Raw genomic sequence first — 54,739 nt, forward strand, 5'->3', positions numbered from 1 at the left:
ATCTCAGGCCGGGTTGTCCTTGTCGATGACCTCGCCGGTGACGATGTCGTCGTTACGGGGCCGGGGCCCGGGACCGAAGGTCGAGGGCATCGCCGCGGTGACGAGGCGCTTCTGCACGACCGTGGCCAGGATGCGGCGGAAGAACGGCCGGGTGAACGGCAGGATCAGCACGATGCCGAAGATGTCGGTCACGAATCCGGGGCTGAGCATCAGCGCGCCACCGAGCAGGATCAGCGCGCCGTCGGCGATCTCGTTGGAGGGAAGCTTGCCGGTGGACAGGGCCGTCGACAGCGCGGACCAGGCCCGGGCGCCCTCGCGACGCATCAGCCAGGCCCCGAAGATCGAATCGGCGATCAGCAGCAGGATCGTCCACCACACGCCGATGACCTGGCCGACCTGGATGAGCACGAACAGCTCGGCCAGCGGCAACACCAGGAACAGGAGCACCAGCACCCAGGAGAACCTGCGGCGTCGGGTGGTCATCGACGGCCTCCCACGAGACGGTCCAGCCCGAAGCGACGCAGCAGCCGAAGCAGCTGGTCACGACGCTCGGCCAGGCCCCAGCGGGTCACCCGGCGCATCGACTCGGCGGCGACCCCGGGGCTCATCTTCGACTCGCCCCGGACGCGCTCGATGAACTGGATCGGGACCTCCTTGACGGTGAGGCCGGCCCGCAGCGTGCGCGTCACCATCTCGGTCTGGAAGACATAGCCGGTCGACTCGACGCTGTTCAGCTGCAGCTTCTCCAGCGTCGTACGCCGGAAGAGGCGGTAGCCCGCGGTGGCGTCGTGGACGCCGATGCCGAGCAGGAGCCGGACGTAGAGGTTGCCGCCGACCGAGAGCAGGCGGCGTGACATGGGCCAGTTGACCACGGAGCCGCCGCGAACCCAGCGCGCGCCGATCACCAGGTCGGCAGAGGTGAGCGCATCCAGCAGCAGGTGGAGCTCCTCGGGCTGGTGCGAGCCGTCGGCGTCCATCTCGCCCACGACGTCGTAGCCCTGCTCGAGGGCCCATCCGAACCCGTGCAGGTACGCAGCGCCCAGCCCGGCCTTCTCGGTGCGGTGCAGCACGTGGATCTGGTCGTCGTTGTCGGCCAGCTCGTTGGCGATCGTGCCGGTGCCGTCGGGTGAGCCGTCGTCGACGACCAGGACGTCGAGGCGTGGCTGCGCCTTGCGCAGCCGCCCGACGATCCAGGCGAGGTTGTCCGCCTCGTTGTAGGTCGGGATGACCATCACCGCCCGGCCGATCTCGGTCCAGGGTGGAAGCTGCTCGTTCGTCACGTACGCCGGCCTTGTCAAGGAATGGGGGTGGAGATCACAGGATATCCGGCCGTTGGTCACATGCTCGAATGCCAATCAGCAGAGCCGCGGGAGCACCAAGGCGTTCTTCGGGCCGTTCCGATCCCTGCTGGAGACAAGGGGACGATCGTTGTCTAAGGGCGCCTCGGCCCTCCCGCGTTGCCCTCGCGGCCGTTGACCGCGCCCACGAAAACGTGTCGAAGGCATGCCTGGCTCGACACCCCCGACCCGATTCGTCGAGCGCCGGTCCGCCGGCCGCAACTCTGCATGGGCGAACGCTGACACCATCACCCGATGGCTCTGCGGAAGTCAACACGGCTCTGACCTGCGGAAACAAGTGTTTTCGCAGGTCAGCCACAGCCTTGCGGGCGTGAGAAAGTGAAGAATTCGCGAGGAACCTCGGCGTGTCGTCTTCGCGTACTCGTTACGGCACTCAGGGAACGACGACAGTACCTCGCGCGGAGGTGGCGAGCAGCGGCTCCCCCAGGATCTCAGCGGCCCCCGGACGGGCCTCGGTCGCGGCTCCTCGGGCCACGACGTACACCGCGAACGCCATCACCCGCGACCGGGTCCCGGCCTTGATCAGCTCGCAGGTGATCTCCAGGACGTCGCCCGCACGCACGGGGGCCTTGAACTGCACGTCGTCGTAGGAGGCGAACAGACCCTCGTCACCGTCGGTGAGGATGCACATCTCGGTCGCGACGTCGCCGAAGAGACCCAGGCTGTAGGCCCCGTCGACCAGGTTCCCGGCGTAGTGGGCGTGGGAGTAGGGGACGTAGCGGCGGTGGACGACCTTGGTGCCGACCTCCGGGCCGGCGTTCGGGAGGGTCATGCGGCGGGCTCCTTCGCGGTGGTGCGGTGGACGAGGTACGAGGCGACCTCGGCGGGGGTGGTGCCGCGGCCGAAGATGCGGTCGACGCCGAGCTCGGTGGTCATCGACTCGTCGAATCGTGGACCACCCGCGACCAGGAGCGGCCGCTCCCCCGCCGGATAGGCCTCGCGGAACGCCGCCGACATCTCGCGGGTGTTGAGCAGGTGCGCGTCGCGCTGGGTGACGACCTGGGAGACGAGAACGGCGTCGGCGCGCCGGGTGACGGCAGCCTCGACCAGGGAGGGCACCGAGACCTGGGCGCCGAGGTTCACGACCTCGATCTCCTTGTAGTACTCCAGCCCCTTCTCCCCCGCGAAACCCTTGATGTTGAGGATCGCGTCGATCCCGACGGTGTGGGCGTCGGTGCCGATGCAGGCGCCGACGACGACCATCGGACGCCGCAGGGTCTCCTTGATCACCGCGTTGGCCTCCTTCGGCGTCAGCAGCGGGAAGTCACGCTCGACGACCTGCACCTTGTCGGTGTCGACGAGGTGCTTCACCTGTCCGTAGACGACGAAGAAGGTGAAGTCGTCGCCCATCGGCTTGGAGTGGACGACCATCGCCGGCTCCATGCCCATCTTGTTGGCCAGCTGCAGCGCGGCGCCGTCGGCGACCTTGCTGTGCTTGATCGGCAACGTGAAGGAGACCTGCACCATCCCGTCGCCGGTGGTGTCGCCGTACGGTCGGATGATGCTCACTTGCCCTCCAGGCTCTGCTTGTCGAGTTCGGCGCTAGCCGGGTTGTAGTACGCCTCGGACTTCTCGGCGACGCCCTCGAGGCCCTTGCCTGCGTCGGCGGGGCGCTTCATCAGGCCGAAGGTGCCGTCCGCGATCGCGTCCAGGAGCCCGTTGGGTTCGTCGATGATCTTCCCGAGCAGGTCGATCGACTCCCCCAGGACCTCGCGCGCCCGGTTGGCGATGAACCCGTCAGGGGCCGGGTGGAAGTCCTCGCCGAGGCGCCCTGCCGCGTCCATGACGTAGCGGACGTTCTGCAGGGCCAGGTCGCGGTCGGAGATCCATGGCGTCACGACCGCCTCGGTCATCATCCCCACCAGCAGGATGCCCTGGTCGGTCATCGCGCCGGCCAGGTTGAAGAACCCGTCGAGCAGGTAGCCCTTGAAGATGTCGCCGGTCATGTGCCGCGTCGGGGGCATCCACTTCAGCGGGGCGTCGGGGAAGATCGTCTTCGCCAGCAGCGCGTGCGCGAGCTCGAGGCGGAACGAGTCCGGCACATCGGGGTTGATCTCGAAGGCGTGGCCCAGACCCAGCTGCCAGTCCTCGAGGCCGGCCTCCTTGGCGAAGTACTCGTTGAGCAGCTGCGAGGTGGTCACCGTGTGCGCCGCCTCGACCGCGTCAGCGGTGGTGAGGTAGTTGTCCTCGCCGGTGTTGATGATGATCCCCGCCCGCGCGTGGATCTGGCGCGAGAGCCGCTGGTCGACGAACGTACGCACCGGGTTGATGTCGCGGAACAGGATCCCGTACATCGAGTCGTTGAGCATCATGTCGAGACGCTCCATGCCTGCCAGCGCGGCGATCTCGGGCATGCACAGCCCGCTCGCGTAGTTGGTGAGCCGGACGTAGCGGCCGAGCTCGCGGGAGGTCTCGTCGAGCGCGGCCCGCATCAGCCGGAAGTTCTCCTGGGTCGCGTACGTCCCGGCGAACCCCTCTCGGGTGGCGCCTTCGGGCACGTAGTCGAGGAGCGACTGGCCGGTCGAGCGGATCACCGCGATGATGTCGGCGCCCTCGCGTGCGGCCGCCTGCGCCTGCGGGATGTCCTCGTAGATGTCACCGGTGGCCACGATCAGATAGATCCACGGCTTGCGGGGCGCGTCGCCGATCTCGGCGATCATTCGCTCGCGCGCCACCCGGCTGGCATCGAGCCGGGCGATGCCGGCACCGACCGCCTCGCGGGCGTGCTTGGCGGCCAGCTCGGCCTCGGCGCCTTCGGGCAGGCGGAAGGTGACCTGGCCGGCGGCGGCCTCCTCGGCGAGGCGCGAGAGGTCGTTGCCGTGGCCGGCCAGGGCCTGCCAGACCGGCAGCGCGACCCCGTGCTCCAGCCCGATGTCGGCGCGCACCGCGTCGACCAGGTGGTTGACCCACGGGGTGCCGTCCGGGTCGGCGCCGGCGAGCCCTGCCAGCCGCAGCGTGGCCCGCTCGACGGCGACGGTGGTGTGCTTGGTGGCCATCTCGACGATCGGGTCGCCGACCTTCGCGGCCAGTGCGCGGGCGTGGGCGATCGTGCGTGGGTCCAGATCCAGTCTCACCGGACACCCTCCTTCTCGGATCGGTCCTTCTCGAATACGGTCCTGCCGTCGACGACGGTCTGCAGGCAGGAAGTGATGACGTCGGCGACGTCGGGTGCGGCCAGGTCGGGGAACGCGGTGCGGTCCCACACGGCGTACGTCGCCCGCTGACCCACGGCCAGCGTGCCGGCGTCGTCGATGCCGGCCGCGTACCAGCCGTCGGCGGTGTGGGCGGCGAACGCCTCGGCCGGGGTGATGCCCTGGCCGGGCGTGCGGTGGTGAACGGCCGCGTGCAATGCCGCCCACGGGTCCAGCGGCGTGACCGGCGAGTCGGAGCCGAAGGCGAGGCGTACGCCGGCGTCGAGCAGGGTCCGGAACGGGTTCATCTCCTGCCAGCGCTCCCCCAGCCGGGCGGCGTACATCCGGTCGGGGCCACCCCACAGACCGTCGAACATCGGCTGCACGCTCGCGACCACGCCCAGGTCGGCGAAGGTCTCGATCGCGGCCGGCGAGGGCAGCTCGCAGTGCTCGAGCCGGTGGCGACGGGCTCTCACCGCGTCGGGGCCGAGCGCTCGGGCGGCGAGCCGGAACGCCCGGGCGATGTTGTCGATCGCCTGGTCGCCGATGCAGTGGAAGCCTGCCTGTACGCCGCGCCGGGTGCAGCCGATGATGTGCTCGGCTATCTGCTCCGGCGCGAGGTAGGCGTGGCCACGGTGACCGGCCAGGTCGGCATAGTCGCTGGTCATGGCTGCGCTCCGGGACCCGATCGAGCCGTCCGCGCTGAGGTCGCCGGCAAGACCGGAGAGGTCGTCGAGACGGTCCAGGTCGCCGAAGCCGAGGTGGGCGCCCCAGTAGTAGGTGCCGTGCAGGCCGGCCGCCGCGGCTTCGGACTGGACGGCGGTCAGGTCCGACTCGGGGCCGATGTCGGGCCCCGCGTTGTCGTGGAAGGCACCGATGCCCAGGCTGGCCATATTCCGCAACGCCGCACGCGCACCGCGCTGGGCATCGCCGGCGGGGGTGAGGTCGGCCAGCAGCGGCAGCAGCGCACGCAACGCCTCCCGCTCCACACGCCCGTCCGGCGTCCAGCCCGCGAGCCCGGTGATCCCGGGCACCTCGGTCATCAGCGCGCTGGACACCACCGCGGAATGGCCGTCGATGCGGTTGAGATAGACCTTGCGCCCGCCCGAGACGCGGTCGAGCTCAGCCGCTGTGGGCAGGGTCGGGTCGGGCCAGAGCGTCTCGTCCCAGCCCTGGGCGATGACCAGGGCGTCGGGGCCGATGCCCGTGACGTACGCGGCGACCTTCTCGAGCACCGCGTCCCGGCTGGGCGTGCCGACGAGGTCGAGGCCGAGGATCTGCTCCCCGGTCTCGACGACGTGGACATGACTGTCGACGAAGGCAGGCGTGACCAGCCGCCCGCCGAGGTCGACCACCTCGTCGGGAACCGCGAAGCCTGCTCGCGTGAATGCAGTGGGGTCGGTGCCGGTCCAGACGATGCGCCCGTCCTCGACGGCCATCGCCGAGACAGGTCCGCCCGTGGCCAGGCCGGTGTGGATCACACCGTTGCGCAGCATGATGCAGGTCACGGCGCCAGTCTGCCCTCGAAGAGCGTCCGGACGCCCGGGTTCGCCCGGAGAAGATCCAGCGCGTAGGCGGCATGCCCGGGCACGTAGCCGTTGCCGACGAGCATCGTGACGTCGGCGGCGAGGCCCTCGGCGCCGAGCGCGGCGGCGGAGAACGAGGTCGCCATCGAGAAGAAGATGACGGTGCCCCGGTCGGCGGTGCCGAGGATGGCGCCGCCTTCGCAGCCGGGCACGTCGACGCAGACCACGGTGACGTCGGCGGGACCGCCGGCCTTGGTGACGGCGTCGCGCAGCGCCACCGGGTTGCGCGCGTCGGCGACGACGACCTCGTCTGCGAGGTCTGCCTCACGAAGTCGCGACGCCTCCGCCTCGGTCGGGACGATGCCGATCAGATGACCGGCACCCGCGTCCCGGGCCGCGGCCAACGACAGCGAGCCGGACTTGCCGCCGCCACCGATCACGGCGACCACACCACCCGCATAGCGCTCCGAGACGACCCGCCGGGTCAGCGCCGGGGCGCCGCACACGTCCATCACCGAGAGCGCGAGCTCCGGAGCGAGATCGTCGGGGAGGACAGCGGCGATCGAACGGCCGAACAGGATGGCGTAGCCGTCGCACGGCACCTGCTCGTCCTCTCCGGTCCAACGCGCGAGGCCGTCCTCGATCACCAGCGGCGTCAGCGTCAGCGACACCAGCGTCGCGACCTTGTCCCCGACCTTCAGCCCGAGGGGCGACTCCGGGCCGACCTCCTCGACGACACCGACGAGCATGCCGCCCGACCCGGTCACCGGGTTCTGCATCTTGCCGCGGTCGGCGACGATGTCGAGAACCTCGCGGCGTACGGCCTCTCCGTCGCCGGCGTGTGCGGACTCCAGCTGCCGGAACGAGGCGGCGTCCAGGTTCAGCCGCTCCACCCGGATCCGCACCTCGTCGGGCCAGATGGTCCTTCGGGTGTCGAGCCTCCGGGCTGCCTGAGGCAGCGGCAACGAGCCGCCCACCGGCTCATCGAGCACCCGGTGCAGGCCTGTCGGGTCAGAAGTGGTCACGTCGTACGCCTCCTTGCGTTCGTCTCATGGCGGACCCTATCAGCGGTCGATGGAAGAATTGCGGCCTAGGCTTGCAACTACCGGAGGATCTCCCGCTATGGTGGAGAACATGACGGCAACCATCGAGCCCACGACCCGAGACGGACAGCCCTACGCCTACCAGCGCGTCGAGCTGGTCGAGCCCGACTGGACCCGGTTCCCGGGGTGGGCCGACATCACCGAGGAGCAGTGGCGCGACGTGCAGTGGCAGCGCGTCAACTGCATCAAGAACGTTCGCCAGATGCGCGCCCTGATGGGCGATCTTCTCGACGAGCGGTTCTACGCCGACCTCGAGCGCGACATGGCCGAGCGGGCGACGATGTCGATGCTGGTGCCGCCGCAGATGGTCAACACGATGGTTCCCGCCGGCGCCTCGGCCGGCGAGGAGTTCACCGCGGCCTTCTACGCGGACCCGATCCGGCACTACATGATCCCGGTCTTCTCCGACCGCCGCACCGACTGGCCCTCACACCCGCAGGCGAGCCGCGACTCGCTGCACGAGCACGACATGTGGGTCGCCGAAGGTCTGACCCACCGCTACCCGACCAAGGTGCTCGCCGAGCTGCTCTCCACCTGCCCGCAATACTGCGGGCACTGCACCCGGATGGACCTGGTCGGCAACTCGACCCCGGTCATCGACAAGCTCAAGCTCACCGGCAAGCCCGTCGACCGCCACGAGGCGATGCTCGAATACCTCCGCAACACCCCGCAGGTGCGCGACGTGGTGGTCTCCGGCGGCGACGTGGCCAACCTGCCCTGGCCGCGGCTGGAGGACTTCCTCACCAAGCTGATGGCGATCGACAACATCCGTGACATCCGACTGGCCACCAAGGGCCTGATCGGTCTCCCCCAGCACTGGCTCCAGGAGCCGCTCCTGGAGGGGATGAACCGGGTGACCACCATCGCCCGCGAGCGCGGTGTCTCCCTGGCGATCCACACCCACGCCAACCACGCCAACTCGGTCACTCCTCTGGTCGCCGAGGCGTCCAAGGCGCTGCTGGCGGCCGGCGTACGCGACGTGCGCAACCAGGGAGTGCTGCTCGCCGGCGTCAACGCCGACAGCCACAGCCTGCTCGACCTGAGCTTCCGCCTGCTCGACGGCGCGCAGATCATGCCCTACTACTTCTACATGTGCGACATGATCCCGTTCAGCGAGCACTGGCGGGTCTCGGTCGCCGACGCGCAGCGGATGCAGCACGACATCATGGGTTATCTGCCCGGGTTCGCCACCCCGCGCATCGTCTGCGACGTACCTTTCGTCGGCAAGCGCTGGGTCCACCAGATCGCCGACTACGACACCGAGCGCGGCATCTCCTACTGGACCAAGAACTACCGCACCTCGATCGAGGCGTCGGACTCCGAGGCGCTGACCAGGACCTACGAGTACTACGACCCGATCCACACCCTGCCCGAGTCGGGCCAGGAGTGGTGGCGTACGCACGCCTGAGAGCAAACCCGCACGCCGTCGTTCGCGGACTCCGGGAAAACACCCGCCGCGTGTGCGAGAGTCGCAGTAAAGGCCGAGCCGGTAGTGACCAGGGGGTGCTCGGCATGTCGCGGGAGGGTTCTGATGGTTGGACGGATCGTGGTCGGTATCGATGGCTCGGAGCAGAGCGCGGCAGCGCTCGACTGGGCGATCGCGCGCGCGGAGCTCGGTCGTGCGTCGCTGGCCTTGGTGAATGCGTACTCCGTGCCCCCCGCCGTGGAGTTCTACGGCTACACCCCGGGAGACTCACCGCTGGAGTGGTTCGGCGCGTACGGCGAGGAGCTGGTCGCTGCGGCGGCCGCCCATGTCAAGGAGGTGGCTCCTGGCGTGACCTGCACCCAGCACGTCCAGATGGGGTCGACCGCGCCCACCATCGCCGCGGTCGCGACTGCTGAGGACATGATCGTCGTCGGGCGCCGCGGGCTCGGGGCTGCCCGCAGCGCCGTGCTGGGCTCGGTCAGCAACCACCTCGCCACCCACGCGCCCTGCCCGGTCGTGGTCATCGGGGAGCACAACCCGATCCCGACCGACGGCCCCGTCGTCGTCGGCGTCGACGGCTCCGAATTCGGCGATGTCGCGCTCAGGTACGCCTTGACCGAGGCTGCGCTGCGAAAGACGAGCGTACGCGCGGTGACGGTCACCGACCTGGCCACCGCACTCATTCCGTCCGACAGTGAGATCGTCGCCCGCGTCGAGGCGCACCTCGAGGCCGAGGCCGCCGAGATCGCACAGCGGAGCGTCGATCGGGCCTCCGACAACGGCCACACGACCGTCCCCGTCGAGTCGGTCATCGCGACCGGCCGGCCCTCGGCTGCGATCCTCGCGAACGCGACCGACGCCCAGCTGATCGTCGTCGGCTCGCACGGCAAGGGATTCCTGCGGCGTCTCTTCCTCGGGTCGACCAGCCGGGGGGTGCTCCACGGCGCGGACCGCCCGGTCGTGATCGTGGACGCTCCAGAGGTCGCCGAAGACCAGGACTGACCGGCGCTGGTCGCCGGTCTCAGTGCGTCATGGTGGGGCGGTGCTCGTAGTAGGTGTACATCGCGATCGTGGTGCGCGTGGACACGTTGGCGACCGAGCGGATCCGGCCGAGCAGCTCCTCGAGCGCCTCGGGCGTGGCGACGCGCACCTTGAGCATGTAGGACTCGACGCCTGCGATGGACCAGCAGGCCTCGACCTCGTTGAGGTCCGCGACGCGCTCGGGGGTGTCGTCGGGCTGCGAGGGGTCCATCGGCTGCACCGCGACGAACGCGGTCAACGGCACGCCGATCGCGGCGTAGTTGACGGTGGCGCCGTAGCCGGTGATGAGGCCACGCTGCTCGAGCCGCTTGACGCGCTGGTGCACCGCAGAGGTCGACAGACCGGTCGCCTTGCCCAGGTCCGTGTAGGACATCCGGCCGTCCTCCGCAAGAAGCTGGAGGATTTTACGGTCGGTGGCCTCGATCTCAGGTGCAGTCACGGCGACAGCGTACCCACAACAGCAATATCTCCGCCGCAACGTCCAGAAAACTAGTTGATGTCGAAAGATTTCCGGCCACGCCGTCGGAGCGGAGAGCCTCAGGAAGGCCAGCCGGCGAGTGTCATCTGCTCGCCAGGACCGCCCGCAGAGCGCCGGACCACCGACAGCAGCCGCCCGGCACGGGCCTCATCGGGGACGGGGTTCAGCGCCTCGCCGGTGGCCAGGTGCGGGTCGGCGGAGACGATGACCCGGCCGTGGGAGTTGACCAACGTCGCGCCGACCTCGCGCAGGCCGGGCAGCAGCATCGTCTCCAGGGTCTCGACCAAGGTGTCGGCGCCCGCGACACCGACCATCCGGCCGCCCGCGTAGACCGGCAGCGTGGTCGTCAGGACGTACTCGTCGGCGCAGATGAAGTCGACGTAGGGACCGGCGACGTAGAGCTCGCCGGTGCGCTCCGGCACCCGGAACCACGGCTGACGCGTGTAGTCGATGGCTTCCCCCGTCGCGGGCACCTCGGCCTCGCCGAGGAAGTCCCGGCCCGGGCCCTGCCACCAGGCCAGGTAGAGCCGCCGGTCGGTGAGCGTGTCCGGCGCGACGACGAACCCACTGCCCAGCAGGTTCGGGTCCTGGAGGAAGGCCAGCGTGCCCTTCTCGACCTGCGCGATCAACGCGTCCGTGGTGACCGCTCCCGCGGCGAAGAGGGCACCGACCTCGGCGCGCACCCGCTCGAGCTCGGTGAGGATGGAACCGAAGTGCTGCTCGATCCGGGCGGCACAGGCGGCCGACACATCGATGTTCATGGTCGTACCACCTCATGGATCTCGGTCAGACGTTCAACGGCGTGGGTCACGTGGTCGCGTACGCTCCCCCGCGCCGCGGCGACGTCTCCCGCCTCCAGCGCGGCGACGAGCGCCCGATGCCGCGCGGCGGCGGCCAGACGGAAGTCGGACTCGCTCAGCGGCACTCGCAGCAACGTACCGAAGTCGGCCTCCTGTCGCACCACCTCCCGGGTGAGCCGCGCCGACTGGGTCAGCGCCGCCACCGAGAGATAGAGCTCGCTCTCGGCGTCGCGCCACCTGCCGACGTCGTCGCCAGCAAGCGGGATCAGCAGGTCCTGGAGGTCCTCGACCTCGTCGGGGGCCGCTCGTTCGGCCGCGAGCTCGGCACAGCCGGTCAGCACCACCTGATAGAGACTGGCCCGGTCGCGCAGCTCCACGCGCGACATGGTCGCCAGCCGCCCCTTCACGACGTCGCCGGGATCGGGAGCGCGCACGAAGGAGCCACCCCCGCGACCGCGGGTCGTCACCACCAGGCCCTGTGCCCGCAGCGAGACCAGGGCCTCCCGGGCGGTCACCGTCGCCACGCCCAGCATCTGGGCGAGCTCGAGCTCGCTCGGGAGCCGGTCACCGTCGGCGAGCACGCCCGAGCGGATCGCCTCCGCCAGCCGGTTCTCGACACGTACGGCTCTGCCTTCGTCGCCGATCGGCGCGAAGATCGCCGACCTGGCGCGCGAGGTCGTCGCACGGGCGTTGGCCACGATCGGGCTCCTCCTTCGAGTGGGTTTACAAAGAACTTACGCAGATACCCTTTAAAATCTAAGATCTGGTTCCATATGATTCAGCAATGGGACCGACCGAATCTCCGCAGATCCAGCTCGAAGCCGTGACCAAGGCCTACGGCGACGTGATGGCTGTCGACGCCCTCGACCTGACCATCGGCGATGGTGAGTTCTTCTCCATGCTCGGGCCGTCCGGCTCCGGGAAGACGACGGTGCTGCGCCTGATCGCCGGCTTCGAGCACGCCGACTCCGGCACCATCCGCCTCGGCAGCGAGGACGTCACCGCACTGGCACCCTTCGACCGCGACGTCACCACCGTCTTCCAGGACTACGCCCTCTTCCCGCACTTCAACGTGCTCGAGAACGTCGCGTACGGGCTGCGTGTGCGTGGCGTCCCGAAGGCCGAGCGCAGCTCCCGGGCACGCGAGGCCCTGGAGATGGTGCGACTCGGCCACGTCGCGAACCGGAAGCCGACCGAGCTCTCCGGCGGCCAGCGACAGCGGGTGGCGCTCGCCCGCGCCATCGTCGTACGCCCTCGGGTGCTCCTCCTCGACGAGCCGCTCGGCGCGCTCGACCTCAAGCTCCGCGAGCAGATGCAGGTCGAGCTCAAGCAGATCCAGCGCGAGCTGGGGATCACCTTCGTCTTCGTCACCCACGACCAGGAGGAGGCGCTCACCCTCAGCGACCGGATCGCGGTCTTCGACAGCGGCCAGATCGTGCAGCTGGGCACGCCGAAGGAGATCTACGAGCGGCCCACCTCGCAGTACGTCGCCGACTTCGTCGGCACCTCGAACGTCTTCGACGAGCAGGCGTCGAAGCGGATGCTGAAGATGGACGGCGCGTTCGCGCTGCGGCCCGAGAAGATCCTGCTGTCTCCGGAGACCGCCGGCGCCCCGGTCGGCGCGATGACCGCCGCCGGGGTGATCACCGAGTCCATCTACATCGGCACCGGGCATCGGGTCCACATCGAGCTCGAGGACGGCACCAGGCTGGTGGCCCTCGAGCAGAGCCGTGGCTCGCTGCACCCGGATGCCGCCGAACCAGAGTCTCGGGGCGACCGCGTGGTCGCCTCCTGGTCGCCGGGCGACCTGGTCCCCCTGGGCACCGATTCGTCCCGTGCCGTGCAACACCGATGAGCCAACACAACCAGAGAGGTTGACCATGCGAAACATCCCAACCACACACGCCGCCAGGCGCACCATCGGCGGCGCTCTCGCGGCCCTGTCCCTGATCACGCTGAGTGCCTGCGGCGGTGACAGCGGCGACTCCTCGACCGGCGCGGTCGAGGAGCTCGGCGAGAACGAGGGCGAGGTCTCGATCCTGGCCTGGCCCGGCTATGTCGAGGACGGCTCCACCGACCCCTCGGTCGACTGGGTCTCCAGCTTCGAGGAGGAGACCGGCTGTCAGGTCACCACGAAGGTCTACGGCACCTCCGACGAGGCCTTCAACCTGACCAAGTCGGGCGAGTACGACGTCGTGGCCGCCTCCGGCGACCTCACCCTGCGCATGATCGCGGCGGGTGAGGCGGCCGAGGTCAACACCGACCTGATCCCGAACTACGAGGGCATCTACGACTTCCTCAAGGACCGCGAGTGGAACACCGTGGACGGCAAGAACTACGGCATCCCGCACGGCTACGGCGCCAACCTGCTGATGTACAACACCGACGACGTGACCCCTGCTCCGACCTCGTGGAAGGCGGTCTTCGAGGACGCGCCGAAGCACAAGGGCCAGGTCACCGCGTACGACTCGCCGATCTACATCGCCGACGCCGCGGTCTACCTGATGGCGCACCAGCCGGACCTGGGGATCGAGAACCCCTACTCGCTCGACGAGAAGCAGCTCGCCGCTGCCGTCGACCTGCTCAAGACCCAGCGGGCCTCCGTCGGTGAGTACTGGTCCGACTACACCAAGACGCAGGCCTCGTTCGAGACCGGCGACACCGTGGTCGGCACCACCTGGCAGGTGATCGCCAACCTGATCGACCCGAAGAAGGCCCCGGTCGAGGCGATCCTCCCCTCCGAGGGAGCGACCGGGTGGAACGACACCTGGATGATCTCCTCGGAGGCGAAATCGCCCAACTGCGCGTACGCCTGGCTCAACCACATCGCCGACCCGGAGGTCAACGCCCAGGCGACGGAGTACTTCGGTGAGGCGCCCAACTCGGACAAGGCCTGCGAGTTCGCCTCCGAGGGTCACTGCGAGACCTTCCACGCCGGCGATGAGGAGTACGCCAAGCAGATCTGGTTCTGGAACACGCCGATCGAGAAGTGCCTCGACGGCCGGACCGACGTGAAGTGCACCGACTACCAGGACTGGACCAAGGCCTGGGCAGAGATCAAGGGCTGACCTTGACCTCTGTCAGCAGCACGCTCAGCAGGAGGCCGGGGATCCGCCTCGGCCTCCTGCTGGCCGCACCCCTCACCTGGCTGGTGCTCGTCTACGTCGTCGCACTCGCCGCGTTGCTGGTGACGGCCTTCTGGACCATCGACTCCTTCACCAACGAGCTCGAGCGCACCTTCACCCTCGACAACATCCGCGAGATCACCGGCCAGGCGCTCTACCGGACCGTCACCCTGCGCACCATCGGGGTGGCCCTCCTGGTGACGCTCATCGACTGCCTGATCGCGCTCCCGGTCGGCTTCTACATGGCCAAGGTCGCCTCGCGGCGCTCTCGCCATCTGCTGGTGATCGCCTTCCTGATGCCGCTGTGGGCGTCCTACCTGGTCAAGGCGCTCGCCTGGCGCTCGCTGCTGTCCAACGGCGGCCTGCTGGACTGGGCCGGCGGCCTGGTCGGTCTCGGCACGCCGGGATTCGGCCTCACCGCGATCGTGCTCACCCAGGCGTACATCTGGCTCCCGTACGTCGTCCTGCCGGTCTACGCAGCCTACGAACGTGTCCCGGACTCGCTGCTCGACGCCGCCGGCGACCTCGGTGCCCGGCCGGCGCTGACGTTTCGCACGGTGGTGCTGCCGCTGGTGGTCCCGGGCCTGGTCGCGGGCTCGATCTTCGCGTTCTCGCTGACCATGGGCGACTACATCACGGTCAACATCGTCGGCGGCGCGAACCAGATGCTCGGCAACCTCGTCTTCATCAACTCGGGGTCCAACCTGCCGCTGGCCGCCGCGATCGCACTGATCCCGATCTTCGTGATCATGATCTACCTGGCGTTGGTACGCCGCACCGGAGCTCTGGAGAACCTATGACCATCTCGAGATCGACGCGGCGCCTGCTTGCCGTGTTCACCGGCCTGGTGCTCGCCATGCTCTACGCACCGCTCGCCCTGGTCGTGGTGAACTCGTTCAACACCTCCCAGGCGCTGACCTGGCCGCCCAGCGGCTTCACCACCGAGTGGTGGCAGCGCGCCGCGGTCAACCCGGGAGCCCACGACGCGATCCTCACCTCACTGACGGTGGCCGCGTGCGCGACCACCATGGCTCTCCTCCTCGGCACGCTGCTCGGCCTGGCGATGCAGCGCTACTCCTTCTTCGGGAAGCAGTCCGTGAACCTGCTGGTGGTGCTCCCGATCGCCCTCCCCGGCATCGTCACCGGGATCGCGCTGTCCAACGCGTTCTCCTCGATCCTCGGCGTACGTCTGGGGTTCTTCACCCTCGTGGTGGCCCACGCGACCTTCTGCATCGTGACCGTCTTCAACAACGTGCAGGCGCGGTTGGGGCGGATGGGCGGCAACCTCGAGGAGGCCTCGGCCGACCTGGGTGCGGGGATGTGGACCACGTTCCGGCTGGTCACACTCCCCCAGCTGCGATCGGCGCTGCTGGCCGGCGGGCTGCTGGCGTTCGCGCTCAGCTTCGACGAGATCATCGTGACGACGTTCGCCGCCGGCCCCGGTGTCACCACCCTGCCGGTCTGGATCCTGACCAACCTGTTCCGGCCCGGTCAGGCGCCGATCGTCAACGTGGTCGCGGTCGTCATGATCGTCGTCTCGGTCGCGCCGATCTGGCTCGCCCAGCGACTTTCGTCCGACCCGACCGACACGACGAGGGCGATTCATTAGGCTTCACCCGTGGCCGAACCTCGAATGCTCCTGCTGGACACCGCCTCGCTCTACTTCCGCGCCTTCTTCGGCGTGCCCGACATCCGAGCCGAGGACGGCACTCCGGTCAACGCCGTGCGCGGCCTGCTGGAGTTCATCACCCGGCTGGTCAACGACTACTCCCCCACCGACCTGGTGTGCTGCTGGGACAACGACTGGCGACCGCAGTGGCGGGTCGACCTGATCCCCTCCTACAAGGCGCACCGGGTGGTGGAAGAGGTCGAGACCGCCCCCGACGTCGAGGAGGTCCCGGATCCGCTGCAGGTGCAGGTGCCGATCATCCGCGAGGTGCTCGCCGCGGCCGGGATCTGCGTCATCGGCGCCGACGGCTACGAGGCCGACGACGTGATCGGCACCCTCGCGACCGGCGCGGGGATGCCGGTCGACGTCGTCACCGGCGACCGCGACCTGTTCCAGCTCGTCGATGACGCTGCCGGCGTACGCATCCTCTACCCGACCCGGGGCGTGAGCGACCCGGATCTGGTCGACGAGAAGTGGGTGCTCGCCAAGTACGGCATCAGTGCCGCGCAGTACGCCGACTTCGCCACGATGCGTGGTGACACCTCCGACGGGCTGCCGGGGGTGAAGGGCGTCGGCGAGAAGACGGCCGCCAAGCTCCTCGAGCAGTACGGGGACCTGGAGGGGATCATCGGCGCGGTCGCCGACCCGGCCACCCCGATCACCAAGGCTCAACGGCAGAAGTTCATCGACGCGGCCCCGTATCTGGCGGTCGCACCGAAGGTCGTGGCGGTCGCCCGGGACATCCCGCTGGACCGCAGCGGCACCGCTCTGCCCGGCGCTCCGGCCGACCCGGAACGCCTCCACGAGCTGGCCGCGACCTACAACCTCGCCTCCCCCGTCGCCCGCCTAGAAGCCGCGCTCGCGCGGGTGTGACACAGGTCTCCACAACTCGATTCAGAAAGTTCGTAGAAACGGCATCATCTGCCGCGTACGTCTCCGTCTCCTTGGCAAGACCACGAACAAGGAGCGGACGAATGAGCGACATCAAGCACCCGGCAGTGCAGCAAGACATCAAGATCTCCTGCCTCGACCCGTGGGGCCGCACGGTGGACGTGCCGACGACCCTCGGCTACCGCGAGAGCGACCCGTACGCAGTGAGCCTGACCTTCCACTCCGGCACGGGCGACGTCGAGTGGGTCGTGTCCCGCACGCTGATGCTGCAGGGGCTGGCCGCCCCCGCCGGTGAGGGCGACGTGAAGATCTATCCCAGCATCGACGAGGACGCCAAGGCCGTCGCGGTCTTCGACTTCAGCTCCCCCGACGGCCGCCTGATCGCGACCGCCGACTCGCGCGAGGTGCAGATGTTCCTCGGCAAGTCCTTCTCGGCCGTTCCGGTCGGCTCCGAGAGCCAGCACCTCGATCTCGATGCGCTGATCGCAGATCTGCTGGGCAGCTCGTTCGACGCTGAGTAGGCACTCCGCCCGCCTGCTCATTCGTTCACGAACCCTCCCGTCCCGGATTCCCGGGGCTGGAGGGTTCGTGCCTTTTGCTGGCCGGAAGCGAGCCCTCGCCGTTGCCACATCAACTGTGGTAGTGATGTGCGTCACCCGCACCCCTCGGAGGTCACAGTGCTGCCAGCTTTCCTTTCTCGCGAGCGAACGGTGGCCGGTCCCGGCTTCAGTCGCTGGCTGATCCCACCCGCCGCCCTCGCCGTCCATCTCTGTATCGGCCAGGTGTACGCCACCAGCGTCTACAAGACCGCCCTGGTCGAGCACTTCGACGCGAGCCAGACCGCGATCGGGGTGATCTTCTCGATCGCGATCGTGATGCTCGGCCTCTCCGCCGCGGTGATGGGCACCTGGGTCGACCGCAACGGACCGCGTGCCGCGATGACCGCAGCCGCGATCTTCTGGTCGTCCGGCTTCTTCATCGGCGCAGTCGGCATCGGCACCGGCCAGCTCTGGCTGGTCTACCTCGGCTACGGCGTCATCGGCGGCATCGGACTCGGGATCGGCTACATCTCCCCCGTCTCCACGCTGATCAAATGGTTCCCGGACCGGCCGGGCCTGGCCACGGGCATGGCAATCATGGGCTTCGGTGGCGGCGCGATGATCGCCAGCCCGCTCAGCGGTCGGCTGCTGGAGCTCTACGACCCGTCCTACACCGGTGACGCCAGCACCGTTCCCGACGGCCACGCGGTGATGATGCTCTTCGTGACCCTCGGCGTGGTCTACCTGATCTTCATGTCCTTCGGCGCGGCCACCGTCCGCGTCCCACCCGAGGGCTGGACGCCGGCGGGCTGGGACCCGGCCAGCGTGAAGCAGAAGAAGCTCGTCACCACGGCCAGCGTCTCGGCCAACAACGCGATCAGGACCCGGTCCTTCTGGCTGGTGTGGATCGTCCTCTTCTGCAACGTCACCGCAGGCATCGGCATCCTCGAGCAGGCGGCCCCGATGATCCAGGACTTCTTCCGCACCGACGGAGTCTCCACGGTCAGCGCGGTCGCCGCAGGCGGCTTCGTCGGGCTGCTCTCGATCGCCAACATGAGCGGCCGGTTCATCTGGTCCTCGACCTCCGACGTCATCGGTCGCAAGCCGATCTACATGATGTATCTCGGGGTCGGCCTGGTGCTCTATCTCCTGCTGGCGACCATCGGGGACACCTCGATGGCGCTGTTCGTGCTGCTCGCCGTCGTGATCCTGTCCTTCTACGGTGGCGGCTTCGCGACCGTTCCCGCCTACCTGCGCGACCTCTTCGGTACCTTCCAGGTCGGCGCCATCCATGGCCGGCTGCTGACCGCCTGGTCGGCTGCCGGTATCGCCGGACCGCTCATCATCAACGCCTTCCTCGACGCGCAGGGTGAACCCGGCACGCTCACCGCGGCCGCCTACCGGCCGGCGCTGCTGACCATGGTCGGCGTCCTCGCGGTCGGCTTCATCGCCAACCTCCTGGTGCACCAGGTGCCTGACCGGTTCCACGAGCCGACGTCCGCCGACTCCACCGAGACCGAGAGGAGTGCGGCATGAAGGCCAGAATCGCAGGTGCCTGGGCCCTGGTCGGGATCCCGCTGGCCTACGGCGTCATCGAGACGCTGCGCCGTGCGGCGCAGCTCTTCACGGGCTGAGCTCTGCCGAGGTCTGTTCAGAGGCCGAGAAGGCTCGGCTCGTTCGTACGCCACGCCTCCTGCGCCGCCCGGGTGACCGGGCCGTGCGGGAGCGTGCGCGCGCCCCACTCGGTCACGGCCTGGACGTCGCGCAGGCTGGAGGTGAGGAAGGCCTCCGTGGCGTACTCCTCGACCTCGTCCAGCGGCTCGTCGGTCTCCTCCGCACCGAACCACTCCAGCACCAGGGCACGGGTGATCCCGGCCAGCGGGCCGCTGGAGAGCGTCGGGGTCTTGAGCGTGCCGTCGAGCACGTAGAAGACGTTGCTGCCCGTGCCCTCGCACAGGTCGCCCACGGTGTTGGCGAAGATCGCCTCGCTGGCCCCGTGCTTGCGGGCCTCGGCCAGGGCGATGACGTTCTCGGCGTACGACGTCGTCTTCAGGCCGGTCGTCGCGCCGTGCTCGTTGCGACGCCACGGCACGCTGACGACCTTGGTCTCGTCCGGGTTGGGGGCGGCGTCCTCGAGGCCGATGATGACCGTCGGCGCGACGTCCACGCGACCGGAGCCGAACGGCGCCGGCCCGCCCGTGACGGTGATCCGAAGACGCCCGTACGCCGTCGGGGCCGCGCCCAGCACGGCCTCGACACCCTTGGTGATGAGCCCGCGGTCGAGGGCGGGCAGGCCGAGGCCGGTTGCCGACCGCTCCAGGCGGTCGAGGTGGAGGGCGAGCGCGAACGGCTGGTCCTCGATCACCTTGAGCGTCTCGAAGACGCCGTCGCCGACCACCAGACCGTGGTCTTTGATGGAGACCGCCGGGGCGGCCGGGTTGTCGAGAAGCTGACCATCGATCCACGCGCGCATGCGGCAACTCTAAGACGTCCCTGGTCAGGGGCCGGAATGCTCGCCGATGGGACTGATGAGGCTGCTGGTGAATGACACGAAGGTGACCCCCGATTTGTCCCCCGACAGCGGCTCCGTTAATGTTCTTCTCGTCGCCAAGGGCACGGGAAACCGGGCCGGAAGCACAAGCGGACGTAGCTCAGTTGGTAGAGCGCAACCTTGCCAAGGTTGAGGTCGCGAGTTCGAGCCTCGTCGTCCGCTCGGAGTAGGTCTCCACCGGAGGCATTGCCTCCAGCGGTGGGTTGGCCGAGAGGCGAGGCAACGGACTGCAAATCCGTGTACACGGGTTCAAATCCCGTACCCACCTCGAAGCACCACCCTGATATAAACTGAACAACCCCGGACGATTGGCGCAGCGGTAGCGCGCTTCCTTGACACGGAAGAGGTCACTGGTTCAAACCCAGTATCGTCCACCACGGGAACCGGCCCCTGAACTGCAGAAACGCAGATCAGGGGCCGGTTTGATTTCATTCATTCGAATGAGCGTTCGACGGTGCCTGACAAAGTGCCTGACTGGCTTCGTGACGATCTTCCTGATCCGACTTGCCGAATACCGCGTCCATCGCCTGAGCGCCGGTTTCCATCACCGGCCGTAGCTCGTGATGGTAGATCAGTTCGGTGACCTTGCTCCCTCCGGTGTGACCAACCAGGCGGGCGATCTCCTCGACCGATACCCCGTACTCGGAGATCAGCGAGACGAACGAGTGCCGCAGCTCGCGCGGGGTCCATTCCTTCGGCTCGATCCCCTCGACCTTTGCCAGCGCGCGGCGGAAGCTGCGACGAACGTTCGCGGCGTCCAACGCTGTGCCGACAGTCGTCGTGAACACGTGGTCGTTCTCGACCCAGTCGGATCCGGCGAGCCGCTTCCAACTGACGTGCCTCACCCGGTGCTCATGGAGCACGGCGGCCACCTGCCTCGGAAGCGCAAGAGTTCGCTTGGACTTGCGGGTCTTGGTCTCACCTCCCTCTCGATTCGAGGCGGCCGTTGATCGCTTCGGTGGGGCCGTTGGATGTGCCAGGCCGGTCGAAGTAGGCGAGCACGTCGGCGGCGCGCTTGGTCAAGATGCGCCCGAGCGTGATGATCTCGCTGAACGGGCTGGGGACGCCTCGACTGATCGACTCGATCAACTGCCTCATCAGCTCGCGGCCCCGGGTTCGGTCGGGCTCACGGTAGGCGGCGATCATGCGCTGGGAGATGCCCCAGGTGGCTTCGACCCCTACCCGGCCACCGACGCGCCGACCGGACTACACCCTCAATTGCGACTGCGAAGAGCCCAAAAATAGCCGCGGTGCGAGGGTCGGCCCGCGTGCTACGTTCCGGCCATGACTAGACCCGGTGAGATCCTCGGCAGCGTGCTCGCCGCCAGCGAGCGCGAACAACTCGAGACATACCTGGATTACCTGCGCGACGCCGTCGTGCGCAAGGCCCGCGGGGTGTCGGAGGAGGACGCCCGGAGCAGCCCGGTGCCGACCGGCACCAACCTCGGCGGCCTGATCAAACACCTGCGGTGGGTGGAACTGGGCGGGTTCGCCCAGCAGATCGGGCAGATCCCCGCCGCGGAGCTGCCCACGCCGCCGTGGACCGACGCAGACCCGGAGGCCGACCTGCGGCTGGAGCCGAACGAGAAGCTCGACGACGTCATCGCCGCCTACCAGGCGGCGTGCGACCGCTCCCGCGAGATCGCCGCCCAGCACAGCCTCGACCACGCCGTCACCACACCGCGGGGCAGGGAGCTGACGTGGATGTACCTGCACGTGATCGTGGAGACCGCCCGGCACGCGGGCCACGCGGACATCCTGCGCGAGATGATCGACGGCAGCGTCGGCGACTGACGGCTCGCGGCGCGCCGTCGGTCCGCGTTCCGGGTCGTCGGAGGCGGCGTCACAACGGTATCGGCGGAGGCTGACCTCCAACACCGTGGGCCGCCAACCGAACGGCTCCTGCGCCAACCGCCGGACCACCGTGTCCCTGGCCGCGCCCTGGCATCCGCAGCGACGACACCATCTGTCAGGCTCGACAACCCGGCACCGGAGAATCGCCCGATCGGGCTCCAACCGCTGCCCGAGCACTTCGAGCCCGAGATAGTCACCCCCATCCTCGGGAGACCTCGACCGGGCCGGCCCCTGATCAGCGGAAACGCAGATCGGGGGCCGATTCGATTTCATGGCCGGCGCGACGTACGCGGGACTGGATACGGCACGAAAACCAACGTTCGTCGGCCGTCAACAACCCCGAGAACCCACCGCTCAACGCCTGTATCCAATTCAGGGGACATCGTCGACGCAGCGGTTTCCTGATGAGGGCCGCCGCCTAGCGTTCGATCTTGTCGCGTACGCGAATAGCGACTTGTCTTCGAGTCGGGTGAAGGAGGACTCCCGATGACAGACTCTGCCTGGTTCGCGCTCACAGTTGCCGTCGTCGGTGGAGCCGGAGGCTTCGCCGGATCGTGGCTCAGCACATGGATGTCGCTACGTTCGCAGGCGCGCAGTCGACGGCAGGAGCAACAGCAACGGGATGGAGCCGTGGTAGGTGCCGTCCTCGACTATCTCGGCATCGCTGATCCGCGACGCCTCGCTGGACAAACAGCAGATCCTGACCTTCGGAGTCAGGAGCTTCGTGACCTCGAGTGGCGACAGGGAGAGCTTCGTCTACAGCTACAAGTTCTGGCTTCAGGTCATCCTGATGTTGCGGTATCCGACACCGCTCGTGGCCTCGCGACATCGATTCACAACTCCTTCTCATCGACAGCGGTGGCGGTTCACGACGTCGGCACCCCGAATCACTGGACTCTGCTCGAGACCGCTGTGAGCGACCATGCGGCCACTCGGAAGCTCGCCGAGGAACTCCTCGACAAGACCAGGCGATACGCCCATCACCGGTAGGAGGTACTGCGGCAGGCACCGTAGCTGTCCTAGGACGGTGACATGCCGGAAGCCACCGACCGCCGGGTGGCCTCGACGATCGCGCCCCAGGGCAGTTTCTGGTCGGGTGGCAGCTGACGGGGCGGGTGGAGGGGCCAGAGGTCGGGGCCCTCGATGAGGTCGACGCCGGCGCGGCGTAGGGCGGCCATGTGGGCCGGCCAGGCGGGGTGCTCGGCGTGGGCGGCGTTGATGAGCGGGAAGAGCACGACAGGGACCGTCGTGAGGCACTCGGTGACGACGGTGAGGGCCTGGTTGTCGGCCAGGCCCAGGGCGATCTTGGCAGTGGTGTTGAACGTCGCGGGGGCGACGACGATGGCGTCGAGCCGCTCCGGGTGCGTGCGTGGCTCCCACGGGAGGCGGCTCGGTCCCCGCACGGGGAACCCAGTCAGCGCCGCGATCCGGGCGGCCTCGCCGTTCGCGCTGAGCCAGCTGAACGCCGTCGGCGTCAGGGTCACCGGCACCGAATGGCCGGCATCCACCAACGGGGTGACCAGCTCGTCGCAGAGTTGCTCCACACCACCAGCAGCACAGGCGATGACTCCGACGATGGCCACCCCGCGAGCGTACGGGACGAGGATCGGGGCCGAGGGGTCAGTCCATCTTGCCGGCGCCGGCCTTGATCGCCTCCCGGATCCGCACGTAGGTGCCGCAGCGGCAGATGTTGCGGATCTCGTCGATGTCGGCGTCGGTGACCGAGCGGCCTTCGGCCTGCGCCTTGTTGACGGTCGCGACCGCAGCCATGATCTGGCCGGGCTGGCAATAGCCGCACTGGGCGACGTCGACATCGAGCCAGGCCTCCTGCATGGGGTGCAGCTCCTTGCCGACGGAGCCGGCCAGACCCTCGATCGTGGTGATCTCGTCGTCCTCGTCGAGGGCACTGATCGGGGTGGCGCAGGGGTTGAACGCCTTGCCGTTGATGTGGGACGTACAGGCCTTGCAGACGTTGATGCCGCAGCCGTACTTGGGGCCACGCACACCGAGGACGTCGCGCAGCACCCACAGCAGGCGCTCGCTGTCCTCGACGTCGACCGTGACCTTCTCCCCGTTGAGCTTGAAGGTGTAGTTGGGCATGAGCGATCCCTTTCGATCGGTCTTCGGTCAGTAGGTGTGGCTGAGGCCGTCGGTCGGAGACGCGGGCACGGGCGGGACGAACGACTTCACCTCGAAGCCGATCGGGTCGTGATGGTTGATCGGGAACGAGGTCGGCATGCTTCCCGTCGCCCGGGCGTAGGCACAGGCCACCGCCGCGAACGAGGCGGCGACGCCGGCCTCCCCCGCCCCGCCGGGGATGTCGGTGACCGGGTCCATCACGAACACGCGTACGTCGGGAGGGGTGTTCCACTGGCGGGTGTAGAAGTAGTTGTCCCAGCTGGCCTCGAGGTAGTGGCCGTCCTCCAGGTGGGTGCTCGCCGTCAGGGCGAGCGCGATGCCGTCCATGATCCCGCCCTGCATCTGCGCCTCGACACCCTTGGGATTGATCACCTCTCCGCAGTCGATCGCGAAGGTCACCTTGGTGACCCGGGGACCCGTGACGCCGTGGTAGACCTTGCGGTTGACGGTCTCGGGACGGCAGTCGATCTCGACGAGGCAGGCGGAGTAGCCCTTGTACTCCTGGTGGACCGCGATCCCCTGGGCCGTGCCGGCCGGCATCGACCTGCCCCAGCTGCCGGCGGCCGCCACCTGCTTGATGACGCGTCGCAGGCGGTCCTCCTTGGCGTACTTCAGCCGGAACGCGACCGGACTCAGCCGCATCTTCTTGGCGACCTGGTCGATCGTGAGCTCGAGCGCCGTGCGTACGTCGGGCGAGTAGACGTTGCGCACTGCGCCGGAGTTGATCGCCTTGCTCGTCGTCTCCATGAGGCCCTGGGTGGTGACGCCGAAGTCGTACGGCACCTGCTGGGAGGTCACGAAGATCGTCTCCGAGACGCCCAGGTTGCTCACCCCGGCCGGGAGCGAGATGGCCGATGAGGTCAGGATCTCGCCGAAGCCGTGGCGGTAGTCGGTGGCGGTGCAGGTGTGCTGCTGCTCGACGGCGAGGATGTTGTCCCCCGCCCAGACCGTACGCACCCGGGAGGTCGCCATCGGGTGGTTGCGGCCCTGGCGCGGCTCGTCGGCCCGGTGCCACATGAGCCGGACCGGCGCCTGGCACTTCTGCGAGATCAGGGCGGCCTCCTGTGCCGCGTCCCAGAAGAGCTTGCGGCCGAACGAGCCACCGGACTCCACGACGTTGAAGGTCACCGCGGTCGGGGGCAGACCGAGCTCGAGCGCGATGCTCTCGGCAGCCACGATCGGCGTCTTCGAGCCCGCCCAGATCGTCGCCTTGTCGGCGCGGACATCCGCCACGGCGCAGTTGGTCTCCAACGGCGAGCCGCTGCGGGTGTAGAAGACGAAGTCGGTGTCGAGCGTCTTCACGTCCGCTGCGCCGAGCCCACCGGTCAGGCCACCCACCGCATCGGTCACCGTGCCCAGCAGCTCGTCGACGTCGGGCACCAGCATCGGCCGCTCGATCCCGCGGAGCTGCTCGAGCACGTCGGCGTCGGACTTGCCGCTCACCGAGCCGGGGTTCCACTCGACGTCGAGGGCACGCACGGCGTTGATGCACTGACCGAACGTCTTGGCGCGTACGGCGACCCCGGTCGGGATGGTGACGACGTGCGTCACGCCCGGCATCGCCTCGACGTCCTTCTGGTTGCGGACCGATCGCACCGTGCCGTTGTGCTCGGGGGCGCGACAGACCATCGCGGGCAGTGCACCCGGCACATCGAGGTCCATCGCGAACTGCTTCGTGCCGGTGACCGCGTCCAGGGCATCCTTGCGGCGCCGCGGAGTGCCGATGACCGAGAAGTCGGACTTCGGCTTGAGATCGACGTCGACGACCTTCGTGACCAAGGCTGCGGCAGAGGTGGCGAGCTCGCCGTAGGAGATGGAGGCACCGCCGGGCGCGGTGATCACCCCCTCGTAGACGGAGAGCGTGTCGTGCGGCTGCGCGAGCGCGATCGCCGCGGCGTCGAGCAGCGCGCCACGAGCAATGGCGGCGGCCACACGTACGGGCGTGTACATGGCATGGATCGTGTTGGAGCCGCCGGTCATCTGGTTCCAGATCAGCTCGGGGCGCGCCTTCGACAAGGTCACGTTGACCTTGCTGAGGGGCAGGTCGAGCTCCTCGGCGATCAGCATCGCGATCGAGGTGGTGATGCCCTGCCCGACCTCGGCGCGAGGCAGCTCGAACGACGCGGTGCCGTCCTTGTCGACGACGACCTGGATCAGGTTCGCGGTGGGGCGGGCGGCATCGGTCAGCAGGTCGTTGAGGTCGTAGAGGTCGGCCGGCTGCGGGACCCCCGGGACGACTGCCGCGGCCGGGGTGCCGAGACCGATCCCGAGCTGGGCCGCGCCGGTGACGGTGGCAGCGGCCAGGAGGTAGCCGACGAAGCGACGGCGGCCGAGCTCGTGCTCAGCGAGGCCCGATACGGACAGGCCCGATGACGTCTCGGGATGTGTTGACAAGGGGGTTACCTCCGTAGGTCCGGTCAAGGTCCTGGTCACGCTATGTGCGCCGCGTCACACCTGTGTCGCCATGGAACGCCAACTTCGTTGACTTTCCGCGCCAGTTCGAGCATTCGGCTCACACCGAGGTCAGAGCGTCTTTTCGCAGCGCGCCCGGAGTGACCCCGAAGCGTGACCTGAAGGTGCGGGCGAAGTGCGACGGGTCGGGAAATCCCCATCGGGAGGCGATCGTCGCGGTCGAGTAAGCGGCATGGGCCGGGTCGAGCAGCGCGTCCCGGATCGTCATCAGCCGGAACTCCCGCAGGTGCGCCATCGCGGAGCGTGGCTGGCTCTCGAAGAGACGGTGCAGGCTACGCGGCGAGAGTCCGTGGGCGGCGGCCACCGCGTCGTGGCCGAGGTCCGGGTCGGCGGCGTGAGCCTCGACGTGGGCGATGATCCGGGCCCGGAGCGCCTCCCCCGGGTCGACCAGATCGTCACCGCCGACCAGGCTCGAGAGCAGCTGGATGGCTGCTTCGCCCAGATGCGTCGCTCCCCCGGCCTGGGGTGTCAGGCGAACCGCACTCCCCAGCAGGTGCCCGAGTACGCCGGTCCTGCCGTCGAACGCGGTCCACCCGTGCGACATCGACCGCTCGATCACGGCATCCGAGGCTGCCAGCGCCCGGCGCGGAAGCGTCATGGCGAGGCACTCCCAGGTCTCGTCGAAGCGCAGCTCGTAGGGGCGGCTGGTGTCGTAGATCGCGATGTCGCCGGGCCTCAGTACGAGCTCGGCGCCGCCCTGCCGGACGACGGACCGCCCGTGGCGCTGGATGCACACCTTGAACGGCTCGTCCGGTACGTCCGCGAGGGAGCGTCGGGTGCGGCGTACGACTTGCGGGGTGCCGCCGACGCGGAACGCGTCGACCCGCCCCAGGCTCGCGTGCTCGATCGCCCCGGCCAACGGCCCGGGCACCACCTGTAGGCCGGGTGGCAACCGCTCCGAGTGCAGTCCCGCGAAGGCGTCCGACAACGCGGTCCGCCACCTCTCCGACACGTCGCCCGAGTCCCCATGCGTCATGCCGAGATAGTGCGCAACCGGCTCACCCGGCGGTACCCCCGTAAGAGGGCCCGGCGCCCGACCGACTCGGGTGGCGTCAGTCGATCAGGCCGGCCTCGCGCGCCATCCGGACGGCGTGGACGCGGTTGTTGGCGTTGAGCTTGCGGGTGGCGCTCTTGAGGTAGGACTTGACCGTGCTCTCCACGATCCCGAGGGCCTCGGCGGCCTCCCGGTTGCTGTTCCCGAGAGCGACCTGTCGCAGGACGTCGACCTCGCGCGCTGCGAGGTGCACGGCCGGAGCGAGCTGAGTCGGCTTCTCCCCCGGTGCGGCGGTGAGCCGCCGGACCATGGCCTCGAGGCGGCTGCGGACCTCGGGGTCGATCACCTGGCCGGCCAGGTCGGTGAGCTCGGCCGCCATCTCCCGGCGTTCGGCGAGGTCGCGGTTCGCGGCCGCCTCGACCGGGCTCGGCGCTCGTGTCGGCGGGGGCGCGAGCCGGGAGAGCCGGTTGCGGACCTCGTCGTCGATCAGGATCTCGCGCTCGAGGGTGCGGATGAGCGGACGCAGCGAGTCGAACCAGACGCCGCCGAGGCCCAGCCGTGAGCGGGAGGCGAGATAGATGAGCATCCGCGGGGCCCGGTCGACCAGGATCGGCAGGGCGGCGACGGTCTGGATCTGCTCCTGGGCGACCGCAGTGTCGTAGAGGTGGGTGATGCCTCGAGCGGTGTAGTAGTGGTCGACGGAACCGGGCTGGCGGGTCTGCAGGGTCTTCCCGCCCAGGCCCTCCCCGTTGACGACCCGCAGACCGCGCAGCGAGACGCCCTTGGCACCGCAGGTAGCGGTGATGTCGATGGCTGTGCCGTCACCGCGCACCGGACCGCCGAAGGCCAGATCGAGCCCCGACGCAGACCGGAAGGAGGCCAGCGTCTGGGCGATCCGGGACCCGTCGTAAGGCGCCTCTGGGGCGATCGCGGTGGTGCTCATGGCGTTGAGCGTAAGTGACGACCATCACAGGCAACAAGAGGCGTACCCCCTCTTTCGAGGGCACTCGTCCGGGGGTATCGGGCAGGTGGCGACGGTCCCACACTCGGTTCACCAATCCGAGTAGGAGGCACGATCATGGCCCAAATCGCGGCTGACCGAGCCGAGGTCGACGGGCGCACCATGCGCCGCGTCGCGACGGCGTCACTGACCGGTACCACCATCGAGTTCTACGACTTCCTCATCTACGGGCTGGCAGCAGCCCTGGTGTTCAACGCCATCTTCTTCCCGTCGATGGGTGGTCCGGAGGGCACCCTGGCCTCGATCGCGACCTTCGGTGTCGCGTTCGTCTTCCGGCCGCTCGGGGCGATCCTGTTCGGCCACTACGGCGACCGGATCGGCCGCAAGGCCACGCTGATCACCACCTTGCTGATCATGGGCACTTCGACGTTCGCGATCGGCCTCATCCCGAGCGTGGAGTCGATCGGCAAGAGCGCCGTGGTCATCCTGGTGCTCCTGCGAGCGCTGCAGGGCATCGCGCTCGGCGGCGAATGGGCCGGCGCGGCCCTCCTCACCACGGAGTACGCCGCCCACGGCCAGCGCGGGCGCTACAGCATGTTCCCGCAGCTCGGTCCCAGCCTCGGCCTGATCATCGCCGCCGGCGCCATGCTCACCACGTTCCGGCTGATGGAGCCCGACGCGTTCGCGGCCTGGGGCTGGCGGATCCCGTTCCTGGCGAGCGCCGTCCTGGTCGGCGTCGGTCTCTGGGTCCGGCTGAACGTCGCCGAGACCCCGTCGTTCAAGAAGCTGCAGTCGGCGGGCAGCCGCAGCACGCTGCCGTTCCTCGGCTGCATCCGGGACCAGTGGCGTCAGGTGCTGCTCGGCGGCGGCATCATGGCGATCGTCTTCGGCGCCTTCTACACCGGCGCGAGCTTCATGGTCGCCCACGCGGTCGGCACGCTCGGCCTGAGCATGACCCAGGCTCTGCTCGGGGTCATCGTCGCCGCGTTCGCGATGAGCATCACGGTCATCGCCTCCGCGTGGCTCTCCGACGTGCTCGGCCGCCGCACGGTGCTGCTCCTGGGAGCCTCCTTCGGCATCGTGGCAGGCCCGCTGGCCTTCGGTGTCATGGAGCCTGGCAGCTTCGCGAGCTTCGCCCTGGGCAACAGCCTGCTGCTGTGCGTGCTCGGCCTCAACTACGGTCCGATCGCGGCGTTCCTGCCCGAGATGTTCCAGGCGAAGTACCGCTACACCGGCGCCGGTCTCGGCTACAACATCGCGGGCATCCTCGGCGGCGCCGTGCCGCTCGTCATCGCCGAGGACCTGCTGGCCCGATGGGGCACCGACGGCATCGCGTACTTCCTCACCGCCCTGGCCCTGCTGAGCGTCGTCTGCCTGCTGATCGCCAAGGAGACCAGCCGCGTGGAGCTCGACGCGGAGCCCGCGCTCGCCTGATCCGGCACCCGCTCACCCTCCTTCGGGGGTGTGGCTGCCACCACGGTCTCGGTCATGCTCGCGGCATGACCGAGACCTCATCCATCACCGCATCGTCGGCCCGTGGCGACATCGACGTACCGCTGCTCGAGGAGACGATCGGAGCCAACTTCGAGCGCACCGTCGCCCGTCATGGAGACCGTGAGGCGCTCGTCGAGATCGCCACCGGCCGGCGCTGGACCTACACCGAGCTCGACGCCGACGTGGACGCCCTCGCGGTCGGCCTTCGCAAGGCCGGTATCGGTAAGGGCGACCGCGTCGGCATCTGGGCTCCGAACTGCGCCGAATGGACGATGGTCCAGTTCGCCACGGCCAAGATCGGCGCGATCCTGGTCAACATCAACCCCGCCTATCGCACCCACGAGCTCGCCTACGCGCTCAACCAGTCCGGGGTGCGGCTGCTGATCAGCGCCAAGGCGTTCAAGACCAGCGACTACGTCTCGCTCGTCGGCGAGGTGGAGGGCGACTGCGGCGCTCTCGAGCAGACGATCTTCCTGGGTACGCCGCAGTGGGATGCGCTGCTGGCCGCGGGCCGTGGCGAGCGGCTGGCCGACCACGTCGACTACGCGCTGGCCCCGGACGACGCGATCAACATCCAATACACCTCCGGGACCACGGGGTTCCCGAAGGGCGCGACGCTGTCGCACCGCAACATCTTGAACAACGGCTTCTTCGTGACGGAGACGATCCACTTCACCGAGCAGGACCGGCTGTGCATCCCGGTGCCCTTCTACCACTGCTTCGGCATGGTGATGGCCAACCTCGGCTGCACCACCCACGGCGCGACCATGGTCATCCCGGGCCCTGGCTTCGACCCGGCGACGACGCTGCGGACGGTCCAGGACGAGAAGTGCACCGCGCTGTACGGCGTGCCGACGATGTTCATCGCGATGCAGGACGACCCGGGCTTCGCCTCCTACGACCTCTCCACGCTGCGTACCGGGATCATGGCCGGCGCACTGTGCCCGATCGAGGTCATGAAGCGGTGCGTCAGCGAGATGCACATGAGCGAGGTCGCGATCGCGTACGGGATGACCGAGACCTCGCCGGTCTCCTGCCAGACCCGCACCGACGACGATCTCGAGCGCCGCACCGAGACGATCGGCCGGGCCGCCCCGCACGTCGAGATCAAGGTCGTCGACCCGGCCACCGGCGAGGTCGTCCCGCGCGGGACGGCGGGCGAGTTCTGCACCCGCGGCTACTCGGTCATGCTCGGCTACTGGGACGATGAGGCGAAGACCGCCGACGCGATCGACGCCGACGGCTGGATGCATACCGGCGACCTGGCCGTCATGCGCGAGGACGGCTACTGCGTGGTCGTGGGAAGGATCAAGGACATGGTCATCCGTGGCGGCGAGAACATCTACCCGCGCGAGATCGAGGAGTTCCTCTTCACCCACCCCGACATCGCCGAGGCCCAGGTGGTGGGCGTCCCGGACGAGCGGTACGGCGAGGAGCTCTGCGCCTGGATCAGGATGCGTCCCGGCGCCGAGCCCCTGGACGCCGAGGCCGTCCGCGCCTTCGCCAGCGGCAAGCTCGCCCACTACAAGGCACCGCGCTACGTGCTGCTCGTCGAGGAGTTCCCGATGACGGTGACCGGCAAGGTCCGCAAGATCGACATGCGCGAGCAGAGCGTCGCTCTGCTCGGCCTGTGAGCCGCCGGATGGCCTACTGGCACCGGACCGGCCCGCACACCTTCACCCCGACCGAGCACGTCGGCGGGGCGTGGGATCCGGACACGCAGCACATCTCCACCCTGCTGGGCGTGCTCGCGCACGAGGTCGAACGAGACCGCGACGCGCGCCGTGACGACAGGCTCCAGATCACCCGGATCGGCTACGACATCCTCGGCACCGTCCCGCTGGAACCGGTCGACCTCGAGGTCACCGTGCTCCGCGCGGGGCGCACGATCGAGCTCGTCGAGGCGCGCGCCTGCCATGGCGGCCGACCGGTCGTTCTCCTCCGTGCCTGGCTCACCGCCGGCTACCCGACCGCGGAGCTCGAGGGGACGCACCACCTGCCGATGCCCACGCCGGACGAGGTGCCCGCCTGGGACATGACCACGCTGTGGGGCGGTGGCTTCATCGCCTCGGTCGAAGTGCGCCGCCACGACATCGGCCCGGGGCGGGCGCAGTCCTGGGTGCGTACGGCCCACCCCCTCGTCGCCGACGAGGAGGTGAGCCGGCTGGCACAGGTCGCCGGGCTGCTCGACATCACCAACGGAGTAGCCGTCCGGGTCGACCCGAAGGTCGTCAGCTTCCCCAACGTCGACCTCACCGCGCACCTGTTCCGCGCTCCCGCGCCCGGCTGGTTGGGCCTCGACACGACCGTCTCCTTCGGCCCGGCCGGCGCCGGCGTGACCACGTCCGTCCTCCATGACGAGCAGGGCGCCTTCGGCGTCAGTACGCAGTGCCTGACCGTGCGTCCGTGACGTCGCCGTCTCCGGCCGCGGACCCCGCCCTCAGCCGGCAGCGACGGGCACCGGCACCGTGGCCGAGCGGCGTGCTTGCCGCCGGCCGGCGGCGAGGATGACGACGGCGATGATCATGGCCAGGACGTAGAAGCCGGTCGCGACGTCGAAGACAGCCGCGTAGCCATGGGCCCGGGTGACCGTGCCCGGTGCCGGGTCGTGGTGCACGGCGCTGCCGTAGACGACGGTGAGGATCGCGAGCCCGATCGAGCCACCGATCTGGTGAGCCGTGTTGACCAGGCCGGAGGCCGCGCCGGCATCGCCCTGGTCGACTTCGGCCATCCCGAAGTCGGTGAGGAGGATGATCGCGATGCCCTGGCCGACGCCCAGCACGAGCAGCTGCGGCAGGATCGAGGCCACGGTGGTCGTCGCGTCGATCCGGCTCAGCCAGGCCATCCCGATCGCCGCAGTGGTCAGGGAGGTCAGCAGCAGCACCGGCTTGCTGACCCTCGGTGCGGCCCAGCGCACGACGTACACCATGGCGAAGAACATGCCCGTCATCGGAATGTAAGCGAGCCCGGTGGCGAGCGGGCTGAGGCCCCGTACGTTCTGGAGGTACTGCGAGAGGAAGTAGAACGTCGAGAACATCGCGCCGACGATCAGGATCCGGCCCACGTACGCCCCCGAGCGCTGCACGCTGAAGAAGAGCCGGAGCGGCACGATCGGCTGGGAGGCACGCAGCTCGACGATCACGAAGCCGACGAGCAGGACCACGGCTGCGGTCAGCGGGAGCAGGGTGCGGGCGCTGAGCCAGCCGACCTCGGCGGCCTCGACCAGACCGTAGACCAGCGCCGACATGCCGAGGGTGACGGTGAGCGCGCCGAGGAGGTCGACGCGGCCGGACTGACGCTCGGTCTCCGGCAGGAAACGCGGCGCGAGGGCGAGGACCAGGATCCCGAGCGGGACGTTGATCAGGAGTCCCCAGCGCCAGGAGAGATACTCGGTGAAGACTCCCCCGACGATGATCCCGACGCTCGCACCGGCCCCGATGACCGCGCTGTAGATCGCGATGGCGCGGGTGCGCTCCTCGGGCTCGGGGAAGCTCGTGATCAGGAGCGCCAGCGTGGACGGGATCGCGAACGCGGCCGCCAGCCCCTGCAGGGTGCGGGCGGCGATGAGAAGTTCGGCCGACGGCGCGAGCCCGGCGAGGAGCGAGGCCGCCGTGAACAGCGCCGTGCCGGCGATGAACACGCGGCGCCGGCCGAGCAGGTCGCCGGCTCGTGCGCCGAGCAGCAGGAGGCCTCCGAAGGCGAGGACGTAGGCGTTCTGGATCCACGACAACGAGGAGTCGGTGAAGCCGAGCTCCGTCTTGATGTGGGTGAGCGCCGTGGTCACGATCGAGGCGTCGAGGGTCATCATCAGCTGGCAGCCGAGGATCACCATGAGGACCACCGCCCGGTGACGGGCACCGGCGCTCGGGGAGGTCGGAGACATGAGTGCACCATTCCTAAGTAACTAACGAGTTGGTTATGTCAGTGAAGCACTCCTCACCGAAAAAGACAACTAACTAGTTACTTGCTTTAAGGTGGGCGTATGGCCAGAGACTCCGAGGCGACCCGTGCCCGCATCCTCGACGCCGCCGAGGCCGAGTTCGCGGCGTACGGCATCGCCGGCTCGCGCGTCGACCGGATCGCGGAGACGGCGCTGGCGAACAAGGCGCTGATCTACAAGTACTTCGGGACGAAGGACGAGCTCTTCGACGCCGTGTTCGCGCACCGGGTGCTCGCGTTCGTCGACGAGGTCGAGTTCGACGCCACCGACCTGCCCGGCTATGCCGGGCGGTCCTTCGACCTCTACGAGCGCTTCCCCACGACGCTTCGACTGACGACGTGGTATCAGCTCGAGCGCCCCGACGGGAAGCTCCCGGCGATCGTCGCCTCCAACGATGCGAAGCTGGCCAAGATCGAGGAGGCGCAACGTGCCGGGAAGCTGACGACCGCGTACTCGCCGCTCGAGCTGCTCACCGAGGTTCGTGCGCTGGCGATGAGCTGGCACCTGCACACCCCCGAGCTGGCCCTGGTGCGCCGGCCGAGCCGCTCCCGATGCCGCGAGATCGTCGTCGAGAGCGTCCGGCGCCTGGTGGATCAGGACTGACGGGAGAAGAAGTCCTCGTAGCGGTGCTCCCCGGTCGGCCGCTGGTCGACGACCTCCTGCTCACGCACCCGGAGCTCGACGCGCCGGATCTTCCCGGAGATCGTCTTCGGCAGGTCGAAGAACTCCAGGCGACGTACGCGCAGGTAGGGCGGAAGGTGGTCGCGCGCGAACTCGAGGATGGCCCGGGCGGTCTCGGCGGTCGGCTCGTGCCCGGCCGTGAGGGAGACGTACGCCTTGGGGACGGCCAGTCGCACCGGGTCCGGCGCCGGCACGACCGCCGCCTCGGCCACCGCGGGGTGCTCGATCAGGACCGACTCCAGCTCGAAGGGCGAGACCTTGTAGTCGGAGGCCTTGAAGACGTCGTCGGTGCGGCCGACGTAGGTGATGTAGCCCGCCTCGTCGCGGCTGGCGACGTCGCCGGTGTGGAAGAAGCCGTCGCGCATCGCGTCGGCGGTGCGCTTCTCGTCGTCGCGGTAGCCGGTCATCAGGGTCGCGGGCCGCTGGGCGAGGTCGAGACAGAGCTCGCCCTCCCCCGGCCCCTCGACCACGGTCCCCTCGACCGGGTCGACCAGTACGACCGGGACACCGGGCAGCGGCCGGCCCATCGACCCCGGACGTACCGGCTGGCCCGGGCTGTTGGCGATCGTCGCGGTCATCTCGGTCTGCCCGAACCCGTCCCGGATGGTCAGGCCCCACGCCCGGTCGACCTGGCTGATCACCTCGGGGTTGAGCGGCTCACCGGCACTGATCGCCTCGCGCAGCGATCCGCAGCCGCCGGAGAGGTCGGCCTGGATGAGCATCCGCCACACGGTCGGCGGAGCACACATGCTGGTCACCTGCTCCTCCCGGATCCGCTGCAGCAGCGTGGCCGCCTCGAAGCGCGCGTAGTTGAGGACGAAGACGGTCGCTCCGGCGAGCCAGGGCGCGAAGAAGTTCGACCAGGCGTGCTTGGCCCAGCCGGGGCTGGAGATGTTCATGTGCACGTCGCCGGGGCGGAGGCCGAGCCAGTACATCGTCGAGAGGTGACCGACCGGGTAGGTGTAGTGGGTGTGCTCGACGAGCTTCGGCCGGCTCGTGGTGCCGCTGGTGAAGTAGAGGAGCAGCGCGTCGGTGGTGGCGTTGCCGGGGTGCTCGAGCGGCCCCTGGCTCTCCGCGGCAGCTGCGGCGTAGCCGTTCCAGCCCTCCCGCTCCCCCACGCTGATCCGCACGTAGTCGCCGGGGACGCCGTCGAACTTGTCCGCGTCCTCGACGTTGCAGACCACGGCCTTCGCCCGGCCACGCTCGAGCCGGTCCACCAGCTCGGCGGTGCCGACCGCCGTCGTCGTCGGCATCAGGACCGCGCCCACCTTCATCGCCGCGAGCATCGTCTCCCACAGCTCGACCTGGTTGCCGAGCATGACGACCACGCTGTCGCCCGAGCCGACACCGAGGCGCCGAAGGTAGCGGGCCACCGTGTCCGAACGACGCGCCAGCTCATCGAAGGAGTACTCCGCCCGCGACCCGTCCGACTCGGAGATGACCAACGCCGGGGCGTCGTTGCCCCGAGCCATCGGGTCGAACCAGTCGTGGGCGAAGTTGAAGCTCTCCCCGACGTCGGGCCAGCGGAAGGTGTCGAGCGCCTCGGCATAGTCGAGGCGCTGGGCGATCAGCGCGTCCCGGGCGGCGAGCAGGGCGTCGGTGGAGGTCGATCCAGTCATGGCGGTCATCATCGTCGCGAGGCCGACACCCGCCCTACCCCCGGAAGAGGGGCCGGGTGCACCAGAACCTGGCGGCTGGTTTCCGGTGTCACCCGTGACGGGTGACGCGGCGGCACCGCCCGTGACCGCATCCTGAGGATTCAGTACGTACGACGAATCGAGACTTCCATGGGGAAAGCCGCCTATGAGGCGCCTGCCTCTGGCCAGCGGAGAGCCCGGTGACGAGCAGTCGATCAGCTGAGCGGAGTCCGCGGTCCAAGGCCTGGTTGCGTCCGATCCTGACCTTCTGCGGCCTGCTGATCGCCTACTACGCCTTCCCCTTGAAGTGGGCGACAGACTCGGCGGTGGCCGTCGGCGCGAGCCTGCTGGTGACGGTGGGGGCACTCTCACTCGTCGGGACGGTGATGATCAAGGAGCTCGGCTCCGTCCGCAGGGGCGGGCCCGGGCACAGCACGCGCGTGCTGGCCATGTTGCTGATCCTGCTGGTGATGGCGGCGTCGCTGACCTTCTTCCTGCTCAACCAGATCCGACCTGACGAGATCGTCGGACTGGAGACGCGGACCGACGCTCTCTACTTCACCTTGAGCACCATGACGACGGTCGGGTACGGCGATGTCCACGCCGAGGGTCAGATCGCGAGGGCGCTGGTGTGCGTGATGATCGTCTTCAACATCGTCGTGGTGGCATCGCTCGTCCGGGCCCAGACCACTTCCCCGACGCGCCCTCGGGCCGAATAGGGCTAGAGGGTCAGCCCACCGACGATCACGGTGGGCTCGACGTCGACGGGGAAGTTCACGCTGCTCGCGATGAAGCAGTCCAGGTGGGCCTGGTGGTGGGCGGACGTCGCGGCCTCGATCATCGACGCATCGGCGACGGTGACGACCGGGTGCAGCACGGCGCGGGTGAACCGGCCGCCGGTCCCCTGCGTCTCCATGGTGGCGGTCGCGGCGTCGTGGTAGTCGAGGACGACCACGCCCACCGTCACCGCCTGGTGCAGGTAGGAGAGCATGTGGCACTGCGTCAGCGAGGTCAGCAGCAGCTGCTCGGGGTTGTGCCGACTCGCGTCGCCGCGGAAGGTCGGATCGGAGGAGCCGAGGATGTCGGGCAGGCCCTCGATGCGTACGACGTGGTCCCGGGCGTAGTCGCGGTAGCCGCTCGTCCCGGTGCCACGGTTGCCCGTCCACTCCACCGAGACCGTGTAGTCGTGGGTCAGCGCCATGCCTGAACCCTAGTGGTCGTGGTCGGCGGGGTGGAGCTGCGTCCCAGTCACCCCGCAGTGCGCACACGTCTCGATGTGGACCCGGTGGTCGTCGGGCTCGGGCCTGGCCGCGAGCGGGCGCCGGATGAACACCGCCGCGAGCGCCGCGCCGAGGAGCAGGAGGGCGGCGTTGAGGATCATCGCCGTGCCGTAGCCGTCGTCGAAGGTCTGCGGGTTCGTGTAGTCGTCGCCGGCGATCCCGACCGCCGCCGGGACGACGGCCACGGCGAGCAGCCCAGCGGTCCTGGCCACCGCGTTGTTGATCCCGGAGGCGATGCCGGCATGCCGATCGTCGGCGGCGTCGAGCACGGTCGCGGTCAGCGGCGAGACCAGCAGCGTGAGCCCAGAGGCGAAGAGCAGGACGGGCAGGAGAACGTCGGGGACGTACGCCGCCTGCGGGCCGATCCGCCCCATCCAGAGCACGCCGCCGGCCGCGAGCACCGGCCCGAGCGTCATCGGCAGGCGCGGACCGATGCGCTGGGCCAGCGCGCCCGCACGGGACGAGAAGAGCAGCATCACCACGGTCACCGGGAGCAGCGCCGATCCCGCCTCGAGGGGCGACCAGCCGCTGACGATCTGGAGCTGGAGGACGAGCAGCACGAAGATCACGCCGAGTGCTGCGTACACGAGCAGTGTGACGGCGTTGGCCGCACTGAACTGGGGGTTGCGAAATAGCTCGAGCGGGACCAGCGGGTGGGCCGTGCGCGCCTCGACGACCACGAAGGCAGCCAGGCAGGCGACACCCGCGGCGGCGGTCGCCGCCGCGTAGCCGGCGAAGCCCGCCTCGCCCGCCCCGGTCAGCCCGAAGGTGAGGGCGCCGAGGCCGGCCGCGGCGAGCAGCGTGCCGGTCACGTCGATGGGCCCGCCTGCGTCGGGGTCGCGGCTCTCCGGGACATGGCGCATGGTGACGACGACGATGAGCACCGCCACGGGAACGTTGATGAGGAAGACCAGCCGCCAGTCCAGCTCGACCAGCCAGCCGCCGACGAGCGGCCCGATCGCGGCCGCGATGCCGCTGAGACCCGACCAGGCGCCGACGGCCGCGGACCGGTCCTCGGCATGGAACGACGCGGCGATGATCGCCAGGCTCCCCGGCGTCAGCAGCGCACCGCCCACCCCTTGCAGCCCGCGCGCCGCGATCAGCAGGTTGATGTCGGGTGCCAGCCCGCACAACAGCGACGCGACGGCGAACCACACCACGCCGATGAGGAACACCCGACGCCGGCCGAAGCGGTCGCCGAGGGATCCGCCGAGGAGGATCAGGGACGCGAGGCTCAGCGTGTAGGCGTTGACCGTCCACTGTAGACCTGAGAAGCCCGCACCGAGGTCCTCCCCGATCCGGCCGAGGGCGACGTTGACGACGGTCGAGTCCAGCATCGCCAGGCCGGAGCCCAGCACCGTCGTCGCCAGCACCCAGCGGCCGCGGGCACTCCCCAGCCGGAGCGGAGCGTCCTCGCTCGCAGAGTCGTCCATGAGCCGCAGTATCCCAGTCAGTCGCCGTTCTGCTCCGGGTTCAGGGACTGTTCCGCCACCCACGTACGCAGCCGGGGTCCGTGCTGGTCGAGGGTGGGTGGCGCGGCGTGGTCGGTGGGGGTCACCTCCGCCCCGTCGGTGAAGAACCGCAGCGGCGGTCCGGGGAGGGTCAGGTGGCCGAGGGTGGAGTGGTCGACGTCGACCAGCAGACCCTGGCTGGCGGTCTGCTCCCAGGCGTAGACCTCGTCCAGGGAGCGCACCTTGCCGGCCGGGACACCGGCATCGGCGAGCTTGGCGAGCAGCTCCTCGGCCGGCCAGGGCGCGAAGAGCGCCTCGACGAGCTCGACGACCTTCTCGCGATTGGCCGCCCGCTCGGGGTTGGTCGCCATCCCCTCGAGGTCCGGCGAGATGTCGAAGGCGGCGCAGAACCTCCGCCACAGCCCCTCGCTGCCGACCGCGATCTGCACGGTCCCGTCGGCGCAGCGGAACAGGCCGTACGGCGAGATGCTCGGGTGATGGTTGCCCTGGGCTCGCCCGACCTCGCCGGCCACGGTCCAGCGGGTGCCCTGGAAGCCATGGACGCCGACGACGGCGGAAAGCAACGAGGTGCGTACGACGGTGCCGCGGCCGGTGCGGTCGCGCTCGTGAAGAGCGGCGAGCACCCCGTAGGCGCCGTACATCCCGGCCAGCAGGTCGGCGATGGGCGTACCGACCCGCTGGGGGTCCCCGGGACCCGATCCGGTGAGCGACATCAGCCCGGCCTCGCCTTGCGCGATCTGGTCGTAGCCGGACCGGCCGCCCTCGGGGCCGTCGTGGCCGAACCCGGTGATCGAGAGCACCACGAGGCGCGGATTGCGGGCCTGGAGGTCGTCGATGCCGAGCCCGAGCCGGTCGAGGACGCCGGTGCGGAAGTTCTCGATGAGCACGTCGGCCCGGTCGACCAGGCGCAGCAGCACGTCCTTGTCGTCGGTGTCCTTGAGGTCGAGGGTGATCGACTCCTTGTTGCGGTTGGCCGAGAGGAAGTACGTCGCCTCCCGCTGCCCCGCCTCCCCCACGAACGGCGGGCCCCAGCCCCGGGTGTCGTCGCCGTGCCCGGGCGCCTCGACCTTGATCACGCGGGCACCGAGGTCGCCCATCATCATCGCGGCGTGCGGCCCGGCCAGGGCGCGGGAGAGGTCGAGGACGACGACGTCGTCGAGCGGTCCACGCATGCCCGTCACCAGCCCGGGAGGACCATGGTGGCCCAGACCAGGAGAGGACCGACGAGCACCACGATGACGCTGTAGCCGAGGATCTGCTTGTAGTAGCGCTCCTCGGTGATGGTGTCGGGCCGGTTGGCCAGCATCAGCGCGCCGTTGGTGGAGAACGGGCTCACGTCGACGATGGTCGAGGAGATCGCCAGCGCTGCCACGAACATGGCGGCGGAGATCCCGCCCTCGGCGATCAGCGGGACCGAGATCGGGATGATGATGGGAAGCAGCGCCGTCGAGGAGGCGAACGCGGAGACGACCGCGCCGACGTAGCAGAGGACGAGGGCGCCGATCGCCGCGACGCCCAGGCCGGCCGCCCAGCTACCCACGAACTCCGGCGATCCGGCCGTGTTCAGGATCGTGGCGTACGTCGAGACGCCGGCGACCAGCAGCACCGTCGGCCACGCGATCTGACGGATGGCGTCCTTGTGCTGGCTCGGCGAGAGCGCCGCGAGGACGGTCGCCGCAGTGATCGAGGCGAAGCCGATGTTCTTGTCGAAGAACAGGGCGACGGCGGCGACGATCACGAAGGCCGCCAGGGTCAGGACCTGCTCGGTGCGGATGCCGGGCTTGGTTCCCGTCGGGGCGACGGTGCCGTAGCCGCGGGCCGGGACGGTCACGCCGCCCTCGTTCAGGTCGCTCGGTACGCCGGCGGCGGCCCTCGCCGCCTCGTCGGGGTCGAGCCGCATGCTCATCAACGATCGTCCGCCGAGGGCGAAGAACAGGATGGTCGCCATGATCAGGTTGACCACCAGGCTCGCCAGGAAGATCGTCATCTCGCTGGCGGGGAGGCCGTTGTCGACCATGACCGAGTTGGTGATCGTGCCGTAGATGCTGATCGGCGAGAAGCCACCGCCCTGGGCACCGTGCACGACGAACATGCCCATCATCAGCGGGTTGATCTTGTAACGGCCCGCGAACCCGAGCGCCACCGGTCCGATGATCGCGCAGGCCGCCGGGCTGGCGGCTCCCATGGCGGTCAGCAGCGCGGTCACGCCGAACATCACCCACGGGATCAGGGCGACCCTGCCGCCCACCGCGCGTACGGCACTGCTGACGATCAGATCGACCGTGCCGTTGTTCCTCGCGATCGCGAACAGATAGGTCACCCCTATCAGCGTCAGGATCAGGTCGGCGCTGACTCCGGCCAGGATCTCCTTCTCGTCGAGGTTCAGCGCGAACATCCCGACGAGCCACGCGGCTACGTACGCCAGCGCTCCCATGTTGATCGGCAGCAACGTGCCCGCCACGAACAAGGCGACCAGCGCGATGATCGCCACCCATTCCGGTCCCATCGGACTTCCCTTCTGTCTGGCCCCCGCCTGACACCGGATGTGACTCACATCACCACGGCTCAGTGGCCTAGCCAATAGGACAATGGGTCGAACGTCAATACCCTGTAGCCATGAGTGAGTCCGCGCGCTTTCCGCGTCCACTGCAGCGAACCCGCCTGTACGAGCAGGTCGCGGAGCAGATCACGGCCTGGATCTCGGAGAACGACCTGAAGTCCGGAGACCGCCTCCCGCCGGAGAGACAGCTCGCGACCAGCCTCGGCGTGAGCCGAGCGACCCTCAGCCAGGCCCTGGTCGCGCTCGAGGTGATCGGCGTCGTCGCGGTTCGCCACGGCGACGGCACGGTGCTGACCGACAAGCCGCGGGTCGAGCGCATCACCGATGCGATCCGGGCGCACGCGGAGCGGATCCCCGACGTCATCGAGGCGCGCGACGCACTGGAGACGAAGCTCGCCGCGCTGGCGGCACAGCGGCGTACGCAGGAGGACCTGGACCACATCGAGGCGGCCCTGAAGGCGATGGACGACGACATCGCAGGCGGCGGGCGCGGCGTCCACGGCGACGAGCTGTTCCACCGGGCGGTGACCCAGGCCGCCCACTCTCCCCTGCTCGAACAGATGATGTCCGAGATCAGCGAGCTGATCCGCGAGACCCGCATCGAGTCGCTCTCCCAGCCCGACCGCCCCAAGACCTCGCTCGCCGGCCATCAGAAGATCGCCGACGCGATCGTCGCCGGTGACGCCGAACGTGCCGCCGCGGCCATGCACGGCCACGTCATGCTGGTCAGCGACGTCGCTCTTCTGCGCGACGAATGACGGCACTCGACCAGCTCTTCGTGCTCGCCGCAGGTCTGGGTGCGGGCATCCTCACCTCCACCGTCGGCGTCGCCTCGCTGCTCAGCTTCCCCGTCCTGGTCGCGGTCGGTCTCCCGCCGGTCGTGGCCAACACGTCCAACACGGTCGGGATGACGCCGGCCGGACTCAGCGGCTCCTTCGGCTACCGGCGCGAGCTGGCCGAGCATCCGGGCGTGACCGCCGCCGTGCTGATCACTGCGGGCGGCGGCAGCATCGTCGGGTCGTTGCTGCTGCTGTGGTTGCCGGGCTCGGTCTTCGAGGCGGTCGTGCCGTGGCTGATCCTGGGGACCTGCGTACTCGTGGGGGTGCAGCCTAGGCTGAGCCGCTTCCTGCGCGAGCACGCCGCCGATCACGAGCCGCGGGAGCGGATCTCCGGTTTCACCTCGGTGTTCGCGACGCTGACGGGCGTCTACGGCGGCTACTTCGGTGCCGGGTCCGGGGTGATGATGATGGCCGTGCTCGGACTCGGGACCGATCTGGAGTTCCGTACGGTCAACGCGCTCAAGACGTTCGCGGTGATGGCATCGAACGTGGTCGCGACGGTGATCTTCGTGGCCATCGCAGACCTCGACTGGCGCGCCGTCGGCCTGCTCGCCGCCGGATCCGTCGTGGGCGGGTACGTCGGATCGCACATCGGCCGCCGGCTGCCGGCCACGGTGCTGCGCTCCTTGATCGTCGTCGTCGGGATCGGCGCCGCGACGCTCATGCTCGTGCGCTGAGCAACTTCAGCGTCAGAACGGCGGCTTTCCCGTCCCGGCGACGCGAAAGCGTCCCCAGGGGTCGATGTCGGAGAGCCGCCCCTCGGCCTCGCCGTGGTCGGTGTGGACGGTGACGCTCTGGCCGTTGCGTACGCCCTCGAGGGCTGTGCCGACGCGGCCGTACCAGTGGAAGTGGCCGTCGATCGGCTGGAAGACGCCGCGCAGCGCGACGTCGACCTCCCAGGTGCCGTGCTCGGACTCGAGACGGGCGGGGCCGTCGTAGAGGTGCTGGGGCTCGTGCTCGCTCATCGGGGGCTCTTTCGCAGTGGGGTGACGATCTCGGGGCGATCCAGGGCGCTCAGGTCGACGCCGTACTCGGCGGTGGTGCCCTCCAGCGCGTGCCAGACGAACTCGCTGAGATAGCGGGTGAAGGCGGCGCGCGACATGGTGCGCCGGTCGAGCCACCACTGGCCGGCGGACTCACCGATCCCGACGAGGCTGTGTGCCCACGGCTCGGCGCCGGCGGCGTCGACACCGAGGCGGCCGAAGGTGTCGCCGAGCAGGCGCGCGAAGGTGGCCGCGATGAGCTGCTTGCCGTGCGCGAGCGGGTCGGTGCCGCCGGTGTGCTGGCGCACCAGGAGCAGGTAGACGTTCGGGTGCTCGGCGATGGTCTCGACGTACGCCGCGACCCCCGCCTCGACCCGCTGGCGGGTCGACGCGGGTGCGAGCACCGCGTCGACGACCGCATCGAGGATCTGCCGCGCCGCCCACATCCCCACCGCGGCGTGCAGTTCGGCCTTGTCCGCGAAGTAGCGGTAGAGCACCGGCTTGCTGACACCGGCCTCGGCGGCGATGTCCGCGATCGACACCTCCGCCCCGGCCGAGTCGACGGCGCGAACGGCTGCCGCCACCAGCTCCGCCCGTCTGGTCTCGCGGTGGGCGTCCCAGCGCGAGGAGCGACCGTCGTCCTTGACCTTCCGTGTCATGTCCTGCACTCTAGCAACTACCTGTAACTCTTGGTAACACCTAGTTGGGAGAACCATGACCGTCGCCGACCCGACCTCCGACCGGCTCCTGCGCTCCACCGCGCGTCAGTCCTACGACCCGGAGGTCGACCTCGACTGGGACGCCGCGCCGGTCGAGGGACTGTGGTGGATGCAGCCCGAGCGCGTCTCCCTCTACGGCACGCCGACCTGGGACCGGCTCAGCCCGGAGCAGCAGATCGAGCTCTCCCGGCACGAGGTGGCCAGCATCATGAGCGTCGGCCTGTGGTTCGAGGTGTTGCTGATGCAGCTGCTGCTCCGGGAGGTCTACGGGGCGGACCCACGCACGGCGCGGACGCAGTACGCACTGACCGAGATCGGCGACGAGACCCGGCACTCGGTGATGTTCGGCCGGGCGATCGCGGCGATGGGAGCACCGGCGTACGGCCCCCGGCCCGCCGTCCTGCGCATCGGGAAGTTCGCCCCGCTGCTGCACGGAGCCAGCGTCTTCTCCGCGACGCTGGTCGGCGAGGAGCCGCTCGACCGGTGGCAGCGCGAGCTGATGAAGGACGAGCGCTGCCAGCCGCTGACCCGGATGGCCTCCCGCATCCACGTCACCGAGGAGGCCCGCCACGTCACCTTCGCCCGCGAGGAGCTCGCTGCGGCGATGTCGCAGAAGATGGGGCGTACGCAGCTCCGGCTGCACCAGAACCTCACCGCCCGCTCGGCCTATGTGATGGCGCGCTCGCTGGTCCACCCGGACTGCTACGCGGCCGTCGGCCTCGACCCGATGGCCGCCCGCCGCGAGGCGCTCGGTAACGAGCGCTACCGGGCGACCCTGGCGTGGATGGGCGAGAAGATGATGCCGTACCTCACCGAGCACGGGATGGTCTCGGAGAAGGACCGCAAGCTCTGGCGGGCCTCCTTCCTGGTGCCGCGCGACTGACGCGGCGCGTCAGACCACGGCGAGGCGGTCGACCAACAGCTCGATCCTGCGCTCGGCATCCTCCGGCAGCAGCCGCCTCGACCGGGTCAGGGTCGCCACCCCGTGCAGGGACGCCCAGAACACCTCGGTGAACAGCTCCGGGGCGACCCCGTCCCCCGCGACCTCGCCCAGCGTCTCCATCAGCGCCGCGAAGGCGTCCTTCAGCGGCTCCGGGGTGTCCTCCTGCGCGTACGCCAGGCCGCCGTCGAGCTGGAACAGGGCGTCGTAGACCGCCGGGTTGCGGTCGGCGAAGTCGAGATAGGCGCGAGCCAGGGCGGCGACGCGCTCGCGCGGGGTGCTCGCGGCGGCCGTCGCCGCCCGCATCGCCACGGCCATCTCGGAAGCGCCCTCGAGGGCGACGGCGCCGATGATCTCCCGCTTGCCGCGGAAGTGGCTGTAGAGGACGGGCTGGCTGTATTCGATCCGCTCGGCGAGCCGGCGGGTGGTCACCGCGTCCCAGCCCTGCTGCTCGGCGAGCTCGCGGGCGGTCGCCACGATCAGGCGCTCTCGGTCCGCTCGTTCTCGCTGCTTGCGCTCCTGTACCGACATGACCCGAATGCTAGCACTGCTAGACATTCGAGCAATAGCACTGCTAGCGTTGCACTCTGTCCTAGCGGTGCTAGATATCTGAAGGAGCATCATGTTCAGCACACTCGAGGTCCTCACCACCGTGGTCGTGGGCCTGATGGTGGGGGTCGAGTTCTCGGTCGCCTTCATCATGAGCCGGATCCTCAACGCGCTCCCCGAGGACGCCGGCCAGCTCGGCCACGCACACGGCGGCCGGATGCTCGGCGCCGTGATGCCGGTCTGGTACATCGGGTCGCTCGTGCTCGTCGGCATCTGGGCCATCGCCGGGTGGCGAGACCACGGCACCGCCCTCGTCGTCACAGCGGGCGCGCTGCTGGCCCTCAGCGTGGTCATGTCGGTGCTGCTGCTCGTCCCGATCAACAACCGGAACAAGGCCTGGACCCCCGAGAACCGGCCCGACGACTGGAAGACGCAGCTGGGTCGCTGGGAACGCTGGCACTACCTCCGCGTCGCCGTCATCGTCGCCGCCTTCGCCCTGCTGGTCACCGCCCTCATCTGAGCCCTCAGACGAACCCCACAAGGAGAAGCACCATGTCGCTGAAGAACGTCAACACCGTCCTCGCCACCGTCATCACCCTGTTCGCCTTCTACCTCGCCTTCTCGTTCATCGTGATTCCCGAGGTATCGGCTCCCGGGGTCGGCCTGCCGACCTGGCCCGAGGGCGACGGCGGCGGATTCCTCGTCATGAAGGGCATCCGCGAGCTCTCGATGGGCCTGATCACCGCGATCCTGCTGGTGACCGGTCATCGCCGTGCCCTGGGCCTGGTCCTGCTGATGGAGGCCGTCGCCCCGTTCGGCGACATGATCAACGTGCTGACCCACCACGGCACCGTCGCCGCTGCGCTCGGCATCCACGGACTCACCGCGGTCCTGATCGCGGTCAGCGGCCTGCTGCTCCTCCGGGAAACCCGCAGCCCCGACGCGACCGCAACGCGGGCGCCCGCCGAGCAGCACCCGGTCGCCTGATGGACCGTCAGCGGAAGGCGGACTCCCCCGTGAGCGCCTGGCCGATGATGAGCTGATGGACCTCGCTGGTGCCCTCGTACGTCAGCACGGACTCGAGGTTGTTGGCGTGACGCAGGATCGGGTATTCGAGCGTGACGCCGGCGGCCGCCAGGATGGTGCGGCACTCGCGGGCGATCGCGATGGCCTCGCGGACGTTGTTGAGCTTGCCCAGCGAGATCTGCTCCGAGCGCAGGGTGCCCTCGTCCTTCAGCCGGCCCAGGTGCAGCGCGAGCAGCATCGCCTTGCCGAGCTCCAAGGTCATGTCGGCGAGCTTGGTCTGAGTGATCTGGTAGCCGGCGAGCGGCTTGTCGTAGATCTCGCGGGAGGCGGCGTACGCGATGGCGGACTCGAGGCAGTCGCGGGCCGCACCCACGGCGCCGAAGACGATGCCGAAGCGGGCCTCGTTGAGGCAGGACAGCGGACCCTTCAGACCTCTGACCTCGGGGAACGCGGCGGAGGCCGGCAGCCGCACCGAGCCCAGGACGATCTCGCCGGTGACCGAGGCACGCAGCGAGAGCTTCTGCTTGATCACTGGCGCGGAGAAGCCGGGGGTGTCGGTGGGGACCACGAAGCCACGGATGCCCTTGCCGTCCTCGCCCTCGTCGGTCTGGGCCCAGACGACGGCGACGTCGGCGACCGGGGCGTTGGTGATCCACATCTTGGTGCCGGTGAGCACCCAGTCGTCACCGTCCCGCCGCGCCCGCGTACGCATCCCGGCCGGGTTGGACCCGAAGTCCGGCTCGGTCAGGCCGAAGCACCCGATCGCCTCGCCGGCCGCCATCCGCGGCAGCCACTCCTGCTTCTGCTCCTCACTCCCCCACTTCCAGATCGCGAACATCGCCAGCGACCCCTGCACCGAGACCAGGGAGCGGATCCCCGAGTCGGCCGCCTCGAGCTCCAGGCAGGCCAGGCCGTACGCCGTGGCACTGGTGCCCGCGCAGCCGTAGCCCTCCAGGTGCATCCCGAGGACGCCGAGCTTGCCGAGCTCGGGAGCCAGCTCCTTGACCGGGACCGAGCCGGCCTCGAACCAGTCGGCGAGGTGCGGCTTGATCTCCTTCTCCGCGAAGGATTTGACCGTGTCGCGGATCGCGCGGTCCTCGTCGCCGATGAGTGCCTCGGTGCCGAAGAGCTCGAGCGGGGTCTGGGGCATGGGGTCTCCTTGGGGTCGAGAGAGGGCGCTGTCGATTGTGTCATCCGTCACCGGAAGTCGTTTGAACCGTTCGGCGCAGCGCTCCGTAGTAGGGGTGAAGGCCGGCATCGGGTCGGCCTCCAGGCGAGAGGAAACGGCGTGCGGACACGTACGAAAGCAGCAGTCGGGATCGGTGCGGCAGTGATCGTGGTCGGAGGCGTCGCGGCGATCTTCGGACCCGGCTGGTACGCGGACCGGGCCGAGGAAGCGGCCGCGGACGCGCCCAGCCTCAGCGCCTCGGCGGCGCCCGCGGACACGGCCGACAGCGCCGGGACCTGGACCGTCTCCGACGGCTCCTACGCCGGCTACCGCCTCGACGAGGTGCTGCAGGGCGAGGACGTCACCGTCACCGGCCGCACCGAGGACGTGACCGGGCAGGTCACCATCGCCGGGAGCGAGGTCACCGAGGCGAGCATCGAGGTGAAGGTCGCCACCATCGCCACCGACTCCGACAACCGCGACGGCTACTTCCGCGACAACGCGGTCGAGGCCGAGAAGTTCCCGACCGCCACCTTCGAGCTGACCGAGCCCGCCGCCCTCGCGGAGGGCGCGACCGAGGTCGAGCTGGTCGGCGACCTCACCGTGCACGGCGAGACGAAGTCGGTGACCGTGGACGCCGAGGTCGGCGGCGACGGCGCCAGCGCCCTCCAGGTCGTCGGGAGCGTGCCGGTCACCTTCGCCGACTTCGGCATCGAAGCGCCCAATCTCGGGTTCGTGAAGGTGGAGGACACCGGCACGGTCGAGTTCTCGCTCGAGCTCACCAAGAGCTGATCTGGGATCCTGGGTGCGTGCGAGGAGGTGACATGGGTGCGGAGGACGAGCTGCTCGTAGCGGTGCACGACGCCCACTCGGACGCGCTCTACCGCTACGTCGTACGCCGCACCGGTGACGCCGAGGAGGCGCGCGACGTGGTCCAGGAGACGCTGTTGCGCGCCTGGCGCAACCCGGAGGTGCTGCAGCGGCCCGACGAGGGCGTACGCGCCTGGCTCTTCACCACCGCCCGCAACCTCGTCATCGACGACCTGCGCAGCGCGCGCCGGAAGCGGGAGTACACCGCCGAGTCGCCACCCGAGCAGAGCCGGGCCGACCAGACCCAGGCGGTGCTCGACTCCTGGGTCGTCGCCGATGCGCTGCTCGCCCTCTCCCGCGAGCACCGGGCGGTGGTGGTCGGGGCTTACTACGGCGGCCGGTCGGTCGCCGAGCTCGCCCATGAGCTCGACATCCCGCCCGGCACGGTCAAGTCCCGGCTGCACTACGGTCTGCGAGCACTGCGCCTCGCCCTGCAAGAGAAGGGGGTCACCTCATGAACGACGAACCGGACGCCTCCGGACACGAGACGTACGCCGACTGGGATGCGTCCTACGTGCTCGGCGCGCTGAGCCCGAGCGAGCGGCGGGCCTACGAGCGACACCTGACCGGCTGTGGCGTGTGCCGCGGCGCCGTCGCCGAGCTCGCCGGCATGCCCGGGCTGCTCGGCGCGCTCTCGCGCGAGGAGGCCGAGGACCTGCTCGAGGAGACTGCCGCGGAGGCGGCGACGCCGCCGCTGGCAGAGCTGGCCGGGGCCGTACGCAGGTCGCGGCGGCGACGCCGGGCATTCGCGGTCGCGGCCGCAGCCGTCCTTCTCGCGGGCGGTACGGCGATCGGTGGCCTGCTGCTCGGTCGTGACGGCACCCAGCAGCCTGCCGCGGCCCCCTCGACCTCTGCGGGTGCGAACGCACGCACGGTCGATCTGCGGCCCGTGGGCAGCGTCGACATGTGGGCCCAGCTCGTCGTCACCCCGACGTCCTGGGGCACCAAGCTCAACTGGAGCTGCCACTACCCGCCCCAGCCCGGGAAGAGCCCGCCGGCGCCGTCGGACTACCAGGGTGAGCCCGTGACGTACGACCTGGTGCTGGTCGGCCGCGACGGGTCGCGCACGGTCGCCGGGTCGTGGACCTGGTCGGGTGGGGAGACGCTCGGGCTGGACGCCTCCTCCGCGGTGCCGATCACCGACGTCGAGCGGGTCGAGATCACCCTCGACGGCAAGGACACCGCGGTCGCGGCGGCCTCGCTCACCTGACCTCCTGAGCTCCTAGAGCCCGAGCTCGGAGACGGTCTTCTGCCGCATCTCGACCTTGCGGACCTTGCCGGTCACGGTCATGGGGAACTCCTCGACGACCAGGACGTAGCGCGGGATCTTGTAGTGGGCGAGCTTGCCGGTCGCGTACGCCTTCAGGGTCTCGGCCGTCATTCGCTCCGCGCCGGGGCGCAGCCGGACCCACGCGCAGAGCTCTTCGCCGTAGGTCTCGTCGGGGACACCGATGACCTGGACGTCCTCGATGTCGGGGTGGGCGTAGAGGAACTCCTCGATCTCGCGGGGATAGATGTTCTCGCCGCCGCGGATGACCATGTCCTTGATCCGGCCCACGATGCTGCAGTAGCCGTCGGGGTTCATCACGGCGAGGTCGCCGGTGTGCATCCAGCCCTCCGCGTCGATCGCCGCGCCGGTCTTCTCCTCGTCCGCCCAGTAGCCGAGCATCACCGAGTAGCCGCGGGTCTGGAACTCGCCGGCCTCGCCCCTGGGCAGCACCGTGCCGGTGGTCGGATCGACGACGCGCACCTCGACGTGCGGGTGCACCCGGCCGACGGTGGCGGTGCGGTGCTCGAGGTCGTCGTCCCTCCGGGTCTGGGTCGAGACCGGCGAGGTCTCGGTCATCCCGTAGGCGATCGAGACCTCGCTCATGTGCATCTCGTTGACGCACCGCTTCATCACCTCGACCGGGCACGGGCTGCCCGCCATGATCCCGGTGCGCAGCGTGCTGAGGTCGAAGATGGCGAAGTCGGGGTGAGACTGCATCGCGATGAACATGGTGGGTACGCCGTAGACGGCGGTGCAGCGCTCGTCCTGGACCGCCGCCAAGGTGGCCGCCGGGTCGAAAGCCGGGCCCGGGATCACCATCGTGGCTCCGTGGGTGATGCAGCCCAGGTTGCCCATCACCATCCCGAAGCAGTGGTAGAACGGCACCGGGATCGCCAGCCGGTCGTGCTCGGTGAAGCCGATCGTCTCGGTGGTGAAGTAGCCGTTGTTGAGGATGTTGCGGTGGCTCAGCGTCGCGCCCTTGGGATAGCCGGTGGTGCCCGAGGTGTACTGGATGTTGATCGGGTCCCCGGGGCTCAGCTCGTAGGTCACCTGGTCGGCCAGCCGCTCCCCGCTCCCGGACTCGAGGAGAGCCGTCCACTCGGGGTCGCCGATGAAGACGGTCTGCTCGAGGTCGGGGCAGTCGCCGCGCACCTCGGCGACCATCGAGCGGTAGTCGGAGGTCTTGAACGCGGGCGCGGAGACGAGCAGCCTGATGCCCGACTGGGTCAAGGCGTACGCCAGCTCGTGGGTGCGGTAGGCCGGGTTGATGTTCACCAGGATCGCGCCGATCTTCGCGGTCGCCACCTGGGTCAGCGTCCACTCCGCGCAGTTGGGCGCCCAGATGCCGACCCGGTCGCCCTTCGCGATCCCGGCCTTGCGAAGCCCGACGGCCAGCGCTTCCACGTCGCGGCTCAGCTCGGCGTACGTCCAGCTCCTTCGACCCGAGCCCAGATCGACAAGAGCCTCCCGGTCGCCGAACCGTGCGACAGTTCGGTCGAAGCTGGCCCCGATCGTCTCCTCCAGCAGCGGGGTGGTGGTCTCTCCGGCAGCGTAGGAATCCGTCATGAGTCCAGTGTGACCTGAGTCACGCGTGGGTTCAAAGGGTCTGCTGAGGGTCTCAGGGGTTCGTGATCAGCTCCGCGGCCCGCTCGCCGATCAGGATCGACGGCGCGTTGGTGTGGCCGCGCACGATCCGGGGCATGACGGAAGCGTCGGCGACCCGGAGGCCTTCGACGCCGCGTACGCGCAGCCGGGGGTCGACCACGCTGGCCTCGTCGGTGCCCATCCGGCAGGTGCCGGTCGGGTGGTAGAGCGTGTGCGCGTGGCGTGTCAGGAGCGCGTCGGCGACCTCCTCCGCGGAGGAGTCCACCGGGACATCGGGGCGCAGGAACCTGCCGAGGAACGGCTTGAGCGCGGGCTGGGAGGCGATCTCCAGCGCCACCCGGACACCCTCGACCATGGCCGCGCGGTCCCTGCCGTCGGGATCGGACAGGTAGCGCGGGTCGATGACCGCCTTGGCAGCCGGGTCCTTGGAGGCGAGCGTGACCTGGCCGCGGCTGGCCGGGTCGACGAGGATCGGGCCGGCGACGACGGCCTCCCCCACGAACGGCACCAGACCCTCGTCGAAGAAGCCGACCGGGGCGAAGATCATCTCGATGTCAGGCGCCTCCAGGTCAGGGCGCGAGCGGATGAATCCGTACGCCTCGCCCACGTTGGAGGTGAGCATCCCGCGCCTGCGCAGCAGGTAGTTGAGCAGCTGACGCGCCGACTCCGCCGTCGCCAGGGAACCCTGCTCCACCTCCCAGCCGATGCCGGCGACGAGGTGGTCGGCGAGGTTCTCCCCCACCTCCTTCGCGTCGCGGACGACATCGATGCCGAGGTCCTTCAGCTGCGCCGCAGGTCCGATCCCGGAGAGCATCAGCAGCTGCGGGGTGTTGATCGCGCCGCCGGAGAGGATCACCTCGCGCCGGGCGGTGATGGTCGTCCGCTCTCCGTCGACGACGGCCTCGACCCCAGTCGCGCGGGTGCCGTCGAAGGTCACTCGAGACACCAGGGCGCCGGTCACCACGTTCAGGTTGGCGCGCCTCGCGGCGGGCTTGAGGTAGGCCGCCGCCGTGCTCCACCGGGAGCCACGGCGCTGGGTGACCATGGTCTCGACGTACGCCTCGGGGTTGGGGCCGTTGGCCCGTCCCCGCCGGTAGCCGGCCTGCTCGGCGGCCTGGAGGAAGGACTCGGTGTAGGGACGGGGGCTCCGTTGCCGCTCGACACGGATCGGACCGCCGATGCCGTCGAGCGCGGTGGCGTCCTCGACGTCCTCGAGCTTCGCGTACGTCTTCTTGACGGTCTCCCAGCCCCACTCGGGTCCGGCGGCCGCGCCCCACTCCTCGTAGTCGGCCTGGAGGCCCTTGACCCACATCATCGCGTTCATCGAGGACGAGCCGCCGAGCATCCGGCCGCGCGGCCAGTAGATCCGCCGGCCGCCGAGCTCGGGCTGGGGCTCGGTGGAGTAGTCCCAGTCGTGCTCGGTCCGGAAGAGCTTCGAGAACGCCGCCGGGATGTGGATGTTCATGCTCTTGTCGCGCGGCCCGGCCTCGAGCAGCGTCACCTGGACGCTCGGGTCCTCGCTGAGCCTCGCCGCGAGCACCGCCCCCGAGGAGCCGGCCCCCACCACCACGTAGTCGCTGGTCAGTTCCTGGCTCATACCGGATCTCCTTCGTCAGCGTTGACGGGCGTTCGAAGGCTACCGCTGTGAAGGTGCGGTTGGGGAGGAGTCGAGCGAGTCGAGATCAGCTCAGTCGGCGAGGAAGGCGCCCAGGGCGTAGGCGGGGTGGCGGTCGAGGTTGTGGCGGCCGCGGTCGTAGCGGCGGGTGGTGCGGGGGTCGGCGTGGCCGGCGGCGTCCTGGACGTCCTCGAGAGGTACGCCGGCCTCGCGGGCCAGGGTGACGAAGGTGTGGCGGAGGCTGTGCGGGGAGAGCTTGTCGCCGTGCTCGATGCCGGCCGAAGTGCCGAGCCTGCGGATCAGGCGGAACGCCTCGGAGCGGTGCCAGCGGTTTCCGGTGCTGGTGGCGAAGACCGGGCCGTCGGCTCGTGGGTCGAGGTAGGCGTCGAGGGCCTGTGAGGTCGCCGGGTTGAGGACGACGTCGCGCCGGGCGCCGCCCTTGCGGGTGATCGTCAGGATGCGGTGGCCGCGGGAGTGGCTGAGGTCTGTGACATCGGCGCCCAGCGCCTCGGAGATGCGCAGCCCGTCGTGGAGCAGGAGGGTCACCAGCGCGGCGGCACGGCTGGAGTGCTCGCGGGCGGCGGCGAGGAAGGCGCGCGCCTCTCCCCTGTCCATGCCCAGGGTCTGGGAGTCGTTGCTGGTCCTGGGGCGCTTGATGTGCTCGGCCGGTGAGGCGCTCAGGACGTCCTCCGCCACGCCGTAGCGGTAGAAGCCGGCGATCGCCGACAGTCGTCGGGCGATCGTCGCCGGGCTCCGCCGCGTCTCCAGATGGCGGGCATAGCCGTCGACCATGGCCCGGTTGGCGGCGAGCGGGTCGATCTCCAGGGCGGCGCACCAGCCGAACCAGTCGGCGAGGTCTCGCCCGTACGCCGCGCGGGTGTGGCCCGCGTAGGAGAGCAGGAACCGTCTGGCGAGAGCCTCGGCACGTTTTTCGCGGGGCAGGTCCCGAAGCTCGTCGAGGAACAGCTCTCTGACGGATTCCGTCACGGAGAGGTCTGCGGAGGGGGTCTGCTGACGGGGTTCGAGCTCGCTCACGCCACACATCATAATGCCGGTTATGTTGGGTGTCGCGTGGGGATCTCATTTCGGCGTTGTTTTGTATTCGTTCCGTCTTTCGTCACGCTATGCTGACGTAATGACGGAAACGATTGCTGTCGACGAGAAGCTCTGCCGCTTCCCCGGCTGCCCGATGGCCGCGGCGGCCTCGGAGAGCGGAAGCGGCCGCCCGCCGGAGTACTGTGACGATCCAGCCCACAACCGAGCCGCGGCCTGGCGCGAGCGGAAGCGCCTGCAGCGGCTCGCCGAGACCCGGGATCCCGGTGAGACCGCTCGACCCGTGCAGGCCGCCCAGCAGCGGGCGGCGGAGATCACCACCCAGCTGACCCAGCTCGCCGACCGGTTCCTCGACCAGCTCCCGAAGGCCCTCGAGGAGCTGCGTACGCTCGGCGACCTGACCGCTGCCGAGGCCCAGATCGCCACGGTGCAGAGCGAGGCCCAGGAGCAGATCGCCGCCGCGAGCGCCCGTGCCGTGCGCGCCGAGCACGCGCAGCGGACCGCCGAGGCGGAGCGCGAGGAGGCAGACGCGGCTGCCGCGGAGGCGCTGGAGGAGTCCGAGCGCTCGGCCGAGATCCTGCGGGAGGCGCTGGCGGCCACGACCGCGGCCGAGGAGTCCCGTCAGGCCGCCCAGGCGGCACTGGAGAGAGTCGAGTCCGATGCGGCTGCCGCGGCGAAGACCGCATCCGCGACGATCACTGCGCTGGAGAAGCGCGTCGATGAGACCACCTCGGCGCGCGATGCCTTGGACGAGAAGCTCGACAAGCTGCAGTCCGAGCACACCTCGGCCGTGCAGCGCCGACGGAGCGAGACCGCGCGCGCGGACCACGCCGAGAAGGCGACGGCGCGGCTGCAGGAGCAGCTGATCGCGGAGAAGAAGGCCGCCGAGAAGGCGGCGGCGAGCGCGGAGGCGACGATCTCCGGGCTGCGTACGCAGCACGACGCCGCCCGCGAGCAGATCGACGCCCTGCGGGAGCAGG

The 54,739-nt window shown here is 69.4% G+C and carries 55 protein-coding genes, 3 tRNA genes and 2 pseudogenes (1 of these 60 cut by a window edge); 28 read left to right on the forward strand and 32 right to left on the reverse strand.

Features of this window, described 5'->3' with window-relative positions:
* Positions 1-3: 3 nt before the first annotated feature.
* From ACFU7D_RS05635 to ACFU7D_RS05665, 7 genes are all read right to left on the reverse strand, one after another.
* A complete protein-coding gene (locus ACFU7D_RS05635) occupies positions 4-483 on the reverse strand; it encodes an FxsA family protein (protein ID WP_378727017.1) in 480 nt (159 codons plus the stop codon).
* Complete coding sequence (locus ACFU7D_RS05640; protein WP_378864532.1) at positions 480-1,232, reverse strand: polyprenol monophosphomannose synthase; 753 nt, start codon at positions 1,230-1,232, stop codon at positions 480-482. The genes ACFU7D_RS05635 and ACFU7D_RS05640 overlap by 4 nt, the downstream gene beginning before the upstream one ends.
* A 499-nt stretch (positions 1,233-1,731) precedes the next feature.
* On the reverse strand, positions 1,732-2,130 hold the full coding sequence (locus ACFU7D_RS05645) for a hotdog domain-containing protein (RefSeq protein WP_378864403.1): 399 nt from the start codon (positions 2,128-2,130) through the stop codon (positions 1,732-1,734).
* Positions 2,127-2,867: an OAM dimerization domain-containing protein gene (locus tag ACFU7D_RS05650; RefSeq protein ID WP_378727014.1), complete on the reverse strand. Its 741-nt coding sequence runs from the start codon at positions 2,865-2,867 to the stop codon at positions 2,127-2,129. The genes ACFU7D_RS05645 and ACFU7D_RS05650 overlap by 4 nt, the downstream gene beginning before the upstream one ends.
* Positions 2,864-4,432 (reverse strand): lysine 5,6-aminomutase subunit alpha, encoded by a 1,569-nt coding sequence (locus tag ACFU7D_RS05655; protein WP_378727012.1) that lies wholly within the window; start codon positions 4,430-4,432, stop codon positions 2,864-2,866. Before ACFU7D_RS05655 ends, ACFU7D_RS05650 begins: the two co-directional genes overlap by 4 nt.
* Positions 4,429-5,997, reverse strand: a complete 1,569-nt coding sequence (locus tag ACFU7D_RS05660; RefSeq protein ID WP_378864407.1) for an amidohydrolase — start codon at positions 5,995-5,997, stop codon at positions 4,429-4,431. Before ACFU7D_RS05660 ends, ACFU7D_RS05655 begins: the two co-directional genes overlap by 4 nt.
* Positions 5,994-7,040, reverse strand: coding sequence for an L-erythro-3,5-diaminohexanoate dehydrogenase (locus ACFU7D_RS05665; RefSeq protein WP_378864410.1), 1,047 nt, complete (start codon positions 7,038-7,040; stop codon positions 5,994-5,996). The genes ACFU7D_RS05660 and ACFU7D_RS05665 overlap by 4 nt, the downstream gene beginning before the upstream one ends.
* 109 nt (positions 7,041-7,149) lie before the next feature.
* On the opposite strand from ACFU7D_RS05665, the gene ACFU7D_RS05670 reads away from it, so the two are divergent.
* Both ACFU7D_RS05670 and ACFU7D_RS05675 read left to right on the forward strand, forming a co-directional pair.
* Positions 7,150-8,526 carry a KamA family radical SAM protein gene (locus ACFU7D_RS05670; RefSeq protein WP_378727006.1) on the forward strand — a complete coding sequence of 459 codons (1,377 nt, stop codon included), beginning with the start codon at positions 7,150-7,152 and terminating at the stop codon, positions 8,524-8,526.
* 123 nt (positions 8,527-8,649) lie between these two features.
* Positions 8,650-9,546: a universal stress protein gene (locus ACFU7D_RS05675; RefSeq protein ID WP_378864417.1), complete on the forward strand. Its 897-nt coding sequence runs from the start codon at positions 8,650-8,652 to the stop codon at positions 9,544-9,546.
* 19 nt (positions 9,547-9,565) lie between these two features.
* Here the strand turns inward: ACFU7D_RS05675 and ACFU7D_RS05680 are convergent, their stop codons facing one another.
* The 3 genes from ACFU7D_RS05680 to ACFU7D_RS05690 all read right to left on the reverse strand — a co-directional run bounded on the left by ACFU7D_RS05680 (position 9,566) and on the right by ACFU7D_RS05690 (position 11,561).
* Entirely contained in the window at positions 9,566-10,009 is a 444-nt protein-coding gene (locus ACFU7D_RS05680) for an Lrp/AsnC family transcriptional regulator (protein ID WP_378727021.1), read from the reverse strand.
* Positions 10,010-10,122: 113 nt separating this feature from the next.
* Complete coding sequence (locus ACFU7D_RS05685; RefSeq protein ID WP_378864420.1) at positions 10,123-10,824, reverse strand: cache domain-containing protein; 702 nt, start codon at positions 10,822-10,824, stop codon at positions 10,123-10,125.
* Positions 10,821-11,561 carry a FadR/GntR family transcriptional regulator gene (locus tag ACFU7D_RS05690; protein ID WP_378726999.1) on the reverse strand — a complete coding sequence of 247 codons (741 nt, stop codon included), beginning with the start codon at positions 11,559-11,561 and terminating at the stop codon, positions 10,821-10,823. Before ACFU7D_RS05690 ends, ACFU7D_RS05685 begins: the two co-directional genes overlap by 4 nt.
* An 86-nt stretch (positions 11,562-11,647) precedes the next feature.
* Between ACFU7D_RS05690 and ACFU7D_RS05695 the strand changes: the two genes are divergently transcribed.
* The 7 genes from ACFU7D_RS05695 (at position 11,648) to ACFU7D_RS05725 (ending at position 18,623) form a co-directional block, all read left to right on the forward strand.
* Positions 11,648-12,718, forward strand: coding sequence for an ABC transporter ATP-binding protein (locus ACFU7D_RS05695; RefSeq protein WP_378726997.1), 1,071 nt, complete (start codon positions 11,648-11,650; stop codon positions 12,716-12,718).
* 25 nt (positions 12,719-12,743) lie between these two features.
* Positions 12,744-13,931: an ABC transporter substrate-binding protein gene (locus ACFU7D_RS05700; RefSeq protein ID WP_378864423.1), complete on the forward strand. Its 1,188-nt coding sequence runs from the start codon at positions 12,744-12,746 to the stop codon at positions 13,929-13,931.
* Between the two features lie 2 nt (positions 13,932-13,933).
* Positions 13,934-14,788, forward strand: a complete 855-nt coding sequence (locus ACFU7D_RS05705) for an ABC transporter permease (protein WP_378864426.1) — start codon at positions 13,934-13,936, stop codon at positions 14,786-14,788.
* A complete protein-coding gene (locus ACFU7D_RS05710) occupies positions 14,785-15,597 on the forward strand; it encodes an ABC transporter permease (RefSeq protein WP_378864429.1) in 813 nt (270 codons plus the stop codon). The genes ACFU7D_RS05705 and ACFU7D_RS05710 overlap by 4 nt, the downstream gene beginning before the upstream one ends.
* A 24-nt stretch (positions 15,598-15,621) precedes the next feature.
* Positions 15,622-16,530: a 5'-3' exonuclease H3TH domain-containing protein gene (locus tag ACFU7D_RS05715; RefSeq protein ID WP_378864535.1), complete on the forward strand. Its 909-nt coding sequence runs from the start codon at positions 15,622-15,624 to the stop codon at positions 16,528-16,530.
* A 101-nt stretch (positions 16,531-16,631) separates the two neighbouring features.
* Positions 16,632-17,069, forward strand: a complete 438-nt coding sequence (locus tag ACFU7D_RS05720) for an SsgA family sporulation/cell division regulator (RefSeq protein ID WP_378864432.1) — start codon at positions 16,632-16,634, stop codon at positions 17,067-17,069.
* A gap of 261 nt (positions 17,070-17,330) precedes the next feature.
* The gene (locus ACFU7D_RS05725; RefSeq protein WP_378864435.1) at positions 17,331-18,623 is read left to right on the forward strand and encodes an OFA family MFS transporter; all 1,293 of its coding nucleotides are present in this window, start codon (positions 17,331-17,333) and stop codon (positions 18,621-18,623) included.
* Positions 18,624-18,738: 115 nt separating this feature from the next.
* Here ACFU7D_RS05725 and ACFU7D_RS05730 read toward each other — a convergent pair whose 3' ends face one another.
* Positions 18,739-19,560 (reverse strand): aminotransferase class IV, encoded by an 822-nt coding sequence (locus ACFU7D_RS05730; protein ID WP_378864438.1) that lies wholly within the window; start codon positions 19,558-19,560, stop codon positions 18,739-18,741.
* Positions 19,561-19,727: 167 nt separating this feature from the next.
* Here ACFU7D_RS05730 and ACFU7D_RS05735 point away from each other — a divergent pair.
* From ACFU7D_RS05735 to ACFU7D_RS05745, 3 genes are all read left to right on the forward strand, one after another.
* Positions 19,728-19,800 (forward strand) — tRNA-Gly (locus ACFU7D_RS05735).
* Positions 19,801-19,835: 35 nt separating this feature from the next.
* Positions 19,836-19,906, forward strand: a tRNA-Cys gene (locus ACFU7D_RS05740).
* Positions 19,907-19,940: 34 nt separating this feature from the next.
* A tRNA-Val gene (locus ACFU7D_RS05745) sits at positions 19,941-20,015 on the forward strand.
* A gap of 51 nt (positions 20,016-20,066) precedes the next feature.
* Here the strand turns inward: ACFU7D_RS05745 and ACFU7D_RS05750 are convergent.
* A complete protein-coding gene (locus ACFU7D_RS05750; protein WP_378864538.1) occupies positions 20,067-20,618 on the reverse strand; it encodes a tyrosine-type recombinase/integrase in 552 nt (183 codons plus the stop codon).
* Positions 20,572-20,820 (reverse strand): annotated as a pseudogene (locus tag ACFU7D_RS05755) (transposase); the annotation flags it as partial. The gene ACFU7D_RS05750 and the pseudogene ACFU7D_RS05755, both read right to left, overlap by 47 nt.
* A 102-nt stretch (positions 20,821-20,922) precedes the next feature.
* Here ACFU7D_RS05755 and ACFU7D_RS05760 point away from each other — a divergent pair.
* Positions 20,923-21,432, forward strand: coding sequence for a DinB family protein (locus ACFU7D_RS05760; protein ID WP_378864440.1), 510 nt, complete (start codon positions 20,923-20,925; stop codon positions 21,430-21,432).
* A gap of 47 nt (positions 21,433-21,479) precedes the next feature.
* Here ACFU7D_RS05760 and ACFU7D_RS05765 read toward each other — a convergent pair.
* Positions 21,480-21,744 (reverse strand): annotated as a pseudogene (locus ACFU7D_RS05765) (hypothetical protein); the annotation flags it as partial.
* Between the two features lie 234 nt (positions 21,745-21,978).
* Here ACFU7D_RS05765 and ACFU7D_RS05770 point away from each other — a divergent pair.
* Positions 21,979-22,482 carry a hypothetical protein gene (locus ACFU7D_RS05770; RefSeq protein ID WP_378864443.1) on the forward strand — a complete coding sequence of 168 codons (504 nt, stop codon included), beginning with the start codon at positions 21,979-21,981 and terminating at the stop codon, positions 22,480-22,482.
* Between the two features lie 29 nt (positions 22,483-22,511).
* On the opposite strand, the gene ACFU7D_RS05775 is transcribed toward ACFU7D_RS05770, so the two are convergent.
* The 5 genes from ACFU7D_RS05775 to ACFU7D_RS05795 form a co-directional block, all read right to left on the reverse strand.
* The gene (locus tag ACFU7D_RS05775; protein WP_378864446.1) at positions 22,512-23,075 is read right to left on the reverse strand and encodes a flavoprotein; all 564 of its coding nucleotides are present in this window, start codon (positions 23,073-23,075) and stop codon (positions 22,512-22,514) included.
* 37 nt (positions 23,076-23,112) lie between these two features.
* Complete coding sequence (locus ACFU7D_RS05780) at positions 23,113-23,592, reverse strand: (2Fe-2S)-binding protein (RefSeq protein ID WP_378864449.1); 480 nt, start codon at positions 23,590-23,592, stop codon at positions 23,113-23,115.
* A gap of 27 nt (positions 23,593-23,619) precedes the next feature.
* Complete coding sequence (locus ACFU7D_RS05785) at positions 23,620-26,025, reverse strand: molybdopterin cofactor-binding domain-containing protein (protein ID WP_378864452.1); 2,406 nt, start codon at positions 26,023-26,025, stop codon at positions 23,620-23,622.
* Between the two features lie 118 nt (positions 26,026-26,143).
* Positions 26,144-27,079: a helix-turn-helix domain-containing protein gene (locus tag ACFU7D_RS05790; RefSeq protein WP_378864455.1), complete on the reverse strand. Its 936-nt coding sequence runs from the start codon at positions 27,077-27,079 to the stop codon at positions 26,144-26,146.
* A 76-nt stretch (positions 27,080-27,155) separates the two neighbouring features.
* Positions 27,156-28,040, reverse strand: coding sequence for a response regulator transcription factor (locus ACFU7D_RS05795; RefSeq protein ID WP_378726970.1), 885 nt, complete (start codon positions 28,038-28,040; stop codon positions 27,156-27,158).
* A gap of 135 nt (positions 28,041-28,175) precedes the next feature.
* On the opposite strand from ACFU7D_RS05795, the gene ACFU7D_RS05800 reads away from it, so the two are divergent.
* The 3 genes from ACFU7D_RS05800 to ACFU7D_RS05810 all read left to right on the forward strand — a co-directional run bounded on the left by ACFU7D_RS05800 (position 28,176) and on the right by ACFU7D_RS05810 (position 31,962).
* Positions 28,176-29,492, forward strand: coding sequence for an MFS transporter (locus ACFU7D_RS05800; protein WP_378864458.1), 1,317 nt, complete (start codon positions 28,176-28,178; stop codon positions 29,490-29,492).
* Between the two features lie 65 nt (positions 29,493-29,557).
* Complete coding sequence (locus ACFU7D_RS05805) at positions 29,558-31,186, forward strand: AMP-binding protein (protein ID WP_378864461.1); 1,629 nt, start codon at positions 29,558-29,560, stop codon at positions 31,184-31,186.
* Positions 31,183-31,962, forward strand: coding sequence for a thioesterase family protein (locus ACFU7D_RS05810; RefSeq protein ID WP_378864464.1), 780 nt, complete (start codon positions 31,183-31,185; stop codon positions 31,960-31,962). The genes ACFU7D_RS05805 and ACFU7D_RS05810 overlap by 4 nt, the downstream gene beginning before the upstream one ends.
* A gap of 30 nt (positions 31,963-31,992) precedes the next feature.
* Here the strand turns inward: ACFU7D_RS05810 and ACFU7D_RS05815 are convergent, their stop codons facing one another.
* On the reverse strand, positions 31,993-33,435 hold the full coding sequence (locus tag ACFU7D_RS05815) for an MFS transporter (protein ID WP_378864467.1): 1,443 nt from the start codon (positions 33,433-33,435) through the stop codon (positions 31,993-31,995).
* A gap of 99 nt (positions 33,436-33,534) precedes the next feature.
* Here ACFU7D_RS05815 and ACFU7D_RS05820 point away from each other — a divergent pair, with 99 nt between their 5' ends.
* Positions 33,535-34,095 carry a TetR/AcrR family transcriptional regulator gene (locus ACFU7D_RS05820; protein ID WP_378726960.1) on the forward strand — a complete coding sequence of 187 codons (561 nt, stop codon included), beginning with the start codon at positions 33,535-33,537 and terminating at the stop codon, positions 34,093-34,095.
* Here the strand turns inward: ACFU7D_RS05820 and ACFU7D_RS05825 are convergent.
* On the reverse strand, positions 34,086-35,792 hold the full coding sequence (locus ACFU7D_RS05825; RefSeq protein WP_378864470.1) for an AMP-binding protein: 1,707 nt from the start codon (positions 35,790-35,792) through the stop codon (positions 34,086-34,088). The two genes, ACFU7D_RS05820 and ACFU7D_RS05825, sit on opposite strands and share 10 nt — an antisense overlap.
* A 218-nt stretch (positions 35,793-36,010) precedes the next feature.
* Between ACFU7D_RS05825 and ACFU7D_RS05830 the strand changes: the two genes are divergently transcribed.
* Positions 36,011-36,529: a potassium channel family protein gene (locus ACFU7D_RS05830; protein ID WP_378864473.1), complete on the forward strand. Its 519-nt coding sequence runs from the start codon at positions 36,011-36,013 to the stop codon at positions 36,527-36,529.
* Between the two features lie 2 nt (positions 36,530-36,531).
* Here the strand turns inward: ACFU7D_RS05830 and ACFU7D_RS05835 are convergent, their stop codons facing one another.
* From ACFU7D_RS05835 to ACFU7D_RS05850, 4 genes are read right to left on the reverse strand one after another with little or no spacing between them, the layout of a single operon-like run.
* The gene (locus ACFU7D_RS05835) at positions 36,532-37,011 is read right to left on the reverse strand and encodes an OsmC family protein (RefSeq protein WP_378864476.1); all 480 of its coding nucleotides are present in this window, start codon (positions 37,009-37,011) and stop codon (positions 36,532-36,534) included.
* Positions 37,012-37,020: 9 nt separating this feature from the next.
* The gene (locus ACFU7D_RS05840; protein ID WP_378864479.1) at positions 37,021-38,523 is read right to left on the reverse strand and encodes an MFS transporter; all 1,503 of its coding nucleotides are present in this window, start codon (positions 38,521-38,523) and stop codon (positions 37,021-37,023) included.
* A 17-nt stretch (positions 38,524-38,540) separates the two neighbouring features.
* Positions 38,541-39,734, reverse strand: coding sequence for a CaiB/BaiF CoA transferase family protein (locus tag ACFU7D_RS05845; protein ID WP_378864482.1), 1,194 nt, complete (start codon positions 39,732-39,734; stop codon positions 38,541-38,543).
* 5 nt (positions 39,735-39,739) lie between these two features.
* Entirely contained in the window at positions 39,740-41,068 is a 1,329-nt protein-coding gene (locus ACFU7D_RS05850; RefSeq protein WP_378864485.1) for an SLC13 family permease, read from the reverse strand.
* Positions 41,069-41,178: 110 nt separating this feature from the next.
* On the opposite strand from ACFU7D_RS05850, the gene ACFU7D_RS05855 reads away from it, so the two are divergent.
* Complete coding sequence (locus tag ACFU7D_RS05855; protein WP_378864488.1) at positions 41,179-41,880, forward strand: FadR/GntR family transcriptional regulator; 702 nt, start codon at positions 41,179-41,181, stop codon at positions 41,878-41,880.
* Positions 41,877-42,638 (forward strand): sulfite exporter TauE/SafE family protein, encoded by a 762-nt coding sequence (locus ACFU7D_RS05860; RefSeq protein ID WP_378864491.1) that lies wholly within the window; start codon positions 41,877-41,879, stop codon positions 42,636-42,638. The genes ACFU7D_RS05855 and ACFU7D_RS05860 overlap by 4 nt, the downstream gene beginning before the upstream one ends.
* A 12-nt stretch (positions 42,639-42,650) precedes the next feature.
* Here the strand turns inward: ACFU7D_RS05860 and ACFU7D_RS05865 are convergent, their stop codons facing one another.
* Together ACFU7D_RS05865 and ACFU7D_RS05870 are read right to left on the reverse strand one after the other, a co-directional pair.
* Positions 42,651-42,926: a DUF4873 domain-containing protein gene (locus ACFU7D_RS05865; RefSeq protein WP_378726937.1), complete on the reverse strand. Its 276-nt coding sequence runs from the start codon at positions 42,924-42,926 to the stop codon at positions 42,651-42,653.
* The gene (locus ACFU7D_RS05870) at positions 42,923-43,603 is read right to left on the reverse strand and encodes a TetR/AcrR family transcriptional regulator (protein WP_378864494.1); all 681 of its coding nucleotides are present in this window, start codon (positions 43,601-43,603) and stop codon (positions 42,923-42,925) included. Before ACFU7D_RS05870 ends, ACFU7D_RS05865 begins: the two co-directional genes overlap by 4 nt.
* A 55-nt stretch (positions 43,604-43,658) precedes the next feature.
* Here ACFU7D_RS05870 and ACFU7D_RS05875 point away from each other — a divergent pair, with 55 nt between their 5' ends.
* Complete coding sequence (locus tag ACFU7D_RS05875; RefSeq protein WP_378864497.1) at positions 43,659-44,546, forward strand: diiron oxygenase; 888 nt, start codon at positions 43,659-43,661, stop codon at positions 44,544-44,546.
* A 9-nt stretch (positions 44,547-44,555) separates the two neighbouring features.
* Here the strand turns inward: ACFU7D_RS05875 and ACFU7D_RS05880 are convergent, their stop codons facing one another.
* Positions 44,556-45,134, reverse strand: a complete 579-nt coding sequence (locus tag ACFU7D_RS05880; protein WP_378864500.1) for a TetR/AcrR family transcriptional regulator — start codon at positions 45,132-45,134, stop codon at positions 44,556-44,558.
* 91 nt (positions 45,135-45,225) lie between these two features.
* Here ACFU7D_RS05880 and ACFU7D_RS05885 point away from each other — a divergent pair, with 91 nt between their 5' ends.
* Together ACFU7D_RS05885 and ACFU7D_RS05890 are read left to right on the forward strand one after the other, a co-directional pair.
* Positions 45,226-45,672: an anthrone oxygenase family protein gene (locus tag ACFU7D_RS05885; RefSeq protein ID WP_378864505.1), complete on the forward strand. Its 447-nt coding sequence runs from the start codon at positions 45,226-45,228 to the stop codon at positions 45,670-45,672.
* A 32-nt stretch (positions 45,673-45,704) separates the two neighbouring features.
* Positions 45,705-46,139, forward strand: coding sequence for a DUF4267 domain-containing protein (locus tag ACFU7D_RS05890; protein WP_378864508.1), 435 nt, complete (start codon positions 45,705-45,707; stop codon positions 46,137-46,139).
* 7 nt (positions 46,140-46,146) lie between these two features.
* Here ACFU7D_RS05890 and ACFU7D_RS05895 read toward each other — a convergent pair whose 3' ends face one another.
* On the reverse strand, positions 46,147-47,328 hold the full coding sequence (locus ACFU7D_RS05895; RefSeq protein ID WP_378864511.1) for an acyl-CoA dehydrogenase family protein: 1,182 nt from the start codon (positions 47,326-47,328) through the stop codon (positions 46,147-46,149).
* 138 nt (positions 47,329-47,466) lie between these two features.
* On the opposite strand from ACFU7D_RS05895, the gene ACFU7D_RS05900 reads away from it, so the two are divergent.
* From ACFU7D_RS05900 to ACFU7D_RS05910, 3 genes are read left to right on the forward strand one after another with little or no spacing between them, the layout of a single operon-like run.
* The gene (locus ACFU7D_RS05900) at positions 47,467-48,138 is read left to right on the forward strand and encodes a YceI family protein (RefSeq protein WP_378864515.1); all 672 of its coding nucleotides are present in this window, start codon (positions 47,467-47,469) and stop codon (positions 48,136-48,138) included.
* 32 nt (positions 48,139-48,170) lie between these two features.
* A complete protein-coding gene (locus ACFU7D_RS05905; protein ID WP_378726921.1) occupies positions 48,171-48,674 on the forward strand; it encodes a sigma-70 family RNA polymerase sigma factor in 504 nt (167 codons plus the stop codon).
* Positions 48,671-49,426 carry an anti-sigma factor family protein gene (locus ACFU7D_RS05910; protein WP_378864518.1) on the forward strand — a complete coding sequence of 252 codons (756 nt, stop codon included), beginning with the start codon at positions 48,671-48,673 and terminating at the stop codon, positions 49,424-49,426. The genes ACFU7D_RS05905 and ACFU7D_RS05910 overlap by 4 nt, the downstream gene beginning before the upstream one ends.
* Positions 49,427-49,438: 12 nt before the next feature.
* On the opposite strand, the gene ACFU7D_RS05915 is transcribed toward ACFU7D_RS05910, so the two are convergent.
* From ACFU7D_RS05915 to ACFU7D_RS05925, 3 genes are all read right to left on the reverse strand, one after another.
* Positions 49,439-51,052 (reverse strand): AMP-binding protein, encoded by a 1,614-nt coding sequence (locus tag ACFU7D_RS05915; protein ID WP_378864521.1) that lies wholly within the window; start codon positions 51,050-51,052, stop codon positions 49,439-49,441.
* A gap of 52 nt (positions 51,053-51,104) precedes the next feature.
* Positions 51,105-52,688 (reverse strand): GMC family oxidoreductase, encoded by a 1,584-nt coding sequence (locus tag ACFU7D_RS05920; RefSeq protein WP_378864524.1) that lies wholly within the window; start codon positions 52,686-52,688, stop codon positions 51,105-51,107.
* A 90-nt stretch (positions 52,689-52,778) separates the two neighbouring features.
* Positions 52,779-53,741, reverse strand: coding sequence for a tyrosine-type recombinase/integrase (locus ACFU7D_RS05925; protein WP_378864527.1), 963 nt, complete (start codon positions 53,739-53,741; stop codon positions 52,779-52,781).
* Between the two features lie 100 nt (positions 53,742-53,841).
* Here ACFU7D_RS05925 and ACFU7D_RS05930 point away from each other — a divergent pair, with 100 nt between their 5' ends.
* Positions 53,842-54,739, forward strand: partial view of a hypothetical protein gene (locus ACFU7D_RS05930; RefSeq protein WP_378864529.1) — the 5' portion only. Its footprint extends 197 nt past the window's final position; only the first 898 of its 1,095 coding nucleotides appear in the window; its start codon is at positions 53,842-53,844; its stop codon lies off the right edge, out of view.

This window comes from Nocardioides sp. NPDC057577 (assembly GCF_042801335.1).
Taxonomy (GTDB): Bacteria; Actinomycetota; Actinomycetes; order Propionibacteriales; family Nocardioidaceae; genus Nocardioides.

What these genes read in the sequence shown, in the direction of transcription:
- ACFU7D_RS05670 (WP_378727006.1), top strand. Translation starts at nt 7,150, where the DNA reads ATGACGGCAACCATCGAGCCCACGACCCGAGACGGACAGCCCTACGCC.
- ACFU7D_RS05920 (WP_378864524.1), bottom strand. Translation starts at nt 52,688, where the DNA reads ATGAGCCAGGAACTGACCAGCGACTACGTGGTGGTGGGGGCCGGCTCC.
- ACFU7D_RS05715 (WP_378864535.1), top strand. Translation starts at nt 15,622, where the DNA reads ATGCTCCTGCTGGACACCGCCTCGCTCTACTTCCGCGCCTTCTTCGGC.
- ACFU7D_RS05730 (WP_378864438.1), bottom strand. Translation starts at nt 19,560, where the DNA reads ATGCGCGCGTGGATCGATGGTCAGCTTCTCGACAACCCGGCCGCCCCG.
- ACFU7D_RS05895 (WP_378864511.1), bottom strand. Translation starts at nt 47,328, where the DNA reads ATGCCCCAGACCCCGCTCGAGCTCTTCGGCACCGAGGCACTCATCGGC.
- ACFU7D_RS05780 (WP_378864449.1), bottom strand. Translation starts at nt 23,592, where the DNA reads ATGCCCAACTACACCTTCAAGCTCAACGGGGAGAAGGTCACGGTCGAC.
- ACFU7D_RS05855 (WP_378864488.1), top strand. Translation starts at nt 41,179, where the DNA reads ATGAGTGAGTCCGCGCGCTTTCCGCGTCCACTGCAGCGAACCCGCCTG.
- ACFU7D_RS05795 (WP_378726970.1), bottom strand. Translation starts at nt 28,040, where the DNA reads ATGAGCACCACCGCGATCGCCCCAGAGGCGCCTTACGACGGGTCCCGG.
- ACFU7D_RS05905 (WP_378726921.1), top strand. Translation starts at nt 48,171, where the DNA reads ATGGGTGCGGAGGACGAGCTGCTCGTAGCGGTGCACGACGCCCACTCG.
- ACFU7D_RS05915 (WP_378864521.1), bottom strand. Translation starts at nt 51,052, where the DNA reads ATGACGGATTCCTACGCTGCCGGAGAGACCACCACCCCGCTGCTGGAG.
- ACFU7D_RS05760 (WP_378864440.1), top strand. Translation starts at nt 20,923, where the DNA reads ATGACTAGACCCGGTGAGATCCTCGGCAGCGTGCTCGCCGCCAGCGAG.
- ACFU7D_RS05910 (WP_378864518.1), top strand. Translation starts at nt 48,671, where the DNA reads ATGAACGACGAACCGGACGCCTCCGGACACGAGACGTACGCCGACTGG.
- ACFU7D_RS05835 (WP_378864476.1), bottom strand. Translation starts at nt 37,011, where the DNA reads ATGGCGCTGACCCACGACTACACGGTCTCGGTGGAGTGGACGGGCAAC.
- ACFU7D_RS05885 (WP_378864505.1), top strand. Translation starts at nt 45,226, where the DNA reads ATGTTCAGCACACTCGAGGTCCTCACCACCGTGGTCGTGGGCCTGATG.
- ACFU7D_RS05850 (WP_378864485.1), bottom strand. Translation starts at nt 41,068, where the DNA reads ATGGGACCGGAATGGGTGGCGATCATCGCGCTGGTCGCCTTGTTCGTG.
- ACFU7D_RS05890 (WP_378864508.1), top strand. Translation starts at nt 45,705, where the DNA reads ATGTCGCTGAAGAACGTCAACACCGTCCTCGCCACCGTCATCACCCTG.
- ACFU7D_RS05800 (WP_378864458.1), top strand. Translation starts at nt 28,176, where the DNA reads ATGGCCCAAATCGCGGCTGACCGAGCCGAGGTCGACGGGCGCACCATG.
- ACFU7D_RS05870 (WP_378864494.1), bottom strand. Translation starts at nt 43,603, where the DNA reads ATGACACGGAAGGTCAAGGACGACGGTCGCTCCTCGCGCTGGGACGCC.
- ACFU7D_RS05815 (WP_378864467.1), bottom strand. Translation starts at nt 33,435, where the DNA reads ATGTCTCCGACCTCCCCGAGCGCCGGTGCCCGTCACCGGGCGGTGGTC.
- ACFU7D_RS05720 (WP_378864432.1), top strand. Translation starts at nt 16,632, where the DNA reads ATGAGCGACATCAAGCACCCGGCAGTGCAGCAAGACATCAAGATCTCC.
- ACFU7D_RS05840 (WP_378864479.1), bottom strand. Translation starts at nt 38,523, where the DNA reads ATGGACGACTCTGCGAGCGAGGACGCTCCGCTCCGGCTGGGGAGTGCC.
- ACFU7D_RS05805 (WP_378864461.1), top strand. Translation starts at nt 29,558, where the DNA reads ATGACCGAGACCTCATCCATCACCGCATCGTCGGCCCGTGGCGACATC.
- ACFU7D_RS05675 (WP_378864417.1), top strand. Translation starts at nt 8,650, where the DNA reads ATGGTTGGACGGATCGTGGTCGGTATCGATGGCTCGGAGCAGAGCGCG.
- ACFU7D_RS05845 (WP_378864482.1), bottom strand. Translation starts at nt 39,734, where the DNA reads ATGCGTGGACCGCTCGACGACGTCGTCGTCCTCGACCTCTCCCGCGCC.
- ACFU7D_RS05825 (WP_378864470.1), bottom strand. Translation starts at nt 35,792, where the DNA reads ATGACTGGATCGACCTCCACCGACGCCCTGCTCGCCGCCCGGGACGCG.
- ACFU7D_RS05695 (WP_378726997.1), top strand. Translation starts at nt 11,648, where the DNA reads ATGGGACCGACCGAATCTCCGCAGATCCAGCTCGAAGCCGTGACCAAG.
- ACFU7D_RS05790 (WP_378864455.1), bottom strand. Translation starts at nt 27,079, where the DNA reads ATGACGCATGGGGACTCGGGCGACGTGTCGGAGAGGTGGCGGACCGCG.
- ACFU7D_RS05700 (WP_378864423.1), top strand. Translation starts at nt 12,744, where the DNA reads ATGCGAAACATCCCAACCACACACGCCGCCAGGCGCACCATCGGCGGC.
- ACFU7D_RS05880 (WP_378864500.1), bottom strand. Translation starts at nt 45,134, where the DNA reads ATGTCGGTACAGGAGCGCAAGCAGCGAGAACGAGCGGACCGAGAGCGC.
- ACFU7D_RS05865 (WP_378726937.1), bottom strand. Translation starts at nt 42,926, where the DNA reads ATGAGCGAGCACGAGCCCCAGCACCTCTACGACGGCCCCGCCCGTCTC.
- ACFU7D_RS05710 (WP_378864429.1), top strand. Translation starts at nt 14,785, where the DNA reads ATGACCATCTCGAGATCGACGCGGCGCCTGCTTGCCGTGTTCACCGGC.
- ACFU7D_RS05645 (WP_378864403.1), bottom strand. Translation starts at nt 2,130, where the DNA reads ATGACCCTCCCGAACGCCGGCCCGGAGGTCGGCACCAAGGTCGTCCAC.
- ACFU7D_RS05635 (WP_378727017.1), bottom strand. Translation starts at nt 483, where the DNA reads ATGACCACCCGACGCCGCAGGTTCTCCTGGGTGCTGGTGCTCCTGTTC.
- ACFU7D_RS05860 (WP_378864491.1), top strand. Translation starts at nt 41,877, where the DNA reads ATGACGGCACTCGACCAGCTCTTCGTGCTCGCCGCAGGTCTGGGTGCG.
- ACFU7D_RS05820 (WP_378726960.1), top strand. Translation starts at nt 33,535, where the DNA reads ATGGCCAGAGACTCCGAGGCGACCCGTGCCCGCATCCTCGACGCCGCC.
- ACFU7D_RS05770 (WP_378864443.1), top strand. Translation starts at nt 21,979, where the DNA reads ATGACAGACTCTGCCTGGTTCGCGCTCACAGTTGCCGTCGTCGGTGGA.
- ACFU7D_RS05875 (WP_378864497.1), top strand. Translation starts at nt 43,659, where the DNA reads ATGACCGTCGCCGACCCGACCTCCGACCGGCTCCTGCGCTCCACCGCG.
- ACFU7D_RS05685 (WP_378864420.1), bottom strand. Translation starts at nt 10,824, where the DNA reads ATGAACATCGATGTGTCGGCCGCCTGTGCCGCCCGGATCGAGCAGCAC.
- ACFU7D_RS05640 (WP_378864532.1), bottom strand. Translation starts at nt 1,232, where the DNA reads ATGGTCATCCCGACCTACAACGAGGCGGACAACCTCGCCTGGATCGTC.